Genomic DNA, 56867 nt, shown 5'->3' with positions numbered 1-56867 from the left:
GACCCGGCCACCCAGATCGGCCCGCTGATCAACTCCTCGCAGGCCGAGTCCGTCTCCCGGATCGTCGACCAGACCGTCGAGGCGGGCGCCACCGCCCTCCTCCACGGCCGCGCCGACGGCAACCTGGTCAGCCCCTCCGTACTGACCGGCCTCGCCCCCGACTCGCCCGTCCTCCAGCAGGAGATCTTCGGCCCCGTCGCCCTGCTCGTCCCCTTCGACGGCGAGGACGAGGCCGTCCGCATCGCCAACGACACCCCGTACGGGCTCAGCGGCGCCGTCCACACCGGGAACGTCGAGCGCGGTGTGCGGGTCGGTCAGCGCATTCACACCGGCATGATCCACATCAATGACGGCACCGTCCACGACGAGCCGATCGTGCCCTTCGGCGGCGAGAAGAGCTCGGGCCTCGGCCGCCTGAACGGTGAGTCGATGGTGGAGGCGTTCACCACGCAGAAGTGGATCTCCATCCAGCACGGCCGCTCGCAGTTCCCGTTCTGAGACCTTCCGAGCGCCTTCTGACTCTGCGACCGGTCCTGACCGGTCACCCTGCGCCGAGCGCGCCCCCGCGGGCCGCTCATGGTCTACTGCGGGGGGCGGCATCCGTCCGCCTCCCGCAGCCGGCCCCACCGCAGAGAAGTGAACCGCCCGACGTGCGCCTGAACGACCTCGACGAACGCATCGTCCACGCCCTCGCCGAAGACGCCCGGCGCTCCTACGCCGACATCGGCGCGATCGTCGGCCTCTCCGCCCCCGCCGTGAAACGCCGCGTGGACCGGCTCCGCGCCGAGGGCGCGATCACCGGCTTCACCGTCCGCGTCGACCCGGCCGCGCTCGGCTGGGAGACCGAGGGGTTCATCGAGATCTACTGCAGCCGCAACACCTCCCCGGAAGCGATCAAGCAGGGCCTCGCCCGCTACCCGGAGATCGCCGCGGCCTCCACCGTCACCGGCGACGCGGACGCGGTGGTCCAGGTCTTCGCCGCCGACATGCGCCACTTCGAGCAGGTGCTGGAGCGGATCGCGGGGGAGCCCTACGTCGAGCGCACCAAGTCCGTCCTGGTGCTCTCACCCCTGCTGCGCCGCTACTCGGCGGAGGCCCCGCCGGCCTGACCCCGGCCCCGGACGGCCTCCCGGGCAGTGGCGCACATCACCCCGCTGACCTGCGGCGATGCCCGACGCAACATTTCGCCGCCCGGCGTCCTTCGCGCGCAACGAATCGACGGTCGGTGCGCAACACTCGCGCCTTGTCCGGGGGGAGAGGCGACACGTACCTTCGATACGTCTCCCCACCCCGCTCGCACCCGCCCGAGGTCAGCCATGCCGCCGTTGCGCACCGCCCTGCTCCAGAGCTCCGGACGGCCCGGTGCCGTCGCCGAGAACCTGAAGACGCTGGACGAGGCCGCCGCGCGCGCCGCGGCGGCGGGCGCACGGCTGCTGGTGAGCCCCGAGCTGTTCCTGACCGGGTACGCCATCGGCGACGCCGTCCCCGAGCTGGCCGAGCCCGTCGACGGCCCGGGCGCCCAGGCCGTCGCCGAGATCGCCGTACGCCACGGCCTCGCCGTCCTGTACGGCTACCCGGAGCGCGACGGCGAGCGGATCTTCAACGCCTCCCAGCTCATCGGCCCCGACGGCGCGTCGCTGGCGAACTACCGCAAGACCCACCTCTTCGGCTGCTTCGAGCAGGAGTGGTTCACCCCCGGTGAGCAGACCGTCGTCCAGGCCGACCTGGACGGCGTCCGCATCGGCCTGCTGATCTGCTACGACGTCGAGTTCCCCGAGAACGTACGGGCGCACGCCCTCGCCGGCACCGACCTGCTGCTGGTGCCCACCGCGCAGATGCACCCGTTCCAGTTCGTCGCCGAATCCGTCGTCCCCGTACGGGCCTTCGAGAGCCAGATGTACGTGGCGTACGTCAACCGGACCGGCCCGGAAGGGGAGTTCGAGTTCGTCGGGCTCAGCTGCCTGGCCGGGCCCGACGGCACCGTCCGTACCCGCGCCGGACGCGGCGAGGAACTCGTCGTCGGTGAGGTGGACCCGGAGTTCCTGGCCGCCTCCCGCACCGCCAACCCCTACCTGCACGACCGCCGCCCCGGTCTGTACGGCTCCCTCGGCTGAGCCCTCCCCCCCCACAACTTCCCTCTTCAGTCATCGCGCAAGGAGTCCGTACCCCATGACGTCCACGGTGCCCAACGCTGTCCAGCACACCGACGCAGCCGCCCCGCCGATCACCATGTTCGGGCCGGACTTCCCGTACGCGTACGACGACTTCCTGGCCCACCCGGCCGGGCTCGGCCAGATACCGGCGACCGAGCACGGCCAGGAGGTCGCCGTCATCGGCGGCGGGCTCTCCGGCATCATCGCCGCGTACGAGCTGATGAAGATGGGCCTCAAGCCCGTCGTCTACGAGGCCGACCAGATCGGCGGGCGGCTGCGGACCGTCGGCTTCGACGGCTGCGACCCCTCGCTCACCGCCGAGATGGGCGCGATGCGCTTCCCGCCGTCCTCCACGGCGCTCCAGCACTACATCGACCTGGTCGGCCTGGAGACCCGGGCCTTCCCCAACCCGCTCTCCCCGGCCACGCCCTCCACCGTCGTGGACCTCAAGGGCGAGTCGCACTACGCCGAGACCATCGACGACCTGCCGCAGGTCTACCGCGATGTGGCGAACGCCTGGAACGCCTGTCTGGAGGAGGGCGCCGACTTCTCCGACATGAACCGGGCGCTGCGCGAGCGCGACGTCCCGCGCATCCGCGAGATCTGGTCGCAGCTCGTCGAGCGGCTCGACAACCAGACCTTCTACGGCTTCCTCTGCGAGTCCGAGGCCTTCAAGTCCTTCCGCCACCGCGAGATCTTCGGCCAGGTCGGCTTCGGCACCGGGGGCTGGGACACCGACTTCCCCAACTCCATCCTGGAGATCCTGCGGGTCGTCTACACCGAGGCCGACGACCACCACCGCGGCATCGTCGGCGGCAGCCAGCAGCTCCCGCTGCGGCTGTGGGACCGCGAGCCGCAGAAGATCGTCCACTGGCCGCAGGGCACCTCGCTGGCCTCCCTGCACGGCGGCGAGCCGCGCGGCGCCGTGACCCGGCTGACCCGTACCGCGGGCAACCGCATCACGGTCACCGACGCCACCGGCGACATCCGCACCTTCCGGGCCGCCGTCTTCACCGGCCAGTCCTGGCTGCTGCTCTCCAAGATCGACTGCGATGACGCGCTCTTCCCGATCGACCACTGGACGGCGATGGAGCGCACCCACTACATGGAGTCGTCCAAGCTGTTCGTCCCGGTCGACCGCCCGTTCTGGCTGGACAAGGCCGTCGACGGCCAGGGCAACGCCACCGGCCGCGACACCATGTCGATGACGCTCACCGACCGGATGACCCGGGGCACGTACCTCCTGGACGACGGCCCGGACAAGCCCGCCGTCATCTGCCTCTCCTACACGTGGTGCGACGACAGCCTGAAGTGGCTGCCGCTCTCCCCGAAGGAGCGCATGGAGGTCATGCTCAAGTCGCTGGGGGAGATCTACCCGAACGTCGACATCCGCAGCCACATCATCGGCAACCCGGTCACCGTCTCCTGGGAGAACGAGCCCTGGTTCATGGGCGCGTTCAAGGCCAACCTGCCCGGCCACTACCGCTACCAGCGGCGGCTGTTCACCCACTTCATGCAGGACCGGCTCCCCGCCGACAAGCGGGGCCTGTTCCTCGCGGGCGACGACATCTCCTGGACGGCCGGCTGGGCGGAGGGCGCCGTACAGACCGCGCTCAACGCGGTGTGGGGCGTCATGCACCAGTTCGGCGGGACGACCGACCCGACCAACCCCGGGCCCGGCGACCTCTTCGACGAGATCGCCCCGGTGGAGCTTCCGGAGGACTGAACCGGAGGCGCCCCGGGCCCGACGGGGCTCGGTGTCGGTCAGGGCCGGGCGGCCGGCACGGTGTCCTTCGCCACCAGCCTCCCGCCGGACCAGCAGAGCCGGTAGAGGTCGACCTCGGCCAGCACATCGCGGCCGGACCGGTAGAAGTCGCACGTGGCACCCGGTGGCCGGGGTGCGGAACGGGCGTGGTCGGGCGGGTAGGGGAAGGCGCGGGCCGGCAGCCGAGGCGTGAGTTCCGCGTGCGGCCGGCCGACCGTCAGCTCCTCGAACCGGGACGGCGTCAGCACGCTCGTCGTCAGCTGCCAGGCCAGGTGGACGGCGGCGGGTACGAAGAAGGCGGCCGCCACGACGGGCGCCACGAAGGCGGCGGCGGAACGGCGGCGGGCGGCGCTCCGTACGCGGTCGAGCCGCCGGGCGGACTCCGGTGCGGTGGCGCCCGGGCGGAGTGCCTGTGCGGATGGTGACGCGGAACCGGCGTGCCGCTCCCGGGGCCCGGCCGGTGTTCCGGGCGCCGAGGCCCCGGTGCGGCCCGTCGCCCGGTGCGGGAGGACGGCAGTGACGCGGAATCCGCCTTCGTACGGCCCGGTCCGCAAGGAGCCGCCGAGCACCGTCACCCGCTCACGCAGCCCCGTCAGCCCCCGGCGGCCGACCCCCGCGACCGGGTCCTCCGCCGGGTGCGCGGGCCCGCCGGCCGGTGCGGCGGCGTTCACGGCGCTCACGCGGGTCCGGTCGGCCTCATGCGTGATCCGCACCCGGATCGCACCGCCCGGCGCGTGCTTCACGGCGTTGGTGAGGGCCTCCTGCACCACACGGTAGATGCCGTGCTCGACCAGAGGGGACAGGGCGGGCACCGCCCCGCACCTCTCCCAGCGCACCGGGACCCCGGAGGCTTCCGCCCGTACGAGGAGGTCCTCGACGGTGCCCTCGACCGGCAGGCCCGCCCCCGGTTCCGTTCCGGACGGGTCGTGCAGGACGGCGACGGTCTCCCGCAGCTGCTCCACGGCGTCCGCGATCGTCCCGCGCAGCTCGGCGAGGTCGGTGCGGTCGCGGTCCGTGAGGTCGGGGGAGAGCTCCAGGGCCCCGGCGCGCAGGGCGACCAGACTCAGGGCGTGGCCGAGGGAGTCGTGCATGTCGGCCGCGATGTCCGCGCGCTCGGTCAGCCGGGCCCGCTCCGCGACCAGGTGCTGCCGTTCCTCCAGGGTCCGGGCCAACCGCCAGCCCTCCCGCACGAGTTCACGCCGACCGCGCCAGTGCCGTCCGGCCAGCCAGGGCAGCAGCAGGGCGGCGGGCAGCACGGTCAGCGCGTAGAACCACCAGACGGCCTGCACTCCCAGCACCGCGCACACGGCGAGATCGGCCGCGAGGCACCCGGCGAGCACCATGAGCGGCTGCCGTACGGCGGCGACCCGGGCGCCCAGCAGACAGCTCAGCGTGGCCAGCGACAGGACCTGGGCGTTGGCCGGGGTCGCGGAGTCGGCCAGGCCCAGCGCGCACAGCCCGTTGACGAGCACGACCGCGACCCCCGGCCGGCGGCGGGACAGCGGCACGGCCACCGCCAGGACGGCCATCGGGAGGAGCAGGTCCCGGACCGGCACCGCCGAAGCCGTTTCCCGGAACCCGTAGGCGGTGGCCGCGGAGAGTGCGAGCCACAGGGCCGCGTCGCCGAGCACGGGCCCGGCCGCGAGTATGCGCGCGTGCAGCATGGTGATTTCGCCCCGTCCTTCCGATGGATGCCCCGGGAGGTCCCCGGGCCCGCCCAGGGCATCGATTCTGCGGGACGGACGGGGCGGCCCGGCGAGGGGATGGGCATGGGGCCCGCCGCCGGGTCAGGCGTCCCGGCGGCGCAGCACGTACAGGCCGGTCAGGTGCGCGGCCCCGGCCCACGCCGCCACGATCAGGACCGCCGTCGCCGGCGCGAGCGTGCCCTCGGCGCCGATACGCATGAAGTGGTCCCCGGCCCCGTGCGGCAGAAAGCCGTTGACCTTCGCGAGCGAGGGGCCTCCCAGCCCCAGGAGCACGCTCGGCAGGGCCCACAGGAGGGCGACGAGGATCGACAGAACGCCGGCCGGGTGGCGCGCGGCGAACGCCGTACCCACGGTCAGTACGGCGACCAACGCCTGGTAGACACCGATCGCGAGGAGCTGACGGAGTGTCGGGCCCACGTCGAGGGTGGCCCGCCCGTCGAACGCGACCCAGGCCACCACCGTGCCCACGACGGCGAACAGAGTCCCGGCGACGAACGCGACGACGGCCGTCACCAGCGCCTTCGCCGCCTGGACCCGATGCCGCCGGGGCACCCAGAGCAGGGACGCCCGTACGCTCCCCGTCGTGTACTCGGAGGCCACCGCGACCGTGGCCAGGACGACGACGGCGAACTGGACGATGACGACGGAGGAGGCCGCCGCGTTCCCCACGGGCTGGACGGGATGCTCGTTGATACGGGCGATCGAGGCGTAGTAGAAGGTGAAGACACAGGTGACCGCGAGCCCTGCCAGAAGGCAGAGGTAGGGGGCCCGGACGGACCACAGTTTGGTCCCTTCGCAGGCGACCGCTCCGGCGAAGCCACCGGGTGTGCGCCGCAGGGACCGGAGCGGATCCGTCCGTCGTCCGGGTGCCGTCGTGGTCACTGCCGTCCCCCTTGGTTCGCTGCCGGGACCGTGGCCCTGTCGGTCGCGGCAGCCGTGTCCGGTCCGCTGCCGCCCGTCGCGTATTCGACGCTGCGCGCGGTCAGATCCATGTACGCCTGCTCCAGCGAGACCCGGACGTCGTTCAGCCCGTGCAACCGGATCCCGCAGTGGTGGGCCAGGTCGCCGACCTCGGCGGCGGTGCGGCCCTCGACGGTGAGTTCGCCGGTCGCGGCCGTCCCGACACTCACCCCGTCGGCCGTCCTCAGGCGGCGCACCAGCGTCGCCCGTTCCCCGGGGTCGGGAACCACCGCGCGCGCCGACGGGGGAGAGGCGGCGGCGAGGAACTCCGTCATGGAGGTGTCGCTCAGCAGCCGGCCGCGTCCGATGACGACGAGATGGTCGGCCGTCAGCTCCATCTCGCTCATCAGATGGCTGGAGAGGAAGACGGTCCGCCCTTCCGCCGCCCGGCCCCGGACGAGCCGGCGGATCCACCGTACGCCGTCCGGGTCGAGGCCGTTGACCGGCTCGTCCAGGACGAGCACCGACGGATCGCCGAGCAGGGCGCCCGCCACCCCGAGCCGCCCGCTCATCCCGAGCGAGTACGTGCCCGCCGGCCGACGGGCCGCCTTCGTCAGGCCCACGGTCTCCAGCACCTCGTCCACCCGGCGTACGGGGATGCCGTTGGCCCGCGCCTGGGCGACGAGGTGCGTGCGGCCGGAACGGGCCGGGTGGACCGACCGGGCGTCCAGCAGGGCGCCGACCGCGCAGAGCGGGCGGCGCAGATCCGCGTAGGGGCGCCCGGCGATCAGAGCGCGGCCCCGGGTGGGGTGGTCCAGCCCCAGGATCATGCGCATCGTGGTGGATTTTCCGGCCCCGTTGGGGCCCAGGAAGCCGGTCACCCGGCCGGCTTCGACATCGAGTGTCAGCCCGTCCACGGCGAGGGTGTCGCCATAGCGTTTGGTCAGTCCTCGGAGGGTGATCACGGAGTTCCTTCGTGTCGGTCGCGGAGCGCGGAGCGCGGGTGGGGACGGCCCGGAGACGGCGGCCGCCTCCCGTCCCGTACGGACCGGTGTCCCGTACGGAAGCGACGCTAGGAGTCCGGCGTCCCGGTGCCCATCGGACGAACGGCAGCGGCGCCCTGCCTTTCGACAGGGGTGGTACCCGGCCCGGGGATGAGATCCGGGGCCTTGCCGTTCGCGGGGTGCCGCGCCCGCCGTAGGCTCGCCGCGTGGCAGAGACGACACCGAGCAGCCGACCGGTCCGGGTCCTGGTGGCCGACGACGAGGCGATGGTCCGGGCCGGAGTGCGGGCCATCCTCGCCAGGGACCCGCACATCGAAGTGGTCGCCGAGGCGGCGGACGGCCACGAGGCGATCCTGCTCACCGGCCGGTACCGGCCGGACGTGGTGCTGCTGGACATCCAGATGCCCGGCCTGGACGGGCTGACGGTGGCGGCGCGGCTCCACCGGGAGCCGAGGACGGTCGGGGTGATCATGCTGACGACCTTCGGCCAGGACGAGTACGTCACGCGCGCCCTGGAGGAGGGCGCCGACGGCTTCCTGCTGAAGGCGGACGACCCGAGGGAACTGCTCAACGGGGTGCGGGCGGTGGGGGCAGGCGGGGCCTATCTGTCCCCGCGGGTCGCGGGCCGGGTCATCGCCGGGCTGCGCGCGCACCGGGCGGCGCATCCCCACCGTTCGCTGGAGCGGCTCACGGAACGGGAGCGCGAGGTGCTGGCCGGACTCGGGACGGGGCTGTCCAATGCGGAGATCGCGCACCGGCTGCACCTGGTCGAGGGCACGGTGAAGGCGCACGTCAGCGCGGTGCTCGCGAAGCTGGGCGTACGCAACCGGGTGGAGGCGGCCATCTCCGCGTACGAGGCGGGTCTGGTCCCACCGGGCCCCCGCTGAACGGGTGTTGGCGTCCTGAACGGGTGTTGGCGTCCGGTCCGAGCCGCAGCTGTACGGGAACTGCCGGGACGACCCGCACCACTTGGCACTACGGGCACTACTTGGCACTGCCAGCCCCGCCCGGGACTACGGGACCAGGGCCGTCTCAGCGGCACGGCGTGAGCAGGAAGCGTCCCACCAGACCGGCCCCCGCGTCCGTACGCTGTCCGAACTCCTCGGCCAGCGCCGGGAATCCGCGCAGCCGCCAGAGGACCAGGACCGCCGTCCAGGCGGCCTCGCGGGCTCGTTCCAGGCTCCAGGAGCTCACCAGGTGGGTCAGCGGATCCGTGATCTCCAGGAGGTCGGGGCCCGGCATCAGATCGTCGTGGATCCGCTCCTCCAGCAACACGAGGAGATCGCCCACGCGCTCGAACTCCCCTTCCAGCTCCGGCGGAGCGCAGCCGAGCGTACGACAGGTGTCCACCACCGCGAGCACGAGGTCGTGGCCGATGTGCGCCTGGAGGCCGCTCAGGGCGAACTGCACCGGACGTACGCCGGGATGGCGCCGGTACTGGAGGAGCGGACGCCAGCACTCCGGCGGGCGGCCTCCCGTCGCCGCCGTGTCCACGGCCGACAGATAACGTTCGGTGAGGCGCGCGCCCAGGGTTTCGGCGGCTCCGGGGCCGTCGCGGCCGGGCCCGAGAGGGGCGCTCTCGACGGCCGTCAGATAGACCTGGTTGAAGACCGCGACCCCGTCCGTGGACGGCCACCGCGAGCGGAAGGCCCGCATCCGTTCGATCGCCGTCGGTGCGCCCGCCGTCAGGGTGCCGGGGCCGGCCGGTTCCGTGAACTGTTCGATCTGCGCCATGTGCGGAGCGTCCCAGTCATAGGCTCGCCCTGGCACCGACCGGCCGCAGGTTCATCGGAACGGACGAACGACGGTGCCGGAAAAGGGGATCGTGGAGTGCCGGGCATACGCGCAGAACGCCGCAATGCACACCGGGAGCGCCGACGGGCCGCCCGTCGGCACGGGCTGCTGGCCGTCGCGTCGGCCGTCGTGGTGATCGGTGCCACGGCCGGGCTGATCGAGGCCGGGCAGGACGAGCGGCGGAACACGGCCGTCCCGGAACCGACGCCCCCGCCGGTCCTCCAGCCGCTGCCGGCGGTCCCGACGCCCAGCGCCGCGCCGCCCACCGCGTCCCCTTCCCCCACTCCCGCGCCGACCCGGCCGCCGTCTCCGTCCCCCTCCCCGCCCCCGGCGCCCGGCGCCTCCCGTACGAGCGCCGCCCCCACGGCGGTGACTCCCGCGCCCGCACCCGCCCCGGCCCCCCGGAACCGCCTCTTCCGCCACCCGCGCTCCCAGGTCCTGGACTGGGTGCGGGCCCACCCCGACGACCCGCGCCGTCCGCTGATCGAGTCCCGGATCGCGGCGCAGCCCGCGGCGGTCTGGTTCGCGGCCCACAACCCGGGGGAGATCGCCGGGCAGGTCCGCGCCGTCACCCGGGGCGCGGCCGCCGCCGGGCGGACCCCGGTGCTCGTGCCGTACGCCATCCCCGACCGGGACTGCGGCGGGGCCTCGCAGGGCGGGGCGCCGGATCTCGCGGCGTACGACACCTGGATACGGGAGTTCGCCCAGGGGCTCGGCGCGGGCCCCGCGATCGTCATCCTGGAACCGGACGCCATCGCCCTCTCCGACTGCCTCACCGCCCCCGAACGCGCGGCCCGCTTCGCCGCCCTGGCTCGCGCCGGAGACACCCTGCGCGCCGCCAACCCGCAGGCCAGGGTCTACTTCGACGGCGGCCACTCCGGCTGGCACGCCCCCGCCAAACAGGCGGCCGCGCTCCGGGCGGCCGGGGCGGCCACCAGCGGCGACGGCATCTTCACCAATGTGGCCAACTTCCACCGCACCGCCGACGAGACCGCGTACGCCCGCCGGGTCCTGGCAGCCCTCGGCGGCCCGCCCGGCCTCGGCGCCGTCATCGACACCAGCCGTAACGGCAACGGCGCCCCGGCGGCGGGCCAGTGGTGCGATCCGGCGGGCCGGGCGCTGGGGCAGACCCCGACGACGCGGACGGGCGAGAGCGGGATCGACGCGTATCTGTGGGTGAAGCTGCCGGGGGAGTCCGACGGCTGCTCGGGCGCGGCGGGCTCCTTCACCCCGGAGTACGCGTACGCCCTGGCTACGGGCTGAGCCGCCGAGCGCCTCCGGCGGCTGCCGTGCGCCTCCGGCGGGTCAGGCCTTCCCGGGCCCGGGCTTCCCGTCTCCCGCGCCGCTTCCCGTGCCGTCGGCCGAGCTCTCGCCCGACTCCTCGTCGTACGTGGACGTCCCGGCGTCCAGCAGCGGTTCCTGGGTCTTGAGGTGCGCCGGGGCGAAGGCGCGCAGCACGTGGTAGCCGGTGATCACGACGAGGGTGCCGAGCGCGATACCGCCCAGTTCGAAGTTGTCCGTGATCTTCAGGGTGACCCCGCCGACGCCGATGATGATGCCCGCGGCGGCCGGTACGAGGTTGAGCGGATTGCGCAGGTCCACCCGGCCGTTGAGCCAGATCTGGGCGCCGAGCAGGCCGATCATCCCGTACAGGATCACGGTGATGCCGCCGAGCACCCCGCCCGGGATCGCGGCGACGACCGCGCCGAACTTGGGGCAGAGGCCGAAGAGCAGGGCGAAGCAGGCCGCCGCCCAGTAGGCGGCCGTGGAGTAGACGCGGGTGGCGGCCATCACGCCGATGTTCTCGGAGTACGTGGTGTTGGGCGGGCCGCCCACGGCGGTGGAGAGCATCGACGCGGCGCCGTCCGCCGCGATGGCGGTGCCGAGCTTGTCGTCCAGGGAGTCGCCGGTCATCTCGCCCACGGCCTTGACGTGCCCCGCGTTCTCCGCGACCAGCGCGATCACCACGGGCAGGGCCACCAGGATCGCGGACCACTCGAAGGCCGGGGCGTGGAAGGAGGGCAGGCCGATCCAGTCCGCCGCGCCCACGCCCGACAGGTCCAGCCGCCAGTGGTCGACCGCCTCCGCGCCGCCCGCCGGGGAGTGGATCTTGCCGAAGACCAGGTCCAGCACCCAGGAGAGCAGATAACCGAAGACCAGCCCGAGGAAGATCGCGATCCGGGAGAGGAAGCCGCGCAGGCACACCACGGCCAGGCCGGTGGCGAGCATCACCGCCAGCGCGGTCCACTGGTCCTGCGGCCAGTACGTCGACGCGGTCACCGGGGCCAGGTTGAAGCCGATCAGCATGACCACCGCGCCGGTCACCACCGGCGGCATCGCCGCATGGATGATCCGCGCGCCGAACCGCTGCACCGCGAGGCCCACCAGGAACAGGACGGCGGCGACCACCAGCACCGCACCCGTGACGGTCGCGCTGTCACCGCCGCTCGCCCGGATGGTGGCCGCGACGCCGACGAAGGAGAGCGAGCAGCCGAGGTAGCTCGGCACCCGGCCCTTCGTCGCCAGCAGGAAGATCGCGGTCGCCACCCCGGACATCATGATCGCGAGGTTCGGGTCGAGTCCCATCAGGACCGGGGCGACGAACGAGGCCCCGAACATCGCCACCACGTGCTGGGCGCCGAGTCCGAACGTACGGGGCCAGGAGAGCCGCTCGTCGGGGCGGACCACCGCCCCGGGCGCGGGGGTCTTCCCGTCGCCGTGCAAGGTCCAGCGCACGCCGAGGCTCATGGTTGCTCCCTGAAGGTCTGCTCGGTGTGCCGGCCGGTCCGTGATCCGGTGTGCGGTGTTCACCTGCGGAAAAAGATCAGCGCCATGGTAGTGGTGCGGCCGGGAGCCCCGCTGTCGGGGCGGGTTCGGCTCCCGGACGGGGCCTTCGTCGCCGTACCGCCGTCGGGGTGGGTTCGGCTCCCGGACGGGGCCTTCGTCGCCGTGCCGCCGTCGGGGTGGGTTCGGCTCCCGGACGGGGCCTTCGTCGCCGTACCGCCACCGGGGCGGGCTCAGCTCCCCGACGCGGTCTTCGCGGCCGCACCGCCGTCCACCGCCGAGCCCGTGACCTTCCGGTCGCCCGCCCGCAGGACCCCCGCGCCCAGCACCAGGCCGAACGCCAGCACGGTCACCACGCCGAACGACACCACCAGCGAGGTCGCCTCCGCGAGCGAGCCGATCGCGGAGGGGGCGATCAGGCCCGAGGTGTACGTGATGGTGGCGACGCCCGCGATGGCCTGGCTCGGGTTCGGTCCGCTGCGCCCGGCCGCCGCGAAGGCCAGCGGGACCACGACCGCCACGCCGAGGCCCAGCAGCGCGAAGCCGCCCATCGCCACCGCCGGGGAGGACGAGAACACCACCAGCAGGCCGCCCGCGGTGGCCAGCGCCCCTCCCACCCGTACGGTCCGCACCGCGCCGAACCGGTCCACGATCCGGTCCCCGGCGAGCCGCGCCACCGCCATCGTCAGGGCGAAGGCCGTGGTGGAGGCGGCCGCGACCCCGTCCGAACTGCCCAGGACGTCCCGCAGGTAGACCGCCGACCAGTCCAGGCTGGCCCCCTCCGCGAAGACCGCGCAGAAGCCGACGGCCCCGATGATCAGCGCCGACTTCGGCGGCAGGGTGAAGCGCGGCGGCGGCTCCTCGTCCGGCTCGCTGCGCAGGTCCAGCACGCCCCGGCAGGCGAGCAGCCCCACCGCGGTCAGCACCAGGGCGGCGAGCGTGTGGTGGAGCCGGGCGTCGGTGCCGATGTGGGCGGCGACCGTGCCCGCCGCCGAACCGATCAGCGCGCCCACGCTCCACATCCCGTGCAGCCCCGACATGATCGACTTGTCGAGCCGGTTCTCCACCTCCACGCCCAGGGCGTTCATCGCCACGTCGGACATGCCCGCCGTCGCCCCGTAGACGAACAGGGCGGCGCACAGGGTCAGCAGGTTCGGCGCCAGCGCGGGCAGGATCAGGGCCAGCGTCCACAGGGCGAGCAGCCCGCGCAGGGCGGTCCGGGCGCCGAAGCGGTGGCTGATCCGGCCCGCCAGCGGCATCGCGATCGAGGCACCGATCGCCGGGAAGGCCAGCGCGAGCCCCAACTGCCCGGTGCTCACCCCCGCGTGGTCCTGGATCCAGGGCACCCGGGTCGCGAAGCTGCCGGTCACCGCCCCGTGCACCGTGAAGACCGTGGCGACGGCGAACCGGGCCCGCCTCACCTGCTCCGCGCCGTGGACCGTGACGGCCGGTTCCTTCGTCATGCGGTAGTGCCCTCCCTGAGGTTCCGGTGCCCGGGTCCTTCCCCGTGCTCCCGCTCCCCACTGCGCCGCGTAAACTATCAGGAACCCTGCCTGATAAATAGTTCTTTCGGGAAGCTCTCGCCGCCGACCCAGGCCGGAGGCTCCGCAGTGATCTGGAAGGATCCCGGTATGCGCGCATCACCGAGCACGGCTCGGGCCATCAACGACCGGCTCGCCCTGCGACTGCTCCAGCAGGAAGGCCCGTTGACGGCCGCGCAGCTGAAGACCCTGACCGGACTCTCCCGCCCCACCGTCGCCGACCTGGTCGAACGGCTCCAGGGCGCCGGGCTGATCCATGTCGTCGGTGAGTCCGGGGCCGTCCGCCGGGGCCCCAACGCGAAGCTGTACGGGATCGTCGCCGACCGGGCCCACCTCGCCGCCCTCGACGTGCGCACCGGAAGCGTCTCCGTGGTCGTCGCCGATCTGCTGGGGACCACGCTCGCCGAGGCGGCCCTGCCCATCGCGGACGGCACCGGGACCGCCGCCGCCGTCGAGCAGTCCGTCGCCCTGCTGGAGCGCACCGCCCGCGAGGCGGGGTCCGTCCCGCTGCACAGCGTCGGCATCGGGGCCCCGGGGCTGATCGACCCGGCCACCGGCGAACTGCGGGACAGCTCCGGGCTGCCCGCCTGGCACCGGGGCCTGGTCCGGGTGCTCCAGGAGCGGCTGCCCGCGACCGTACTGGTCGAGAACGAGACCAATCTGGCGGCCGTCGCGGAGCACCGGGACGGAGCCGCCCGCGACCGCGAGACCTTCGTGCTGATCTGGCTGGGCCAGGGCATCGGCGCCGCCGTGATGCTGGACGGCAGGCTGCGGCAGGGCGCCTCCGGGGGCGCGGGGGAGATCGGCTTCCTCCCGGTGCCCGGATCGGGCGGACTGCCCTCGGCCGTCGACTGCGCGGGCGGCTTCCACTCCCTGGCCGGTTCGGTGGCCCTGTGCGAGCTCGCCGCCCGGCACGGCATCGAGCCTTCCCGGAACGCGGGCCAGGAGGCCAGGGATGCCGGGGAGCCTGGGAAGGGCCGGGAGGCCGGGGAGGGCTCGGAGGCCCGGGAAGGCTGGGAGAAGGCCGCCGGGGGCCGGGAGGAGGTCGCCGCCGTGGCCGCCGTACGTACCGCTCTGGAGGCAGGGGAGCGGGGAGAGGCGTTCCTGGGCGAACTGGCCGACCGCCTCGCCCTCGGGGCCGCCGCCGTCGCCTCGGTCCTGGACCCCGGCTGCGTACTCCTGGCCGGTGCGGTCGGTGAGGCCGGCGGTCCCGCGCTCGCCGCCCGTGTCGAGGAGCGGCTGGCCCGGCTGTCACCCCTGCGCACCGAGGTCCGGGCCGGTTCGCTGGGGGACGGTGCCGTACTGCGCGGGGCGCTGCTCGCCGCCCGGGACGCGGCCCAGGACGCGCTGTTCGCGCCGGGGGGCTGAGAACACGTGCGGGGCGGCCCGGAGGCAGGGCGGTCGCCCCGGCCCGTACGGCACCCGTAACGGGTGAAGCCCCGGCAGTGGCTGCCGGGGCTTCACGCGTGGTGCCGGGAGGTCACGGGGGCGGTGCGCCCACCCCCGTATGGGAGGGGGCGGTGCGCTCACCCCCGTACGGGAGCTAGCAGGCGCCCTGGTCCTTCCAGACGCCCCACTCGCCGGTGGTGCCGGGCTCCTCGCCCTTCGTCCACCACGAGGCCTTCCACTCGCGGCCCTCGTGGCTGACGACCGTGCCGCCGCCGTACGAGGCGTCCGCGTTCCACGGCGGGGCCGTGCACTCACCGCCCGGAGCCGTCGAGGTCGGGGTGGGGGTGGGACCGGTCGGCGTCGGCGTCGGGGTGCTGCCGGTGCCGGGCTCGACCAGGGTGGTGCCGCGGGCCAGGTCCCCGGCGAGGGAGTAGGTCTTCCCGCCGAAGGTCACGGTCCAGTTGGACGGGGTGGAGGTGGGCAGGTAGTAGACGAAGTCCAGCTCCACCGAGGCGCCGGGGGCCAGGGTCTGCCAGGCCGGGAGCTTCAGGGAGACCCGGTTGTACTCGCCCTTGAGGCCGCCGATGTTGTTGGCCGCCGTGTGGTCGCTGCGGATGATCGACGTACCGAAGCCGGACTGGTCCTTGGCGTTGGCCGGGGCCGAGGTGGCGTAGTCGAACTGGAACTCCGTGCCGCCGGGCAGGGTGGCCTGGGTCTTGTTGGTGATCTTCAGCTTGGGGCTGATCGGGTAGTTGGAGTCACCGAGCGCGAACTGTCCGAAGGAGACGTCGATGTCGACGGCCTCGGTGGGCAGGTCGATCGTGGAGCGCTTCGCGCCGTACGGGGTCGCCGACTTGAAGGCGTCGTACATCGCGGTGGTCAGCGTGTTGCCGGTCTCGTACTGGCCCTTGGCCGCGTTCCACTGGTAGTCGCCCGCCAGCTCCCAGATCATCGTGCCGCCGATGCCCTTGTCGACCACGTAGTCGGCCTTGGCCTTCACCGACTGCTCGTCCTCGGTGGAGAGGAAGACCTTCTTCTGGGCGTTCCACAGCCACGGGGCGGTCAGCGTGGAGTCGTACTTACGGGCGTACGTGCCGGTCAGCTGGGTGTTCGCCGGGAAGCCGTAGTCGGTGAGGTAGTCGCCGACGATGCCCTTCTCCAGGTTCTTCGCGTGCCACATCGGGTTGGAACCGGCAGGCGATTCCTGGCCGTTGTCGTCCTTGTCGTGCCACAGGTTGTCGATGCCGACCGCGCCGTCACCGCACTTGGTCAGCCCCGCGCCCGCCGGGCAGTTCGTCGTGGCCGCCTTGCCCCAGAGGCCGTCGGTGCCGCCCTGGACGTTCTTGAAGCCGCGGGTGTAGTACGGCAGACCGATGTTGATGCGGCCGGCCGGCATGGAGCCGCGGAAGTAGTGGTAGGCCCAGTCGGTGTTGAGGTAGCCGACACCGCCGTACTGCGAGGTGGTGTACACACCGGCCTGCGCCAGCTCGTTGTCCTTGCCGTCGTCGAACAGGGTGGCGTTCGGGCCGACGTACTCGTTCCAGGCGCCGTGCAGGTCGTAGGACATGATGTTGACGTAGTCCAGGTACTTCTGCATCTGGTACGTCTCCATGCCCCGCAGCAGGTAGCCGGAGGAGGGGGCGGCGACGGTCAGCAGGTAGTGCTTGCCGTCGGCGGCGCCCGCGTGGTCGAGCTTCTCGCGCAGCGTCTTCATGAGGACGTCGTAGCCCTTGACCAGGCCCGCGCGGCGACCGTTGGCCAGCGTGTGGTCCATGGGGTTGCCCGCGTCCTTCATGGACGTCGCGTACTCGTAGTCGATGTCGACGCCGTTGAAGCCGTACTTCTTGATGAAGGCGACGGCCGAGTCGGCGAAGGTGTTGATGCCCGCCGTGTTGACCGAGCCGTCGGCGTTGGTCGCCATCGAGTAGAAGCCACCGGAGTTGACGCGCTTGCCGTCGGGGCCGAAGTAGCCGCCGGTCTCGGCCCAGCCGCCCACGGAGACCAGGGTCTTCACGTCCGGGTACTGCTTCTTGTACTTGGTCAGCAGGTTGAAGTGCCCCTTGTAGGGGAGCGCCGGGTCCATCTCGGCGCCCGCGACCCCGGGCCAGGTCATTCCGGTGGAGGCGTTGTCGGCGTTGTCGGGCCCGACCGACAGCTTGTTGGAGCTGTCGACGTGCGCGAAGGCGTAGTTGAGGTGCGTCACCTTGTCCCAGGGGATGTTGGGGACCAGGTAGGCGTCCTTGCCGTCCTTGCCGGTACGCCAGTTGGTGAAGTAGCCGATGACGCGGCGCTGGTGGTCGTCGCCCATCTTCTCGCGGCCGTCGGTGTCGTAGACGGTGCAGTACGGGGTGTCGGCCCCGGGCGTCTTGTACAGCCCGTCCGGGCGACAGGACTCGTGGTCGGTGGCGGCGGCCGACGGAGTGGCCGCGAGGGAGGTCATCAGCAGGCCGGCGACAGCGGCGCCGGCGGCGAGGAGCGTGGCCCTCGCTCGGGTGGGGGACAGCATGTGGACGTTCCTCCTGTGGAGGTCGGCAGAACACAACTGGCTAAAAGGGGATGGGTCGTGTCGGGGTCCCGGTGTGCGCACACCGTGGGACCGAACCTCGGAGGTGACGCAGAGATTAAGAGGACTAGACCAGTGCGTCAATAGGTCTGGACCTTTAGCGCTCAACTTTCTGAATGACTACGTTGTCGGTCGCTTGTCGGCCACTCGCCGGTCTCCCGGAGGCGGGATTGCGTCAGGTTTCCTGTGACCCAGCCCACAGCGCTCACCCGCATGGCCGAGGGGCGTCCGTGGCAGACTGGTTCCGTACCAGTAGCAGCGCACTCCGGGGTCGGTGCAATTCCGAACCGGCGGTTATAGTCCGCGACCCGTCCGCAGCCAGCGGCCGGTTGACCAGGTGGGATTCCTGGACCGACGGTTAAAGTCCGGATGGGAGGCAGTGCGCGGCGGTTCGTCATCGGTACGCCGCCGTAGGCGGACGCATGGCCGGGATGCCCCGGACCCCTGCGTCCCATCTTCGGTTTTCGGCGTCTGCCGTGGTGAGCCGCTTCATCTGTCGTCATCGACAGGCCCCGGAGTCCGTGCCCGAAGAGGCAGGAGGACCCGGTGGCCACCGCAGCCGACATCACCGCCATGGGCCGAGCCATCACGCTCGCCGCCCGCGGTCTCGGCTCCACCAGCCCCAATCCGGTCGTCGGATGTGTGATCACCGACGCCTCCGGAGCCCTGGCCGGTGAAGGCTTCCACCAGCGCGCCGGAGGGCCGCACGCCGAGGTCCACGCCCTGCGCGCGGCCGGGGCGAAGGCCCGGGGCGGCACCGCCTACGTCACCCTCGAACCCTGTGACCACACCGGCCGCACCGGCCCGTGCGCCCAGGCCCTCCTGGAGGCCGGGATCAGCCGGGTCGTGTACGCGGTCGGCGACCCGACCCCGCAGGCCACCGGCGGCGCCGACACCCTGCGCGCGGCCGGGGTCCAGGTCGAACAGGGCCTCCTCGCCGACGAGGCGGAGGCGGGCAACGCCGCCTGGCTCACCTCGGTGCGCCTGGGCCGCCCGTACGTCCTGTGGAAGTACGCCGCCACCCTCGACGGCCGCGTCGCCGCCGCCGACACCACCAGCCGCTGGATCACCTCGCCCGAGGCCCGCGCCGACGTCCACCGGCTCCGGGCCGAGGCCGACGCGGTGCTCGTGGGCTCCGGCACCGCCCGCGCCGACGACCCCCAGCTCGGCGTGCGCGGCATCGACGGCGCCACCCAGCCCCTGCGCGTCGTCGTCGACACGGACGCCACCGCCGTCAAGCCCGGCGCCCGCGTCCTGGACGCCACCGCGCCCACCCTGATCGCGGTCGCCGACGACGCCCCGGCCGGCCACCTCCCCGAGGACGTCCTCCTGCGGCTGCCCCGCGCCGCCACCGGCCCCGGCCTGGACCTGGACGCCCTCCTCGCCGTCCTGCACACCCGAGGCGTCCGCTCCGTACTCCTCGAAGGCGGGCCGACCCTGGCCGGAGCCTTCGTCGCGGCGGGAAAGGTCGACAAGGTCGTCGGCTATCTCGCCCCGGTCCTGCTCGGCGCGGGCCCCGCCGCCCTCGGCGACGCCGGAATCACCACCATCTCCCGCGCGTTGCGCCTCGATGTGACCGAGACCGTCCCGATCGGCCCCGATCTCCGTATCACCGCCGCCCCCGCCCCTGCTCGGAAGGGAAACTGAGTGTTCACCGGAATTGTCGAAGAACTGGGTGAGGTCACCGCCGTCGAGCAGCTCGCCGACGCCTCCCGCTTCCGGCTGCGCGGCCCCCTCGTCACCGACGGCGCGAAGCACGGCGACTCCATCGCGGTCAACGGCGTCTGCCTCACCGTCGTGGAGACCGGCGAGGGCGAGTTCACCGCCGATGTGATGGCCGAGACGCTTCTGCGCTCCAGCCTCGGCGCCCTCGCCACCGGCTCCCGGGTCAACCTGGAGCGCCCGATGGCGCTCGGCGGGCGGCTCGGCGGACACATCGTCCAGGGGCACGTGGACGGCACCGGCACCATCGTCGAGCGCACTCCCTCCGAGCACTGGGAGCTCGTCAAGGTCTCCCTGCCGCCCGAGCTGACCCGGTACGTCGTCGAGAAGGGCTCCATCACCGTCGACGGCGTCAGCCTCACCGTCGTCGAGGCGGCGGCCGACTACTTCACCATCAGCCTCATCCCCACCACCCTCGCCCTGACCACGCTCGGCCACAAGCAGCCCGGCGACCCGGTCAACCTGGAGGTGGACGTCATCGCCAAGTACGTCGAGCGGCTGCTCGGGGACCGTTCCGGGTCCGCACAGGGCCTGCTGCCGGAAAGCGACCTGTCCGGCCAGGGCCCGCTGCCGGACGACCGGACCGCCGGGCAGGATCCGCGATGAGCACCGTCTCCTGGCTCAACTCCGAAGCCTTCACCGTGTTCGGCCAGCACATCAAGTGGGCCGACCTGATCGGCAACCTCATCGGCCTGGCCGCCCTGGCCCTCGGCTGGCGGCGCTCCATCTGGACCTGGCCCGCCCAGCTGCTCGCCGGGGCCATCCTCTTCACCGCCTTCGCCTCCGCGCACCTCTCCGGCAGCGCGGGCAAGCAGCTCGTCGTGATCGTGGTGGCCCTGTGGGGCTGGCAGTCCTGGAACCGGGGCAGGCAGCAGGCCCAGGACGGCTCCCTCGCCGTCCGCTTCGCCACCTGGCGCGAGCGCGGGGTGCTGATCGGCGCCGCCGCCCTCGGCACCCTCGCCGTCGGCGGCCTGTTCACCGCGTTCCCCACGCTCTCCTGGGACCCGTGGCCGGACGCGTACATCTTCGTCGGCACCGTCGTCGCGATGTACGCCCAGGCCAAGGGCATGGTCGAGTTCTGGTTCGCCTGGCTCCTGGTCGACCTCGTCGGCGTCCCCCTGAACTTCGCGAACGGCTTCGCCTTCTCCGGCTTCGTCTACATCATCTACGGCGCCCTCGTCCTGTGGGGCATGCGCGACTGGTGGCTGCGTACGCGGACACCCGCTCTGGAAGGAGCCACGGCATGACTGCCCAGCCCACCTGGCTGCACCCCGGCCACGACCCGCTCGCCGAGGACCTCTCCCTGGACCCCGTCGAGCAGGCCATCCGCGACATCGCCGCCGGCCGGCCCGTCGTCGTCGTGGACGACGAGGACCGCGAGAACGAGGGCGACCTCGTCATCGCCGCCGAGATGGCGACCCCGGAGATCGTCGCCTTCATGATGAGCGAGTGCCGCGGCCTGATCTGCGCGCCCATGGAGAGCGACGAGCTGGAGCGGCTCGAACTCCCGCAGATGGTCGCCGACAACACCGAGTCGATGCAGACCGCCTTCACCGTCTCCGTCGACGCCTCCGCCGCGCACGGCGTCACCACCGGCATCTCCGCCGCCGACCGCGCCACCACCCTGCGGATGCTCGCGGGCGGCACGGCGGGACCCGCCGACTTCGTCCGCCCCGGCCACATCTTCCCGCTGCGCGCCCGCTCCGGCGGCGTCCTCGTCCGCAACGGCCACACCGAGGCCGCCGTCGACCTCGCCCGGCTCGCCGGACTCCGCCCCGCCGGGGCCATCGTGGAGATCGCGGGGGAGGACGGCACCATGCTGCGGCTGCCCGAGCTGATCCCCTTCGCCCGCAAGCACGGCCTGACGATCATCTCCATCGAGGACCTGATCGCCTACCGCCGCAGCGCCGAGCCCACCGTCCGCCGCGAGGCCGCCACCCGCCTGCCCACGGCGTTCGGCGACTTCACCGCGTACGGCTACCGCTCCACCGTCGACGGCGTCGAGCATGTCGCCCTCGTCCACGGCGACGTCACGGCGAACGGCGGCGAGGACGTCCTCGTCCGCATCCACTCCGAATGCCTGACCGGCGACATCTTCCAGTCCCAGCGCTGCGACTGCGGCCCCCAGCTGCACGCCTCCATGCAGCGGATCACCGAAGCGGGCCGGGGCGTCGTCGTCTATCTGCGCGGCCACGAGGGACGCGGCATCGGCCTGCTCTCCAAGCTGCGCGCGTACGAACTCCAGGAGCGCGGCGTGGACACCCTCGACGCCAACCTGGAGCTCGGCCTGCCCGCCGACGCCCGCGACTACGCGGCGGGCGCACAGATCCTCGCCGACCTCGGCGTACGCAGCCTGCGGCTGATGACCAACAACCCCGACAAGACCGCGGCCGTCCTGCGCCACGGACTCGCCGTCACCGGCCGTGAGCCCATGCCCGTGCAGGCCGGTGAGCACAATCTGCGGTACCTGCGCACCAAGCGCGACCGCATGGGCCACGACCTGCCCTGGCTCGAAGGCGCCCCGGCGTCGCCCTGCGCCAACCAGTGAACCAGAGAAGACCCCGTAAACCCGTAACGAGCTTCAGGAGAACCATGAGCGGCAAGGGTGCACCCGAACTGTCCGTACGCAACTGCTCCGACCTGCGGGTGGCCGTCATCGCGGCGCAGTGGCACGAGAAGGTCATGGACGGCCTCGTCGACGGCGCCCTGCGCGCCCTGCACGAGCTGGGCATCGACGAGCCGACCCTGCTCCGCGTCCCCGGCTCCTTCGAGCTGCCCGTCGTCGCCAAGGTGCTCGCCGGCCGGGGCTACGACGCGATCGTCGCCCTCGGCGTGATCATCCGGGGCGGCACTCCCCACTTCGAGTACGTGTCCCAGGGCGTCACCCTCGGCCTCACCCAGGTCACCGTCGACACCGGGGTCCCCGTCGGCTTCGGCGTACTGACCTGCGACACCGAGGAGCAGGCGCTCGACCGCGCGGGCATCGAAGGGTCCAACGAGGACAAGGGGCACGAAGCGGTCACCGCCGCCGTGGCCACGGCGGCCACGCTGCGGACCGTCAGCGAACCCTGGCGCTGAGTGCCCTCCGGCGACCCCGTATTCTGAGGACCATCATGGCGAACAAAACCTTCGAAGAGCTCTTCGCCGAGCTCCAGCTCAAGGCCGCCGAAGGCGACCCCTCCACCTCGCGCACCGCCGAACTGGTGGACAAGGGAGTGCATGCCATCGGCAAGAAGGTCGTCGAGGAGGCCGCCGAGGTCTGGATGGCCGCCGAGTACGAGGGCAAGGAAGCCGCCGCCGAGGAGATCTCCCAGCTGCTGTACCACGTCCAGGTGATGATGGTCGCCCGCGGGATCTCGCTCGACGACGTCTACGCCCATCTCTGAGCCCGCCCCGAGCACCGCACGCCACCTCTCCTTTCCCCTCTCCTTCCCGCTCCTCCCTCCGCACAAAGGAACCTGACCTCATGCTGCGCATCGCCGTCCCCAACAAGGGTGCACTCTCCGGCTCTGCGATGGCCATGCTCCATGAGGCCGGCTACCAGCAGCGCAAGGAGTCCAAGGAGCTGGTCCTGGTCGACCCGGAGAACGAGGTCGAGTTCTTCTACCTCCGCCCCCGCGACATCGCCATCTACGTCAGCTCCGGCAAGCTCGACATCGGCATCACCGGCCGCGACCTGCTCCTGGACTCCGGCGCCGACGCCGAGGAGATCCTCCAGCTCGGCTTCGCCCGCTCCACCTTCCGCTACGCCACCAAGCCCGGCACCGCCACCGGCCCGCAGGACTTCGACGGCATGACGATCGCCACCTCGTACGAGGGCATCGTCGACGCCCACCTCAAGGAGTCCGGCGTCAAGGCGTCCATCGTCCACCTCGACGGTGCGGTCGAGACCGCCATCGAGCTCGGCGTCGCCCAGATCATCGCGGACGTCGTCGAGACCGGCACCAGCATGCGCAACGCGGGCCTGGAGGTGATCGGCGAGCCGATCATGACCTCCGAGGCCGTCGTCATCCGGCGCAACGGCGCCCCCGCCGACGACCCGAAGGTGCAGCAGTTCCTCCGCCGCCTCCAGGGCGTCCTGGTCGCCCGGTCCTACGTGATGATGGACTACGACTGCCGCGTCGAGCACCTGGAGCGCGCCGTCGCCCTCACCCCGGGCCTGGAGTCGCCGACGATCTCCCCGCTCCACCACGAGGGCTGGGTCGCCGTCCGCTCCATGGTCGCCGCCAAGGAGGCGCAGCGGATCATGGACGACCTGTACGAGCTCGGCGCCCGCGCCATCCTCACCACGGCCATCCACGCCTGCCGCCTCTGAGCCCCCGGCTCACCGCACCCGCTCCCGCGAGAGAAGACCCCGATGTCCGCGCCCCGGCCCGAACTGCCCACCCTCCCGGTCACCTTCCGGCCCACTCTCACCCGGGTGGTGCTGCTGAGCGTGGGCCTGGCGATGTTCCTTGTCATCACGGTCATCGCCCTGATGCTGGAGCGGCTCAACCCGGGGGAGCGGATCACCTTCGTCTTCGTCGCCGCGCTCTTCTTCGGCGTCCTGGCCCTGCTCAGCAGGCCCAAGGTCACCGCCGACGACACCGGGGTCACCGTCGTCAACCTCACCCGGACCCGCAGGCTGGCGTGGGAGGAGATCCTCCGCGTCAACCTGCGCTCCGGCGACCCCTGGGTCTTCCTCGACCTCAGCGACGGCACCAGCCTGCCCGTCCTCGGCATCCAGCCCGGCATGGCCAAGCAGCAGGCCATCCGTGACGCCCGCGCCCTGCGCGCCCTCACCGAGGCGCGGTCCGCGGGCGACACCACCGCCTGACCGGCGGCGCACGGGGAGGCTCACCCCCCGCCCGGCTCCTGCTTCCCCCGGCCCACCGGACCGCGCCCCGACAGCACCTCGCCGTACGCCTGCATCAGGTCCGGCAGCCGCAGGGTGGACAGGTCCTCCCGGCTCAGCGTCCCCGTGTAGCCGGAGAGCCGCAGATCCCGGTAGGCGCAGCTCTTCTCGTACAGCGTGCGCAGGAAGCGGCCGTTGCCCAGCTCGTCGATCCAGCCCTGGTCCACCACATGGCCGCTGATGGAGCGCAGCTCGTCCACCGCCTCCTCGTCCCACACGTCGTCGTTCTCGGCGGCCAGCACCGTGCCGATCGCGGTGAGTTCGAGCGGGCGGTAGCTGGGGAAGTCGACCCGGCTGGTGAAGCGGGAGGAGAGCCCGGGGTTGGTGGCGAGCAGCCGGTCCATGCCCTCGGGGTAGCCCGCGAGGATGACGACGAGATGGTCCCGGTTGTCCTCGGCCCGCTTCAGGAGGACCTGAAGGGCCTCGTCGCCGTACGCATCGCCCTTGCTGTAACCGGAGTTGGCCAGGCTGTACGCCTCGTCCACGAAGAGCACCCCGCCGAGCGCCGAGTCGATCAGCTCATTGGCCTTCACCGCCGTCTGGCCCAGGAACTCACCGACCAGGTCGGAGCGTTGGGCCTCGATCAGATGGTCGCCGCCGAGCAGCCCCAGGGCGTAGAAGACCCGGCCCAGGATGCGGGCCACCGTGGTCTTGCCGGTGCCGGAGGGGCCCGAGAAGACGAAGTGCCGCTTCGGCGGCTGGACCGGGAGCCCCTGCTCCGACCGCAGCCGGGCCATGTTCAACTGGGCCGAGATCGCCTTGACTTGGCGCTTCACGGGTTCGAGGCCCACCATGCGCTCCAGCTGGGCCAGCGCCTCGGCGAGCAGGTCGGGATCGCTCGGCCCGGCCGGAAAGGCCGACGGGTTCCGGAGCTTCTCGCGCCGTACGCCCCCGACGGGCGCGGGCGGCAGGGGCCCCGGGTCGTCGTCGAGCAGCCCGGCCTCGCCGACCGGCCACGGTTCGCGGCCGTCCACCAGATCCGTCCCGAGCGTCGCATCGCCCTCCGGCTGGGCCCCCGAGCCCTCCGCCCCTCCCGAGCCGAAGCCGGTCAGCATCACGGCGGCCAGATCGGCGGACTCGTCGTACCCGTCGCCCTCTACGAGCGCCGCGAGCCGGGCCGAGGTGTCCATGAACGCCGGGTCGATCCGGTGCACCGCCCGGTAGAGCGGCAGCGCCGCCGCACTGCGCCCGGTGCCCTCGTGGGCCCGCGCCAGCCAGTAGCGCAGCTCCTTGCGCTGCGGCTGCTCGCTGCGACAGCGCATCAGGGCCGCCGAGAGCAGCGGTTCGGCCTGCCCGTACATCTCCAGCCGGACCCGGGCCATCCCGCCGAAGAGCCCCGCCTCGATGCCCAGCATCGGATCGTCGACGAGCTGCTCGGTGTAACGCACGAGCTGCTCCCAGTCCTTGACCAGATACGAGCGGCAGGCGTGCAGGAACCGCACCTGCGGGTCCGCGTCCACCGGCGGCAGCCCCGCCAACGCCCGGTCCAGCTCCGGCACATGGCGCCCGTCCAGCCAGTGCGAGGCGTGGGCGAGCAGCAGATCCCGCGGGCTCTCCAGCAGCGGCTGCACCCACCACCCCAGCCAGTACCAGGAGTTGAGCGGACGGCGGTGGCGGGCCCGCTGTTCGCCGAAGCGGTCGCGGTGCCGGTACATGCGTAACAGCGCGGTGGCGGTGTCGATGCGCAGCGCGTGGAGGCCGAGCCAGCCGTCCGCCATGCCGGGATCGATCCGTACCGCAGCCCTGAACTCCTCCTCGGCCTGCGGGTAGGCGCCCATCGTGTAGGCGTCCATGCCACGCAGCCAGGCGAGGTCGGCGGGAGCCTGTGCGCCCTGTGTGCCGATGTCCATCAGGTCCCCCACGCCAACCGTTCCCCCAGGATGTCCCGCCCGCACAGCATGCCCACCGGAGCGTGCCGAATCACTGCGCGGAGGAAGGGAATTGACCGCACCGAGGTGCATCGTACCTGCGCAGGGCGGAGGGGGCCGGTCAACGGCGGAGCCGGGGGAGCGGTGACCGAGGGTGAACGGATCGCTCTGCGTGGTCGCCGGGCGGCGGTGCGCGCACAGAACGAAGCCCCCGATCACGGGGGAACAACCGGGGGCTTCGCGTCTGCGGGGGCTCCGAAAAGCCGCACAATGAGAACGTAAGACCAGTACGGCCCCTCGGTCAAGCCGAGTTGAGGCACTTCCGGGCTGATTTCCGACTGCTCAGTACGGAGGGGCCATTCGCCTACCGTCCGTGACGAAACGGTTCGCTCCCGCTGTCGCCCCGGGCCCCTCCTGCCACGCATACCCCTCGGGCAACTGACGTACCAGCACATCCGCGTGCGGACGTGACGGGTCATCGGCGAAATGCCGCTCCTCGGCGACGGTCCAGCCGTCCCAGAATTCTGTGAGCCCGGCGCCGTCCCGCGTCCGGCCGCGCTCCCAGGAGACCTTCGGCCCCAGCTCCATCCAGCAGAGCGCCGCCAGCCGGGGCCGTACCTCCCGGCGGCCCGCGCCGACGCCCTCGACCAGCACCACCGGGGCCGGCTCCAGGGTCCGTACCGGGCCGAAGCGCCGCTCGGTCCAGTCGTACGGCGCGTACCGGGCCGCCTCGCCGCGCGAGAGGGGGAGGAGGACCTGTTCCCGCAGCCGCCCCATCCAGCCGAACAGCTCCTCGTGGGTGGCGAGATCGTCCAGATGGAGGACCGGCGCACCACCGAGCGCCGCCGCGAGCCGGGCGGCGAACGTGCTCTTGCCCGACCCCGCGTGCCCGTCCACGGCGACGAGCCGGACCGGCCCGCAGGACGGGGGGAGCGCGCGCAGGGCGTCGGCGTGGCGGGACAGGTCGCTCATGGTGCCAGCGTACGGGCCCGGCGCCGCCGCCCCCGGTCCGCCGCAGGTCATGCCAGTGGTCCAGACCCATATTGGTGGCGCGGCGCAGTCCGAAACACTGGCCCGGCCCCGCCGGGAAACGGGATAGTTGGCGCACCGAAAGGCATCCAGGATCTGTCGTCGAACCGCCGTCTGCCGGGCGACGCCCGGCCCGCCCGCCCGCCCCACTCCACCCACGACCGGGGGTCTCGCCCATGACCAGTCCGACCTCACGCAGGACCGTCCTGACCGCAGCGCTCGCGGCAGCAGCGGGCAGCGCGGGTATCACCGCATCCGCCGGGCCCGCTTCGGCCGCACCGGCATCTCCCGCCCGCCCCTCCGCACCCCAGGCAGCCGCATCCCTCGTGGACAACCGTTTCTGGCACACGTACACCGACTGGCGCCGGGGCTCCGGCGACGGCACCCGGGTCCTGGCCGGCCGCCGCCCCGGCCTGGCCATCGCCACTCCGGCCGGCCGCACCGACTACACCGACCCCCACACCGGGGAGAGCGCCGCCTGGGAGTACGCCACCTGGACCTCGCCGCTCCACCGCTCCACCGTCCCCGCCACCGAACTGATCGCCTCCTGGAACGCCCGTACGCCCACGGGCACCTGGATCACGGTCGAGCTGAGCGCCACCTACGCGGACGGCGCCACCACCCCCTGGTTCGTGATGGGCCGCTGGGCCTCGGGCGACGGTGACATCCGCCGTACCTCGGTGGACGGCCAGGGGGACCCGTACAGCTCCGTCTGGACCGACACGCTCTCCGTGGACGACGGGGCGAGCGGCGTACGGTTCACCGCGTACCGTCTCCGGCTCACCCTCCACCGCACCCCGGGCACCCGCCTCACCCCCACGGTCTGGCGCGTCGGCGCGATGGCCTCGGACGTCCCGGACCGCTTCACGGTCCCGGCGGCCACCCCGGCCCACGCCCGCGAACTACGTGTCCCGCGCTACTCGCAGAACGTCCACATCGGCCAGTACCCCGAGTACGACAACGGCGGCGAGGCTTGGTGCAGCCCCACCTCCTCGCAGATGATCGTCGAGTACTGGGGCCGGAAGCCCACGGCCGAGGACCTTGCCTGGGTCCGGCCGGGGCTGCCCGACCCCCAGGTCTGCCACGCCGCCCGGCACACGTACGACTACGCGTACGGCGGCTGCGGCAACTGGCCCTTCAACGCCGCCTACGCCGCCACCTACCGCGACCTGAACGCGGTCGTCACCCGCCTCGGCTCGCTCACCGACCTGGAGCGGCTGGTCCACGCCGGGATCCCCGTCATCACCTCGCAGTCCTTCCTGGAGGAGGAGCTGACCGGGGCGGGTTACGGGACGGCGGGCCACCTGATGACGGTGGTCGGCTTCACCCCCGAGGGTGACGTCATCGCCAACGACCCCGCGGCCCCGGACAACGAGGCCGTACGCCGCGTCTACCGGCGGCGCGAGTGGGAGAACGTGTGGCTCCGCACGAAGCGGTACGACGCGAGCGGCCGGGTCAGGAGCGGTACGGGCGGGGTCTGTTACGTCTACTGGCCCGTCGACCCGGCACTCGGTCAGCGCCGCGTGCTGCGCTCGCTCGGGCTGGCCTGACCCGGTGAGCCGCGCGGCCGCCTCGACGGCGGTGTGGAGGAGCGCAACACGTCCGGCGAGTCCGTGAAGCCCGGCCCCGTACTGGTGGAGCTGCGGCTCTCCCGCCCGGAGAAGTCCGTCCCGGCCCACCAGGATTCCGGGCCCACCCCGGCAAGCGGCGACCGGAACCACGGCTCGGACACCGGCCGCAACCCCTCGACGCACATGTCGCGCGAGGTGGCCGAGAAGACGATCGAAGAAGCCGTCGCGCTGCGCAAGGCCAACGGCGGCGGCCATCTGACCGTCTCCTTCTTCGGCGGCGAGTCCACCCTCGCCCGGGGGACGATCCTGCACGTGCCGCGCACCTTCGGCGGCAGCTACGACGGGGTCACCCTCTCCTACGACCTGACGAGCAACGGCTCCCGCATCGACGACGAGCTGCTGGCCGCCCTCGCCGAGCACCGCGTCGACACCACGGTCTCCATCGACTACCTGGTGCCGGAGACCGTGCGCCGGAGGAGGAGAACGGCTCGATCCAGGTGATGTCGCCCGGCTACCGCGCCTACTATGCGCGAGGTGGTGCGGGGCCTCCTGGAGCGGCACCACGCCCTGAGCCTCGCCGCGCTGTCGTGAGCGGGGCTCCGGAGATCTCCCCGGCGTCCCGCGCACGGTGGGCCGCCGGTCCGAGGGTCCGCACGCGACCGGCCGAGGAAGGGTGACGGGTTCCATGGCAACGATCGGTATGCACTTCGGCCACGACGAGGGCGCCGCCCTGACCGACGCGAGCGGCTACCGCGTCATCGAGGCGGAACGCCGGCTGCGGCTGCGCCATGTGTGCGGGGGCAACGGCGGCTTCCCGCAGGCGGCGGCCGACTGGCCGGCGGAGTTACGGGAAGCGGCGGCGAGCCCGGTGACCCGGGTCGCGGTCGCCGACTGGTACACCCCGGTCTGCCGGGTCCTGCCCCCGGCGCTCGTCGAGTCGGTCGACGAGGACGCGCGCCGGGCGGCCACGGGCGGGGCCGCGCCCACCGACGCGGTGACCCGGGTGATCAAGCCGGTGGACCGGCCGCTCGCCGAGGGGTTCGGGGACATCGCGCTCGTCGCCGTACGCCACCAATACGCGCACGCCGCCCTCGCGCACTACACCTCCGGCGCCCGCAAGGCCCTCGTGGTGGCCCTCGACGGGACCGGCAACTACGCCGAGTGCGGCATGGTCTGCCTGGGCGACGGCGACCGGCTCACCCCGGTGATGTCGTTCACCAACCGCGGCGGCCCGCGCTTCGGCCTGGTCTACGAGAAGCTGGCCCGGCGGGTGCACGGCAGCCAGTTCGACACCGGCAAGCTGCTCGGCCTGGCCGCGACCGGCGAGCGCGTCCCCTCCCTCCTGCCGGTCCCGCGCGCCATGCTGGTCCCGCATTCCACCCGGCACGCCTCGCCCGACCTGTACGAACGGCTCGACGAGGACCGGCTGACCGGGTCGGCGCTGCGCTACGGCGACACCTGGTGGGAGTACGGCCCGGTCAGCGGCGGCTATCTGGACGCGGGGCCGGCCGACTCCTCGGACGAGGACGTGGTGCACTCCTTCGGCTCCGTGTTCCCCGACGAGATCCGCACCCCGGACGGCCGGACGACCCCGGTGGGCAGCTCGCCCGACGAGCGGGTCTGCCGGGACCTCGCCGCCACCCTGCGGTGGGCCGTGGAACGCGGACCTGGACGCCCTGGTGCTGCCCGGACGCCGTCTGATCGTCCGGTGACCCGGGCCCGCCGGGAGCGGCGGTGCCGGTCCGGAACCGCCCACCCGAATACCCACAGCCGTCGTCCTCCTGGAGAGAGCACGTGCCCGATACCCAACTGCGCGACATCCGCAAGACACAGCCCCCGCGCGTCCTGTCCCCCGCCGACCGGGCCCGGTGGACCGAGCAGGGCTATGTGATCGTCCGCCGGGCGGTGACACCCGAGACGGTCGCCGCGCTCACGGCCGGACTGCACTCCTTCCTCGACACGCGCCCCGAGGACCCCTCGACCTGGACGTCCCCGCACACCGGCAACGAACGGCTGCCCGGCCACAGCGGACTGGTCGAGATGTACAGCCACCAGGCGCAGTGGGACATACGTCAGACACCCCGGGTGTACGAGGCGTTCGCCGACGTCTGGGACCTGGACGAGCTGTGGGTGACCATCGACTACGCCAACGTCAACCCGCCCAACCGGGGCGCGCGGGCCTTCGACGGGTTCGTCCACTGGGACGTCGACACCTCCGCCGACCCGCTGCCGGTGCGATGTCAGGGGGTGCTCTCGCTGACGGAGGGCGACGAGGAGGTCGGCGGCTTCCAGTGCGTGCCGGAGATCTTCGCCGAGTGGGAGAAGCGGGTGAGCCGGCAGCCCGCCGGCCGGGACCCCTTCACCCCGGACATCACCGGCTACCCGGTCACCACCCCGGAGGTGGCGCCCGGCGACCTGATCGTCTTCAACGGCCTGCTCCCGCACGGCGTGCCCCCGAACGTCTCCGAGCGGCGGGTGCGGATGGCGCAGTACCTGACCATGGCACCCGCCCGGGAGGAGAACGCCGGACTGCGCGAGGTGCGCGTGCGGTTCTGGCGGGACCGGATCCCGCCGCACCCGCCGGAGGGCGGGGTCCGCGAACGGGAGGCGGAGCTGTACGGTCCGGCGCGCCCGACGGAGCTGGGCGAACGGCTGCTGGGACTGCGCGCGTGGCACGGGGAGAGCACCGTTGGATAGCACCGCCTCACCGAAGGCCCGTACGGCGGAACGGGTGGACCTGGGCCGCCCGTTCCACCGGCTGTGGGCCTCCACCGCCGCCTCCAACGCGGGCGACGGCATCACCCGGACGCTGCTGCCGCTGCTGGTCGTCGCGCACCACCCCGACCCGGTGGCGGTCGCGGGCCTGACGGCCGTCAACATGCTGCCGTGGCTGCTCTTCGCGCTGCCGGTCGGCGTCCTGGTGGACCGGATGGACCGGCGGCGCATCGTGCTCGGCAGCAACGCGGTCCGGGCTGCGGCGCTCGCCGGAGCGGCCCTCGTCCTCGCGCAGGACCGGCCGCTGGTCCTGCTGTACGCGCTGGCGTTCATGCTGGGCATCGCCGAGACACTGGCCGACACGGCCGCCCCCGCCATGCTGCCGCGCCTGGTCGAGGAGCGGCACCTGGAGCGGGCCAACGGACGGCTGTCGGCGGCGCAGATCGTGCTCGGAGAGATGGCCGGACCGCCGCTGGCGGGCCTCCTCGCGGGGCTGGCGGCCGCCGCCGCGCTGGCCACGGGCGGAGCGCTGTACGCGCTGGCCGCGCTGCTCCTGGTGAGCCTCGTCCCGCTCGCCGGGACCGGGCGGGCCGGGCCGCGGCCGGGCGGGACGAACCCCGCACAGGCGCCCGGGGACGGGCCAGGGGGTGCGGTCAAGGACAGAGGGGGTGTGCTCCAGGACATCCGGGAGGGCATCCGGTTCGTCCTGCGCCACCGCACCCTGCGGCTCACCCTGGCCGCGAGCGCCCTGTGCGGACTGGTCTTCTCGGCGACCTTCTCGATGCTGGTCCTGCTCAGCGACCGCACGCTGGGGCTGAGCGGCACCGGGTACGGACTGCTGATGGCCGCCGGGTCACTGGGCGCCGTCGTGGGCAGCTGGCTGGTGCCCCGGGCCGCCGACCGGCTGTCCACCGTACGGCTGGCCCGCTGGTCCCTTACGGCGTCCGGGGTCGCCTACGTCCTGCTGGGCGCGGCACCGAACGCCGTGCTCGCGGGGGTGGCGCTCGCCGCCAACGGCGTCTTCATCATGGGCTGGAACATTCCGGTGCTGTCGCTGCGCCAGCGGCTGACGCCCGAGAACCTCCAGGGCCGGGTGATGAGCGTGTCCCGGCTCTGCTCCTGGGGCACCATGCCGGTCGGCGCCCTCCTCGGCGGGCTGCTCGCCGAAGTCCTGTCCGTCCCCGCGGTGTTCGTCGTCTGCGGCGCCGTACTGACCGCGGGCGCCCTGCTGTTGCTCGCCCCGCTGCGCGACGCCCCTGACGGGCCCTAGGACCCGGTGATCGTCGGCGGCGGCCCGGCCGGGCTGAACGCGGCCCTGTACCTGGGGCGTTCGCGCCGCCTGGTGCGTCCGTGCGGTACGGGATCCGCTGCGCCGGTCCTGGGACGCGGACCGGCCCGGCTATCCGGAGCCGCCGGACCTGAGCAGGCCCGCACCGCGGTCCGGGGGCCGGAGGCGGGGGTTCAGCGGCCGCCGGGCGTGACGGCCGAGGTCACCACCACGCGGCGGTCGCCGAGGACATGGACCCGGGAGACCGTGTCGGTGAGACCGTACGCGGCGGCCCAGGCGTCGGCCTCCCCGGCGCTTCCCGGCAGCGGCACGTCCGCCGCGAGGAGCGCGGAGAAGCGGGCGGAGGGCCGGAAGTGCGTGGCCGGCGGGAGTGTGAACCCCACCCGGCCGCCCGGCCGCACCGCGCGCAGCCAGTCGGCGAGCGCCCGGCCGCCCAGGAAGTGCAGCGAGGAGGCGCAGAGGACGACATCGAGGGAGTGGTCGACGACCGGCAGCGGCACGGCGTCGGCGAGGAGCCAGTCGATCGCCCCGGTCCGCACCAGGGCGGCCGCACGCGCCCGGCCCGCCTCGATCATGCCGGGTGACACGTCCACGGCGAGGACGGGCGGCGCACCGGCAGGTCGGTCGCGTACGAGTTGCAGGGCCACGGCCCCCGCTCCGCAGGCCACGTCGGCGACGGCGTCCGCCGGGCCGGGGCCGACCAGGGCCGGCAGCGCCCGCGCGACCTCTTCGTGGTGTCCGTGGTCGTAGCCGGGGGCGAGATCGTCGAAGACCCCGGCCGGGGTCGCGCCCTGCGTCACCGGGCGATCCTACGCGCGGTCTCCCGGGCTCCGCCGGGCCGCCTGCGCGTACTGCGGGCAGGTACGGCCCCGACGCCGCCGGACACCACGCATCGACGCCCCGGCCGAACGCACGGGAACAGCAGGGGAGTTGACGGGCGGTGCGATACGTTGAAGATGTGACCGACATCGAATCGCGCATCGACACGTCCCGGCCGCACACCGCCCGGATCTGGAACTACTGGACCGGCGGCAAGGACAACTACCCGGTCGACCGGGAGGCCGGTGACCGGATCAGGGCGCTGCACCCCGGGATCGGGGAGTACGCGAAGGCGGACCGGCTGTTCCTGGGGCGGGCGGTGCGCCATCTGGCCCAGCGGGAGGGCATCCGGCAGTTCCTGGACATCGGTACGGGGCTGCCGAGCGCGGACAACACGCACGAGGTCGCCCAGCGCGTCGCACCCGACGCACGGGTCGTGTACGTGGACAACGACCCGCTCGTGCTCGCGCACGCCCGCGCCCTGCTGATCGGGACGCCCGAGGGCCGTACCGACTACCTGGACGCCGATCTCCGGGACATCGACACGATCCTGGCCGCTGCCGCGAAGACGCTAGACCTCTCGCAGCCGGTCGCGCTGATGCTGCTCGGGGTCGTCATCTTCATCGAGGACGACGAGGAGTCGTACGGACTCGTCCGCCGGCTCATGGACGCGCTCGCCCCCGGCAGCCACCTCGTCCTCTCCCACACGGTGACCCACCCCGACATGCCGGACGTCGACGAGGCGGTGGCGTTCTGGAACGAGCACGGCACCCCGAAGCTCACCCAGCGCACCCCCGCCGCCGTCGCGCGCTACTTCGACGGCCTGGAGCTGCTGGAGCCCGGGGTGGTGTCCTGCTCCGCATGGCGGCCGGAGGAGCCGGCGCCGGACGTCGCGATGTACGCGGGCGTCGCCCGCAAGTGAAGGCGGTACGGGACCGGGGAGGCACTCCACCGGTTGCCGGGTGAGGCGCCCGGCCGGTTGACCCCGGCCGAGCGCCTCTTCCCCGCGTGTTACGCCGATCCCTCGGACCGGACCGTCAGGCGGTACGCCGTCGGCGGACCGCCCCCGCCACCGCGTCGACCACGAGGAACCCGGCCAGCGTCACCCCCAGCACCGGCAGCGCCCACCCCAGGGCCGCCACCGCCGGGATGCCCAGGATCAGGACCGGCAGCGGAAGCCGCCGCCACGCCCCGCGCTCCGGGGCCCTGCCGACGAGCGCCGTGCGGTCGTCGCGGGTGGGACGCCGCTGCCACCACATGCGGTAGCCCCAGACGATCACCGCCGTCAGACCGAGGGCGAGCAGCGCCAGCACGATCTGGTTGACGACCCCGAACAGCACGCCCATGTGCCCCTGGACACCGAGCTTGCTGAGCTTGTTGAGGACCGGGTGGTCGGCCCAGCGGGTGCGCGAGGTGATCTCGCCGCTGCTGGTGTCCACGGCGACCCGGTCGTAGTGCACCGGCCAGACGTTGTCGTTCTGCGCCACGGTCCACGCGCTCGCCGCGTCTGCCGCAGGTGTGACCACCACCGTGCCGCCGAGACCCGCGTCCCGGGCCGCCGCGAGCGCCTTGTCGAAGTCGGCCGGGTCGGCGTCGGCCGTCGCTTCGCCGGAGCCGCCGTGCCCGGCGTGGTCCGAGTGGTCCTCCACGGGAGCCTTCGCACCCGGGAGCGCGGTGTCCAGGGCCGGGGCGGTGCCGTTTGCCGCGTCCAGCAGCCGCCCGAACCGCTCACCCGCGTAGTTCGACCAGGTCAGGCCGGTGGCGCTCAGGAAGAGCAGCCCCAGCGCCAGCCACACCCCGGTGGCGGCGTGCCAGCTCCGCGTCCGGCGCACCCCGCGCGCCTTGCGGTCCGGGAGCAGTGCGCCCCGGGCCGACTTCGCACGCTGCCCCCGGCTGCGCCCGAGCCACAGGACGAGGCCGCCCGCGACGGCCACCCACAGCCAGCTCGCGGCGACCTCGGAGTACAGGCGGCCGGTCTCGCCGAGGTTGAGGTTGCGGTGGAGGTCGTCGAGCCAGGTGGTGAGCGGCGTCGACCCGTACCAGGTCGTCAGCTCACCGCGCACCTCGGCGGTGTACGGGTCGACGAAGACCGTGCGCTGCTTCTCGCCCAGCTCCGGCACCGCGAGCACCACCCGGGTGGTGTCCTCGGGGCCCGGCGGGGTGATCACCGAGGCCGTGGTGCCCTCGGGGTGTGCCGCCCGCGCGGCGGCTATCTGCTCGGCCAGCGGGCGCGGCGCGTCCCCGACCCGTTCGACCCGTAGCTGGTCGCCGTACAGGAGCTGGTCGAGCTGGGGCGTGAAGGTGTACGCCAGCCCGGTCACCGCGGCCACCAGCAGGAAGGGGGCGACGAGGACACCGGCGTAGAAGTGCAGCCGGACCAGGAGGTGGCGGACCGCCTCCCAGGAGCGGGCCGGTCGTGGCCGTCCGGGGCCGGGTTCGGCGGGCCCGTCCGGCCCGTCCGTCGCGGCGGCGGCGGGATCGTGGTCGTTCTGCGGTTTTTCTTCGGTTCTGTGAGACATGGGTGCTCCTCGGAGGGCAGGCCGCAGGGAGACTCCGTGGACCTGCCGGTGGGGGACCGGGTCCTGCCCGGGCGGTGGGAAGCGTTGGCGGCCGCGACCCGGCGGCTCCCGCACGCATGCCTCAGGGACGCCGGATCACATCCGGCGCCCGCGGGCTGGGTGGGGAGGCCGTCAGGCCGTGGCGGCCGGGGGCGGCCCACGCCGCTGGCAGGACCGGGCGAGGAGCGCCCCGAACCGGATCCGTACGACCACCGGAGGCACCGGGCGCAGCCGGGGAAGGCAGGGGAGCGAGGGTACGGTCCGCAGGACGAGCGGGGGAGCGACCAGGGCCGCGAGGCGTCGCAGCACCCGCTCCCCGTACATCACGCAGAGCGCCGTTCCCAGCGTGGCCGCCGCATGGGCCAGGGTCATCCCGGCGTCCATGACGTGCCCCGCGCCCGCCTCCGTACCGTGGCCGCCGGAAGGCCCCGCCATGTGGTGGTGCCCATGCCCGGCCGGTGCCGTCGTCATGGGCCCGGGCGCAGCGAGGAAGTGGAACGCGCCGTGCAGGCCGAACTGGGTTCCGCCCAGCACCAGCGTCACGACGTCGAAGCGGAGGCGCCGCCGCCCGCCGAAGAGGAGAGTCCCCTGCACGGTCAGGGCGAGGAACAGAAGAGCGAGCACTCCCGGGCCGGGCAGCCGTCCACCCGCCGCGACATGGCTCACGGCACCGAGGACCAGGCATGCGGAACCGCAGAGCAGGCCCCGGGCCGCTCGTGTCGGCCAGCCGCCCGGTGCACGCATGGACACAAGGTAGTCACTCCCCTCGCGCACGGTGACCCGGGGTCCTCCGTCACGGTCTCTTCCCATGGGGCAGTAGTCGGCCGAGTGGCCGAAAAAGTTCCCCGCAAAAGTTCCCCGCAAAGTCCCTCGTACGAAAAGACGAACAAAGACGAACATTGCTGCTTCGCGAACACCGTGTTGCCCGCCCCCCGAAGCGCCCGTCGCGGCGACGCGTCTGCCCTACGCTCCGACGGCGGTGCCACGGAGACGGCACCGGCCCCCGGGAGTGTCCGGCAGGAACCCCCTGACCCGTCATCGGAGGACCGGCCATGCCGAGGTCCGCGCGGTCCGCCCCATGAGCGGGCGACCAGGCCCCACGGCCGCCACCGGTACGGGCCGTCTGCTCACCCGGCCGATGGTCATGCTGCTGGTCGCCTCGGTCGGCGGGATGGGCAGCTTCTACCTCCTGCTGTCCGTCATCCCCCTGTACGCGGCCACGGCCGGCGGAGGCGGGGCCGGGGCCGGGCTGACCACCGGGGCCATGATGCTGGCCACCGTGCTGGCGGAGCCGGCGGTCCCGTGGTTCCTCGCGCGTTTCGGCCATCGCGCGGTCGTGGGGGCGGGCCTGCTCCTGCTCGGCGTTCCGGCGGCGGTGCTGTCCCTGTGGTCCTCGTTCCCGCTGACGCTGGGCGTCTGCCTGGCGCGCGGGGTGGGCCTGGGCATCGTCGTCGTCGCGGGGACGAAGCTGGCGGCCGAACTCGCGCCGCCCGGACGGCGGTCCGAGAACCTGGGGCTGTACGGAGTCAGCCTCGGCGTCCCCTCGGTGCTCGGGCTGCCCGCCGGGGTCTGGCTGAGCGACCGCTTCGGCTTCGCGCCGCTCTTCCTCATGACGGCCGCCCTCACGCTGCTGGCGCTTCCCGCCGTCATCGGCCTGCCCTCACGGGGGACCCGGACCGAGGACCGGCGTCCGGGCCGCCGCCCCCGTCGCGAAGGCGGGCCGTCCGGGCGCCGGAGCTCGCTCCTGGGCGGTCTCCTCGGCGGTCCGGGGGCCGGTTCGCTCGCCGGGCCGACACTGATCCTGGGGGCCGCGACGTTCGCCGCGGGTGTCCTCGTCACCTTCCTGCCGCTGGCCCTGCTGGGCGGTCCGGTCCACCTGGCGGTGGCGGCCCTGTTCGTCCAGTCGTCCGTCGCCCCGCTCGCCCGCTGGGGGGCCGGGTGGTGGGGCGACCGGCACGGCACCTCCTCGCTGCTCCTTGCCTCGGTGCTCGCCGTCGCCCTCGGCACGGCGGGGCTCGTACGGCTGGAGAGCCCGGTCGTGGTGATCGTGAGCATGGTTCTCTTCGGCGCGGGGTTCGGTGCGGTGCAGAACCTCACCCTGGCCGCCATGTTCGAACGCGTCCCCCGCTCGGAGTTCGGCCGGGTCAGCGTCGTCTGGAACCTCGCCTTTGACGGGGGCATGGGGCTGGGCGCGGTCGGGTTCGGGCTGCTGATCGACCGAACCGGCTACCCGTGGGGGTTCGCCGTCACCGCCGCGCTCCTGCTGGCCGTCCTCGGCCCGGCCTGGCGCGAGCGACGGTTCGAGAAGGTACGGGCCGAGACGGTACGGGCCGAGGGGTTACGGGCCGAGTCCGCCGGGAAGCACGCCGACCGGCCTCCGCAGCAGGAGCGGCCCGCTCGACCGGAGCAGGAGAAGCCCACCTGACCGGAGCAGGAGAAGCCCACCTGACCGGAGCAGGCGCGGCACACCTGACCGGAGTCGGTGCGGCACACCTGACCGGAGTCGGTGCGGCTCACTTGAGGAGCCCCCGGTGCGCGGCCAGATACCCGGCCTGGAACCGGCTCTCCGCCCCGATCGCTTCGAAGATCTCCGCCACGTACTTGCGGCAGGTGCGCAGGGACACCCCCAGCCTGCGGGCGATCGTCTCGTCCCGGGCCCCTTCGCTGAGCAGCCGCAGAACCGTGCGGTGCAGATCGCTCAGCTCCACCGAGGCCGCCCCGCCGCCCTCGGCACAGTTCGCCCGGGACCAGGCGTGGTCGAACGCCTCGCAGAGCAGGGCGACGACCGACCGGTCCCTGACCACGGCGGCCCCGCCGACGACCCGGTGGTGCGGTACGAAGGCCACGGACCGGTCGAACACCGTGAGCCGGCCGAACAGTTCGGCGCTCGTGCGCACCTCCGCCCCCGCCCCGGTGATCCTGCCGACGTAGGAACGGGTGGGCGGGTGGTGGAGGGAGGACTCCTGGTACAGGGCCCGGATCCGGACCCCCCGGCCGAGCAGTTCGGCATCCCGCACCGCGGCCCTCTGCGTCTCGTCCGCCGGGCGCCCTTCGCCGGGCTGCGCGTTGATGACCTCGGTCCGGCATCTGCTCGCGGCCTCCTCGAAGAGCAGGGCCGTCTCCGTGGGCGAGTCGAAGACCTCGACGGCCTCCCTGCTGCGGCTGGCGGTGGAGAGGACCGAGTAGACACGGGAGAGTTCGTCGAGGCTCTGCCGGGACCCGCTCAGCTCCGCCATCATCCGGCGCAGCCGGGACTCGGCCGAGGCGACGCCCGCGGCGGCGATCTGCGGATCGAGCGCCCGCCACCGCATGCCGTCGGGGTCCTCCGCCTTTTCGGGGTCCACCTGTAAGACCATCAGATGTGCGGAAACCAGACCGTCCAGCGCGTCTCTCGCCTCGCACTGAGTCAACCCCAGGAGGTCAATTGTTTCAGCGATTGAAACAAAACCCCGGGATACTGACCATTTGTAAACACGAATGGCGGTCGCGTTAAGCCGGTGACCGGTCACCGCGTCGTCGATAAAGCCGCTTCTGTCCATCTTTACCCCCGTGCAGGTTGCTGTTTGCAGCATCATGGCCCCGGGGGTGGTTGAATGCAAGGCTCGCCGTGAGAGACCCTTACATGGGCGCGATTCGGCCAGCCATTTTCGGTGGCCCCGAGCCCATTTTTCTTTCGAGGCGAAAGAAGACCATGGCCATCAATGACATCGATCAGACGGAACGTGATACCGCCGGAGAACAGTGCCTCCCGCACCTCCTTCTGGAGCAGCTGCGGGATCATCCCGACCGCACGGCCGTCGTTCACGGGAGTGAGCGTCTCAGTTACCGCGACCTCGTCGGCCGCAGTGCGGTAATTGCTGATGATCTGAGGAATCTCGGTGTCGTTCCCGATGATTCCGTCGGAATCTTCGTCGAACCGTCGATCGCCTTGATGACGAGTGTCTGGGGTGTTCTCCTCGCGGGCGGCGCCTACCTTCCGCTCTCGCCGGAATACCCGGAGGAACGCCTCCGCTACATGATCGAGGACTCCGGGGTGCGCGTCGTCATCACCTCGCGGGAGCTCCGCCCGACGCTCGCCCTGCTGGCCCCGCCCGGTATCACGATCATCTGCCCGGACGGCACGGCGGCAGCCGCCGGGCAGGGAGGTCAGCGGCTCCCGTGGGCCGTTCCCGCAGGCCTCACGCCGGACCGTCTGGCGTACGTCATCTACACCTCCGGTAGCACGGGGAAGCCGAAGGGCGTCATGATCGAGCAGCGCAGCATCGTCCATCAGATGCGCTGGCTGGCCGAGTCCGGCGCGCTGGACCGGTCGACCACCGTCCTGCAGAAAACCCCGATGAGTTTCGACGCGGCCCAGTGGGAGATCCTGGCCCCCGCCTGTGGCGGCAGGGTCGTGGTGGGCGCCCCGGGCCTGCACCGCGATCCTGAAAGGATCATCGAAACCGTCACCGCGCACCAGGTCACCGCACTGCAATGCGTCCCCACCCTGCTGCAGGCGCTCCTGGACACCGAGGAGTTCTCCTCCTGCACGTCACTGACCCAGGTCTTCAGCGGCGGCGAAGCACTTTCCAGGAACCTAGCGGAGAAATTCCTGCAAACGCTTCCGTGGAGCGCGCTGACCAATCTGTACGGACCGACCGAGACCACCGTCAACGCATCGTCCTTCACGGTCGACCCCCGGACTCTCGCGGATTCCCCGCAGATGATCCCCATCGGCAGACCCGTCCCGGGGACCCGTTTCCACATTCTCGACGAGCACCACAAGCCGGTGGGCATCGGTGAAGTGGGGGAGCTTCATATCGGCGGTGTCCAGCTCGCCCGGGGGTATCTGCACCGGCCCGAACTGACCGCGGAAAGATTTATCACCCATACCGGTGAAGGCGAGAGCACGTCCGTGCGGTTGTATCGGACGGGAGACCTCGCCCACTGGAGCGAGGACGGCACCGTCCGTTTCGCCGGCCGGGCAGACAATCAGATCAAGCTGCGCGGTTTCCGGGTCGAACTGGACGAGATACGGCTGGCGATCGAGACCCATGACTGGGTCAAGAACGCCGCGGTCCTCGTCAAGGAGGACCCGGCCACCGGATTCCAGAACCTGATCGCCTGCATCGAGCTGAGCCCGAGAGAAGCGGCACTGATGGACCAGGGCAATCACGGCGCCCACCACCAGTCCAAGGAGAGCAAACTCCAGGTGAAGGCCCAGCTCGCCAATCCGGGGACACGGGACGACCAGGAGACCGCCGGCCGGAAGGCGGTCGACCTGCCGGGCCGGACACCCACCCCCGAACAGCGGCGGCTCGCCTTCGCCCGGAAGACCTACCGGTCCTTCGAGGGCGGACCCGTCACCGCCGCCGACCTCCTCGCCCTGCTCGCCGGGCCCGGCACCCCTGCGGCGGACTCCCGGGAGACCGGCGCCCTGGACCTCACCGAACTCGGCGAACTCCTGCGCAACTTCGGGCAGTTCCTCAGCGAGGAACGCCTGCTGCCGAAGTACGCCTACGCGTCACCGGGCGCCCTGTACGCGACCCAGCTCTACCTCGAAGCCGACGGCATCCCCTTCCTGACCCCCGGATTCCACTACTACCACCCGGTGGAGCACCGGCTGGTCCTGATCACCCCGAAGACCGGGGCCCCGGAGCCGCGGGCGCGGATCAGGCTGCACTTCGTGGGGAAGCGCCGGGCCATCGAGCCCGTCTACAGGAACAACATCCTTGAGGTCCTGGAGATCGAGGCGGGCCATATGGCCGGTCTCTTCGAGCGCGTCCTCCCCGGCCACGGACTGGGCCTGGAGGCCGCGGCGTACGAACCGGCCACCCTGGGCCGGCTCGACTGCGCCGAGGAGGACTTCTACCTCGGAACGTTCGAAGTGCTCCCCCTGGCCGCCGTACGCACCCGAACCCGCCCCGAGCTCTATGTACAGGCCCACGCGGGAAAGGTCGCGGGCCTGCCCGAGGGCCAGTACCGGTACCGGAACGGCGTGCTGGACCGGGTCTCGGACGCGCTGGTCCACCGGAGACACGTCATCGCGATCAACCAGCAGGTCTACGAGAAGGCCGCCTTCGGGATCACCATCATCAGCCGCGCACGGGAGACGTGGCTCGACTACATCGATCTCGGGCGGGAGCTCCAGCACCTCCAGATGAACGACCGCCGCATCGGCCTGATGTCCTCGGGATACAGCTCGAAGACCGGACACGATCTGCCGGCCGCGACCAGAATGGCGGGCATTCTCGGATCCCTGGGCGAGAGCGCGGGAGCGTCGTACTTCTCCGTGGGCGGCCGGATCAGCGAAGAGCAGTTACGCAGCGAGGGAATGCGCGAGGACATCGTGCACATGAAAGGCCCGGCGGAGATCATCCGGGAGGATCTCAGCCGCTTTCTGCCGGACTACATGATGCCGAACCGGGTCGTCGTCATGGACGGACTTCCTCTTTCCGCCAACGGAAAGATCGACGTCAAGGCGCTCGCGTCCTCGGAGCGGATCGCCGCACTGAACACCGGCCGTGTATTCGTCGCACCCCGGACGAAGACCGAGGAGAGAATCCGTGACATCTGGGAGAAGGTGATGAAGCGGGACGGCTCCTCGGTGCTGGACGACTTCTTCGCCTCCGGAGGGAACTCCCTGCTGGCCGTCGGACTCGTCAACAGGATCAACCGGGAGTTCGACAGCACACTGCCCCTGCAGATCCTCTTCGAATCCCCGACCATCGAGAAACTCGCCCTCGCACTGGAGAGCACGGGCACCGAACCCGCTTCACGGCTCGTACGCCTGCACAGTGAAGGCACGGAAAGCCCGGTGTTCTGCTGGCCGGGGCTCGGCGGATACACCATGAATCTGCGGCTCCTCGCCGGTGAACTCGGCATCGACCGCCCGTTCTACGGTGTGCAGTCCTACGGGATCAACCCCGGGGAAGTCCCGTACGCCACGATCCAGGAGATGGCCGCCGCGGACGTGCGTTCCATCCGACGGCTCCAGAAGACCGGCCCGTACACCCTGTGGGGATACTCCTTCGGCGCCCGGGTGGCCTTCGAAGCCGCCCACCAGATCGAGCGGTCGGGCGGGACGGTCGAGAACCTCTTCCTGCTGGCACCCGGTTCGCCCGTCCTCCCGCAGCCGGACGGCGGCGAACTCCCGTACGGCGAGGATCCCGTCTACACCAACAAGGCGTACGTGCGCATTCTCCACTCCGTCTTCGCGGGCACCATCACCGGCGAGGAGGCGGACGCCTGCGTCGAATACGCCGAGGACGACGAGAGCTTCGTGGAATTCATCCGCAGGGGACGGCCGGACCTCGACGCCGAACTGGTGAGGAGGATCGTCCGGGTCGTCCACCGGACCTTCGAACTGCGGTACACGTTCCAGGAATTGCGGGAACGGAGGATCAAGGCACCGATCACCCTCTTCAAGGCGCGTGGTGACGACTACTCGTTCATCGAGAGCAGCAGTGGGTATTCCGAGGCGGAGCCGACCGTCGTCGAACTGTCGAGCGGGCACTACACCATGCTCAGAAGTCCCGGACTGAACGATCTGGTCCAGCAGATCCACCACCGTCTCTCCGCGAGGAAAGAGGAAACCGTCGTGCCGCACGTCAACATCAAGTACTTTCCCGTTCCGCTCAGCGAGGACCAGCAGTCGGAGCTTGTGGCGGCGGTGACCAGAGCGGTCAAGAGCGCCTTCCGCTGCGACGAGGGCGTGATATCGGTGGCCCTCGAACCGGTGGAGAAAGAGGCGTGGAACGAACGCGTCTACATACCGGAGATAGTCCAGAGAAGGAACCTGCTGCACAAGACACCGAACTACTGAGGTGTTCGGTGGCGCACGAACCACATCCGTAACACAAAGGGAGGGTGCATGAAGAACGCAACCGTCGGCCGGTTCCTGCTGCTGGCATTCCTGTGGGGTGGCAGCTTCACATTCATCAAGGTGTCACTGGACGGACTGACCCCCGGTCAGCTCGTGCTCAGCCGTCTGGTGCTCGGCGCCGCCGTGCTGCTGGCCATCGTCGCGTTCCGCCGGATCGGCCTTCCCAAGCCGGCCCGCGTCTGGGGCCATGTGGCCGCCGCCGCCCTTTTCGGCAACGTCATCCCGTTCCTCCTGCTCTCGTACGGGGAGCAGACCACCGGGGCCGGTATCGCGGGCGTCCTCATCGGTGCCACCCCGCTGCTGACCCTGACCATCGCCGCCGCCGCGCTGCCCACCGAGCGGGCGACCCGGCGCAAGGTGCTCGGGCTCCTCATCGGATTCGCCGGTGTGGTGCTCCTGATCGGCCCGTGGACCGACGCCCTCGGCTCCCTCGGCGGACAGCTCGCCTGCCTGGGCGCCGCGCTGAGCTACGCCTGCGGCTTCGTGTACGTACGCAAGTACCTCTCCCCGCTCGGCCTCGCGCCCATGGCCGCCGCGGCCTCCCAGCTCCTGGCCGCGACCGTGCTCCAGGCCGTGGTCACCCCCTTCCTGACCTGGCACACCCCGGAGTTCACCCTCAAGGTGACGCTCAGCATCGTGGCGCTCGGCCTGTTCAGCACCGGCCTGGCGTACGTGCTCTACTTCCGCCTCATCGGTGACGTCGGCGCCACCACCGCCTCCGCCGTGAACTACGTGGTCCCGGTCGCCTCCGTCCTCATCGGCGTGGTGGCGCTCGGCGAGTCCGTCACCTGGAACCTGCTGGTCGGCGGACTGGTGGTGCTCGCGGGTGTGGCGTACGCGGAGAACCGGCTGCGGCAGCTCCGCTCCAAGGCCCCGGCACCGGCCGCCCCTGGGAAGGCGGCCACGGCAGCCACGGCGGCCACCCCGGAACCCGGGGGAGCGGACGGCGCCGAGCCGGTCGCGGGCAGCCGCCCCGGCAGCACCGAGGAGCCCCGGTGAGCCGGCCGGGGCTCTACCGCCGGGCGGTCGGCGACCTCGACATGATCAGATCGCGCGACCCGTCGGTGCACTCGCGCACCGAGGCCCTGCTGCACCCCGCCGTCCCCGCCGTCTGGGGCCACCGCGTGGCGCACCGGCTGCACCGCCGGGGGCTGCGCCGTACCGCGCGGCTCATCTCCGTCGCCGCGCGGCTCGCGTCGGGCGGGATCGAGATCCACCCCGGCGCGAGGATCGGCCGAGGCTTCTTCGTCGACCACGGCACAGGAGTGGTGATCGGCGAGACCGCCGTCGTCGGCGACGACGTCACGGTCTTCCACCAGGTCACCCTGGGTTCGGTCGGCTGGTGGCACGACGAGGCCGGGAGCGGGGGCACACGCCGCCACCCCGAGGTGGGGGACCGGGTGGTGATCGGTGCCAACGCCACCCTGCTCGGGCCGATCACCGTCGGCCACGACACCGTCGTCGGCGCGCAGGCCCTGGTCATCCGCGATGTGCCCAGCCACTCCCGGGTGCTGGCCCCGGTGGCCGTCGTGCCGCGTCCGCGCCGTACGCCCCACCAGCCCCTCCCGTCGCGGGAAGGGGGGGTCTCCGTCCTCTTCCCCGCCTGGTGACCCGCTCCGCGGTGCCCCGCCGCCCGGCGACCCGATCCACCGAAACGGAGAAGCCCATGCTCGTCTCGGACCGACGCAGGCTCGCATCCTCGCTCGACGATCTGATCGGCAGAACTCCCACCATCCGGCTCGACCTGGGCGGGACGGACTCCGGCACCACCGTCTACGCCAAGCTGGAGATGGCCAACCCGCTCTCCAGTGTGAAGGACCGCACCGGCCTGTACATGCTGGAGGCGGCCGAGAAGCGCGGCGAGCTGACCCCCGGCCGTTCCACCGTCGTGGAGGCCACCTCCGGGAACACCGGCATCTCGCTGGCCGCCCTGTGCGCCGCCCGCGGCTACACCTGCGTCATCGTCCTGCCGGACAACGCCACCAGCGAACGCGTCCAGTTGCTGCGCGCGTTCGGCGCGGAGGTCGTCCGGACACCGCACGAGCAGGGGTACACGGCGGCCATCGAGAAGGCCCAGGAGATCCACCGCGAGCGCCCCGGCTCCTGGTTCGCCTGCCAGCACGAGAACCCCGACAACGTACGGGCGCACTACGCCACCACCGGCCCGGAGATCTGGAGCGACACCGAGGGCCGGGTGGATGTCCTGGTCTGCGGGGTCGGTACCGGAGGCACCCTGAGCGGCACCGCGCGCTACCTCAAGGAGCGGAACCCGGCCCTGCGGGTGGTGGCGGTGGAGCCGGTGCGCTCTCCCGTCCTCAGCGAGGGCTGGGGCGGCCCGCACCGCATCCCGGGGCTGAACGGCGGGTTCGTCGCGGACACGACCGACGTCGACATCATCGACGAGGTCGTCACCGTCTCCGACGCCGAGGCCTTCGCCGCCGCGCGCTTCCTGGCCCGCACGTTCGGCCTTCTGGTGGGCGTCTCCTCCGGAGCGGCGGCACACGCCTGCCGCCTCCTGGTCGAGCGCCCCGCATACGCCGGGAAGACCGTCGTCACGGTCTTCCCCGACACCGGCGAGAGATATCTGTCCTGGCTGGAGGCCGCCGCCGACGAGGAGCAGGCCGCCGGGGCGCACGGTACCGACACTGGCGAGAAGATCGAGAAGATCGAGGAGTGAGCAGAGATGACCATGCTTCCCCGCATACTGCTTCCCGGTGAAGGCGAAGCGGTGCAGATAGGCACGACCACCCAAACCACCTTCAAGGCCGTCGGCGGCGAGACCGACGACCGCCTGGGCCTCTTCGAGCACCGTATGGAGCCCGGCGCCCCGGGTGCGTCGCCGCACATCCACCGCGAACAGCTCGAAGCCTTCTACGTCCTGGACGGCGTCGTCGAACTGCACCTGGACGGCGAGACGTTCGCCGCGCCACCGGGCACCTATGTGAACGTCCCCGAGAACATGTCGCACGGGTTCCGCAACCCCTACCAGGACCAGGCGACCATGCTCATCATCTTCACGCCCGCCATCAACCGCGAGGAGTACTTCCGGGGACTGGCCGAGCTGTACGCGGACGGGAACAGGCCCACCGAGGACGAGCTGCTCGACCTCATGGCCCGGTACGACCAGTTCGAACTGACCCTGGACGGGACGACCTCCCGCCCCGGGTGGGGCAGGCACTGAGCCGGTCCCGTCCCCGGTGGGCCTCCCGCCCCTCCCCGGAGGCCCACCGGACGTACCCCTCCCGGGGTCCTCACCGGGCCGCGAGGCCCCACTCCCGCGCGAGCAGTTCGTAGCTGCGGACGCGGTCGGCGTGGTCGTGGGTGATGGTGGTGACGATCAGCTCGTCCGCCCCCGTAGCGTCCCGCAAGGTCCGTAGCTGCTCGGCGACTTGAGGCGCGGTCCCGATGAACTGGGTCTGCGTCCGGTCGGCGACCAGTGCCCGGTCCTCCTCGCTCCAGATGTGGCGGCGGGCCTCCTCCGGGGTGGGGAACGCGATGGCGCCCTCGCCGCTGCGGATGCCGCGCACCCACAGGCCGTACCCCGTGGCCAGTTCGCGGGCGGTGCCCTCGTCGTCGGCGACCACGACATCGGCGGAGACGCTGACATGGGGCCGGTCCAGCTCGGCCGAGGGCCTGAACGCCTGCCGGTACCCCTCGACGGCTTCCAGCACCGTGCCCGGACTGACGTGGTAATTGGCCGCGAACCGCAGCCCGTTGGCCCCGGCCGCCTGGGCGCTGACACCGGCGCTGCTGCCGAGGATCCACACCTGCAACTCGGCGCCTTCCCCCGGCACCACATGGGTCTCGAACCCGGTGTCGAGGGCGTAGGTGCCCGCCAACAGGGCCAGGATGTCGGCCACTTGTTCGTCGTACGGCTGCGACTCGGCGCCCGGCAGCTGGATCAGCTTCCGGTGCAGGGCCAGGCGAGGTGAGTGCAACAGGTGGTCGTTGGAGTAACGGCCGGGTACGAGAAGGCCGTTGGGGGCCCGCCCGTCCACCGTGGCCGCCGCCTCCGCCACCCGGTCCGTCGCCGGTACACCCCGCTCCGCCGACCCGCCGGAGCGGCCGAGCCCGAGGTCGAACCGGCCCGGGTGCACCGCGTCCAGCAGCCCGAACTCCTCCACCGCCGACAGGGCCGTACGGTGTCCCAGTTGCAGGGCCCCGGAGCCGAGCCGGATGGCCGAGGTCACCGACGCGGCGAGCGCCAGGAGCACGGCCGGGGAGGTCCCCGCGACACCGGGGTTGAAGTGGTGCTCGGCGAACCAGTAGCGGCTGTAGCCGAGTTGTTCTGCCCGGCGGGCCAGGTCGAGGCTGTTGCGCAGGGCCGACCCGGCCGTCGATCCGGTGGAGACCGGCACGAGGTCCAGGACGGCGAGAGGGGTGCGGGTGGAGGCCACGATGAGGTTCCCTGTGCGGCAAGAGGCAGCGGTACGGGGCCGGTCTGGCCGTAACGTACGGAGGCGGCGGGAAGCGGGTCAATCACTTCCCCGGCCTGGCAACGCAACCTTCATGTGCGACCGCCCGCAGCGGTGACGAAGGGGTGGGGCGCCCGCCCGGCGCCCCACCCCGCGGTCCGCGTACCCGTGAACGCCTAGCTGATCGCCTTGATCAGCTCGCCGTTCGTGGTGTCACCGCTCAGCTCCCAGAAGAAGGTGCCTCCCAGGGACTGCTCGTTTTTGTACGTCATCTTGGTGCCGATGGTCTCCGGGGTGTCGTAGCTCCACCAGTTGTTCCCGCAGTGGGCGTACGCCGTACCGGCCACCGTGCCCGTGACGGGGCAGCTGCTCTTGAGGACCTTGTAGTCCTCGATACCCGCCTCGTACGTGCCCGCCGCCGCGCCGGTCGCGCTGCCGCCCGGCTCGGACTGGGTGACACCGGTCCAGCCCCGGCCGTAGAAGCCGATGCCGAGGAGCAGCTTCTCCGACGGGATGCCCAGCGACTTGAGCTTCGAGATCGCGGCGTCGGAGTTGAACCCCTCCGTCGGGATGCCCGGGTAGGAGCTCAGCGGGGAGTGCGGGGCCGTCGGGCCCTGCGCCGCGAACGCGCCGAAGAAGTCGTACGTCATCGGCAGGTACCAGTCGAGGTGCTCGGCCGCTCCCGCGTAGTCCACCGCGTCGATCTTGCCGCCGTCGGAGCCGTCCGCGGTGATCGCCGAGGTGATCAGGTTGTCGTTCCCGAAGGTCTCGCGCAGCTCGCCGAGCAGCTCGCCGTAGGCGTCGCGGCCGCTGGTGTCGCAGGTCAGACCGCAGGCGTTGGGGTACTCCCAGTCGATGTCGATGCCGTCGAAGACATCGGCCCAACGGGGGTCCTCCACCAGGTCGTAGCAGGACCGCGCGAACGCGGCGGGGTTCTGCGCGGCCTCACCGAACCCGCCCGACCAGCTCCAGCCGCCGAAGGACCAGAGGATCTTGAGGTCGGGGTGGAGCTCCTTCAGCTTGCGCAACTGGTTGAAGTTGCCGCGCAGTTCCTGGTCCCAGGTGTCGGCGACCCCGTCGACCGACTCCTCGGCCGTGTACGCCTTCTCGTAGTCGGCGTAGGAGTCGCCGATCGTGCACTTGCCGTTCTGGACGTTGCCGAAGGCGTAGTTGATGTGGGTGAGCTTCTCCGCGGAACCTGACGTCACGATGTTTTTGACGTGGTAATTCCGGTCGTAGACACCCCAGTTGGTGAAGTATCCGATCACCTTGTCGCCCGCCGCCGTGGGGGCGGCAGCAGCAGCGGCGGCAGGGGCCGCGGCAGGCTGTGCGGCGGGGGTCGCGCCTGCCGGGGACGTACCGGCGACGCCGAGCAGGGTGGCGCCGAGCGCCGCCGTACAGGCGGCCGCGGCGAGCGCCCGGAGCCGGGCGCGGGGACGGTGCGATGTGAGCATCGTGGCTCCTCGTGGGGGAGGGCTGGTGCGTGGGGGGTGCGGGGGGAACGCCGGGCCGTACGCGCCCGGTTTGGCATGAACGCGGTAAGGCGTTCGGTGGGAACCGTAGGAGGACTAGACCAGTTGGGTCAATGGTGCGGACCAATTCGCCGGTCATTCGGGCGCCCTCCACCTCGGACGACCGGCCCGCCACCCCGTGACGTCAGCCATCCGATCGGGCATACTCAACCCGCCACAGCCGCTGAGCCGCGCCGCCCGAGACCCGGGAGGGCAGGATCGGCTGGGCAGTCTGTTTTTCCCGGCTCCGTTCCGGGAGATCACCCGGCGGCGCCTCTCCCACCCTGAGCGCGCGACCGTCGCAACGCCCGACAGGGAGGAGAGCGCCGTCATGTCCGACCGTGCCCCGCAGCCGGTGGAACGCCGTCTGCCCACCGAGGAGTCCCGGCAGCTCGTCGCGCTCGTCCGCGACATCGTGTCCAAGGAGATCGCCCCCAGGGCGGCCGAGGAGGAGGACGCGGGCCACTTCCCGCGCGAGGTCTTCACGCTCCTCTCCGCATCCGGCCTCCTCGGACTTCCCTACGGCTCCGAGCACGGCGGCGGCGACCAGCCCTACGAGGTCTACCTCCAGGTGCTGGAGGAGCTGGCCGCGGCCCGCCTCACCGTCGGCCTCGGCGTCAGCGTCCACTCGCTGGCCTGCCACGCGCTCGCGGGATACGGCACCGAGGAGCAGCGCGCCGCGCATCTCCCGGCGATGCTCTCCGGCGGCCTGCTGGGCGCCTACTGCCTCTCCGAACCGGCCTCCGGCTCCGACGCCGCCTCGCTGCGTACGAAGGCCGTACGCGACGGCGACGACTGGGTCATCACCGGGACCAAGGCGTGGATCACCCACGGGGGCGTCGCCGACTTCTATACCGTGCTCGCCCGCACCGGCGTCGAGGGCTCCCGGGGCATCACGGCCTTCCTCGTCCCCGGTGACGCCGAAGGGCTGAACGCCGCTCTCCCCGAGAAGAAGATGGGGATGAAGGGCTCGCCCACGGCCCAGCTCAACTTCGACGGCGTACGGGTCGGGGACGACCGCCGTATCGGCGAGGAGGGGCAGGGCTTCGCCATCGCCCTGTCCGCGCTCGACTCCGGCCGCCTCGGCATCGCCGCCTGTGCGATCGGGGTCGCCCAGGCGGCCCTGGACGAGGCCGTCGCGTACGCCACCGACCGGCGCCAGTTCGGCCGCCCCATCGCGGACTTCCAGGGGCTGCGGTTCATGCTCGCGGACATGGCCACCCAGATCGAGGCCGGCCGGGCGCTCTACCTGGAGGCGGCCCGGCTGCGCGACGCGGGGGAGCCCTTCTCCCGCCAGGCGGCCATGGCCAAGCTGTTCTGCACGGACGCGGCCATGCGGGTCACCACGGACGCCGTCCAGGTGCTCGGCGGCTACGGCTACACGCTCGACTTCCCGGTCGAGCGGCTGATGCGCGAGGCCAAGGTGCTCCAGATCGTGGAGGGCACCAACCAGATCCAGCGCATGGTCATCGCCCGCCACCTCGCGGGTCCGGAGACCCGCTGACCCCGGGGTGTCCGACCATCCCGCGTGGCCCACGGGGGATTGTCAGACACCCCCCAGCGGCCGGTCCGACCACGCGGGCAGCGCCACGGCCCGGTTCCACTCCTGGTCCCGGCTCCCCGGCACGGTCCGGCCGCTGCTCGCCCACTGCCGGAGCAGGGCGCTGTAGATGGGCGGATCGACGGGGGAGGCCATCGGCGAACTCCCCGTCGACCGGGGCAGCGGCTGCGGCTGCGGAACCGATTCTTCGGGGACCGGCGAAGCGAGACGGCGGCGACCCGAGCCGACTGGTGAATGCAGCGTCGTCATACGGGGTCAACGCGCCGGGGCCGCCCCGGGTCACTGCTGTCGCGGCCCGAGTGCCAGTTCGGCGGGTACGCGGACGGAGAGACGGGTACGCGCGAGCGGAGAGCTGGGCGCTCGCGGGCGCAGAAGCGGCTACGCGCGAGCCGAGGTGCGCGCGAGCGGAGACGACAGGGTGCTCGCGAGCGGAGCAGACAAGGCGGGTGCTCGCGGCGGAGATCCGCTCTGCGGGCACCACGCCGGACGGGCCGACGTGATGCGGGCAGACGCAGACGCAGACGCAGACCGGCCGGACGGTGGCTCGGCGGTCGGCGGTCGGCGGCCGGGAGCCGGTGGCTCAGGCGGCCTCGCGCCGCTGCCGGGGCACGCGCAGCGGGCGGGAGCCGGGGCCGCCGGCGTGGGAGAAGGGCTGCATCCGCCAGTCGAGCCCCTGGGGGAGCGTCAGCAGCAGCGCCGCCTCCTGCTCCTGGGGCTCCAGCGACTCGTCGGCGGGCCGGGCGTCCGCCGCACCGCGGCCCGTGCCGGAGCAGACGGTGAGCCCGAACGGGTTCCACGGGGAGGGGCACCGGGCGTGCTCCGGCAGAACGTCCTCGTCGGCCAGCAGCGCGATCGGCTGGGCGCAGTCCGGGCAGATCACCCGGAACATCTCGAACATGTCGTACACATCGGCGCTGTCGTCCTCGTCCGGATCGACAGGCTCCGGTTCGGTACGTCCGGTGAGCTTCAGGCTCTGCATGGGATCTTCCCCCCTCGGGTGGGCCGGCAGGGCGCCACGGCCTCGACCACAGCAAGCACTTCCCTCCGCGCGTGGCCGATAACCGCGCGGGACCCCGCTACCGACCCGTAGGTCTGTGGTCTTCGTCACATGCCCCCCGCAGGTGCCGTTCCGTGACCCCGCACGACTGTGCCGGGAGGCGTCCGGGGCCATAGGTTGATCTGCATGGAGGAGCTGGACCGTCAGATTGTGGAGTTGCTCGTCAAGGACGGGCGGATGAGCTACACCGACCTGGGCAAGGCCACCGGCCTGTCCACCTCGGCCGTTCATCAGCGCGTCCGCCGGCTTGAGCAGCGCGGGGTGATCCGCGGCTATGCCGCGGTCGTCGACCCCGAGGCCGTCGGGCTGCCCCTCACCGCGTTCATCTCGGTGAAGCCGTTCGACCCCAGCGCGCCCGACGACATCGCGGAGCGGCTCGCCGGGGTGCCGGAGCTGGAGGCCTGCCACAGCGTCGCCGGGGACGAGAACTACATCCTCAAGGTGCGGGTGGCCACCCCCCTGGAGCTGGAGCACCTGCTCACCCGGATCCGCTCGCTGGCGGGCGTCTCGACCCGTACGACCGTCGTCCTGTCCACCCCGTACGAGGCCCGGCCCCCGCGCGTCTGAGGGGCCGTCGGGCGCCCCTCAGGGGGGCCGCGGGCCGGACGGCTCCCGGCAGGCGCGAGACTGGTCCCATGACCGAGAGCACCGCCCCCCTCAGCGCCCCCGACCACCGCACCCTGCTGCTGCGCGGGGGAGACGTCCACAGCCCGGCCGATCCGTTCGCCACCGCGATGGTCGTGGAGCGCGGGCATGTCGCCTGGGTGGGCTCCGAAGGGGCCGCCGACGCCTTCGCGAGCGGTGTCGACGAGGTCGTCGACCTGGAGGGCGCCCTGGTCACCCCGGCCTTCACCGACGCCCATGTGCACACCACCGCGACCGGCCTGGCCCTGACCGGGCTCGACCTCTCGGGTGCCCGTACGCTCCCCGAGGCCCTCGGCCTCGTCCGTGCGTTCGCGAACCGGCACCGGGCCGGGGACGTCCTGCTCGGCCACGGCTGGGACGCCGCCCGGTGGCCCGAACAGCGACACCCCTCACGCGCCGAGCTCGACGAGGCGGCCGGTGGCCGGGCGCTGTACCTGCCCCGGATCGATGTGCACTCCGCCGTCGTCACCACCGCCCTGCTGGACCTCGTCCCGGGCGTCACCGCGCTGGCCGGATACCACCCCGACGCACCGCTGACCGGCGACGCCCACCACGCCGTACGCGCCGCCGCGCACGCCGCGCTCACCCCCGCCCAGCGGACCGCCGCCCAGCGCACCGCACTCGACCACGCGGCCTCCCTCGGCATCGGCGCCCTCCACGAGTGCGGCGGGCCCGAGATCTCCGACGAGGAGGACTTCACCTCCCTCCTGGCCCTCGCCGCCGAGCGGCCGGGCCCCCGGGTCTTCGGCCTCTGGGCCGAGGAGATCGCCGACGGGAAGGACGCCCGCCGCATCCGGGAGCTCGGTGCGATCGGCGCGGCCGGTGACCTCTTCGTGGACGGCTCCCTCGGCTCGCACACCGCCTGCCTGCACGAGTCGTACGCCGACGCCCCGCAGACCACCGGCACCGCCCACCTGGACGCCGCCCGGATCGCCGCCCACGTCACCGCCTGCACCGAGGCCGGCCTCCAGGCGGGCTTCCACGCCATCGGCGACGCCGCCGTATCGGCCGTCGTGGCGGGCGTCAGGGCCGCCGCCGAGACGCTCGGCCTGGCCAGGATCCGTGCCGCCCGCCACCGGGTCGAGCACGCCGAGATGCTCACCCCCGAGACGATCGCCGCCTTCGCCGAGCTGGGCCTCACCGCCTCCGTGCAGCCCGCCTTCGACGCGGCCTGGGGCGGCCCCGAGGGCATGTACGCCCAGCGCCTCGGCGCCGAGCGGGCCGCGGCCCTGAACCCGTACGCCGCCCTCCTGCGCGCCGGAGTGCCGCTCGCCTTCGGCTCCGACAGCCCGGTCACCCCGCTCGACCCCTGGGGGACCGTGCGGGCCGCCGCCCACCACCGCACCCCCGGGCACCGCGTCTCGGTCCGGGCCGGGTTCACCGCGCACACCCGGGGCGGCTGGCGAGCGATCGGCCGCGACGACGCGGGGCTCCTGGTGCCGGGCGCACCGGCCGACTACGCCGTCTGGCGGACCGCCGAACTCCTGGTCCAGGCACCGGACGACCGGGTGGCCCGGTGGTCCACCGACCCCCGGTCCGGCACGCCCGGACTGCCGGATCTGACCCCCGGGGCCGAGCTGCCGGTCTGCCTGCGGACGGTGGTCTCCGGACAAACGGTCTACGTACGCCCGAACGAGTGACGTCGGAGCATTCCGTACCGCCGATAGATGGCCCGGGCGCTCGTTCGCGACCTGCGGATCTTCGGCACTGACCAGGCAATTTGGGCAAAAGCCGCAGGTCGCACGGGTGTTGACAGAACGCGCCCACGGGCCGGTAGGTTCGGCCGGGTCCACCACAGGACGTCCGACCGGTTAAACCTCCACGCAGTCGTCGAACGCCGCTGGGTCATGGGGTGGTGTGGCGCACCGGCACACCACCACTGACAGCCAGGTTCAGCGCCCGCGCCTCGGGGGCGAGGGAAGGTTTCAGCCGGACGGAGGGTGCGACCCGGGTGGGGCCCGGACGTTCAGTAGACAACGGCTTTCGGTCGACCCGCAGCCAGCGGGTCCCAGGTCGGCCCGAAGGGCGCCGGGCCCCGATCCGCAGTTCCGTCCGCGGTTCTCTCCGCGTTCTGTCCGTGTTTCTGTCCGCAGTTCCGTCCATCTGCCCGGCCTGTGCCACGCGCCCGTACCACCGCGTAGCAGCCCGGGGGTGGTGTGCTGGATATGGTGTCCCTCTGTGTACGGACTCTAAGGGGCAGTAGTGAACGACGGCGGTCAGCGGCAGTTCGGCCCGCTCGGCAAGGTCCTGGTGATCATTCCGACCTACAACGAGGTCGAGAACATCGGGCCGATCGTCGGCCGGGTGCGCGCGGCCGTGCCGGATGCCGACATCCTGGTGGCCGACGACAACAGCCCCGACGGCACCGGCAAGGCCGCCGACGAGCTCGCGGCCACCGACGACCAGGTCCACGTCCTGCACCGCAAGGGCAAGGAAGGGCTCGGCGCCGCCTATCTCGCGGGCTTCGCCTGGGGCGCCGAGCACGGCTACGGCGTCCTCGTCGAGATGGACGCCGACGGCTCCCACCAGCCCGAGGAGCTGCCCCGGCTGCTCACCGCGCTCAAGGGCGCCGACCTGGTCCTCGGCTCCCGCTGGGTGCCCGGCGGCCGGGTGGTCAACTGGCCCAAGAGCCGGGAGGTGATCTCCCGGGGCGGCAGCCTCTACTCCCGCCTCGCCCTCGGCCTCTCGGTCCGCGACGTCACCGGCGGCTACCGGGCCTTCCGGACCGAGACCCTCCAGGGCCTCGGCCTCGACGAGGTCGCCTCGCAGGGGTACTGCTTCCAGGTCGACCTGGCCCGTCGCTCCGTGGAGGCGGGCTACCACGTGGTCGAGGTGCCCATCACCTTCGTGGACCGCGAGGTCGGCGACTCCAAGATGAGCCGCGACATCCTCGTCGAGGCGCTGTGGCGGGTCACCGGCTGGGGCATCACCTCCCGCACCAACAAGGTCCTGGGCCGCAGGAAACCCTGACCCTGTACGTGCCGCAGGAACCCCCGCGGGCCGGTCCATGATCACCCCCTTACGCCGCTTCCACCTCCGTACGGGCACACTGGACGCATGACGACCGGCACTCCGCCCCCGACCCGTCCCCGGCGCTCGCGCGCCCGTAGATTCCTGCCCCTGGCCCTCGCCGCCTGGCTGGTCCTGGAGGTCTGGCTCCTGACCATGGTCGCCTCGGCGGCCGGCGGGCTCACCGTCCTGCTGATCCTGGTCGCCGGAGCGGTGCTCGGCACCGTGGTGATCAAGCGCGCCGGGCGCCGCGCCTTCAAGAACCTCACCGAGACCCTCCAGCAGATGCCGGGGCAGCCCGGCGCCCCCGAGGCCCCGCAGGTCACCGGAGGCAAGGGCAGCCGCGGCAACGGGCTGCTGATGCTCGGCGGGCTGCTGCTCCTGATTCCCGGCCTGATCTCGGACGCGGCCGGTCTGCTCCTGCTGGTGCCGCCCGTGCGCACCCTGATCAGCCGCCGGGCGGAGCGGTCCCTGGAGCGCCGGATGCGGGCCGCGTCCCCCGGCAGCCTCTCGGACGCCTTCCAGCAGGCCCGGATGCACCGGCCGGACGGCAAGGTCGTCCAGGGCGAGGTCATCCGCGAGGACGGCACCCGGCCCTCCTCCCGCCCCTCCGGCCCGGACGACGACCCCCAGGGCCCGCGCCCGCCGCTGACCCCCTGACGCCGGACAGGCCAAGAGCGACGCCGGACAGGCCAAGAGCCGCGGGGGGGGGGGCCCCGTAGGGGGGGGGGCGCCCGCCGGG

At 72.3% G+C, this 56867-nt stretch carries 50 protein-coding genes and 1 riboswitch (1 of these 51 only partly in view); of the genes, 32 read left to right on the top strand and 18 right to left on the bottom strand.

Annotated features, from left to right (window positions below):
* The 4 genes from ACFW9Z_RS18905 to ACFW9Z_RS18890 all read left to right on the top strand — a co-directional run.
* Nucleotides 1–498, top strand: the 3' end of a protein-coding gene (locus ACFW9Z_RS18905; protein WP_384641857.1) for an aldehyde dehydrogenase family protein. It extends 960 nt beyond the left edge of the window; only the last 498 of its 1458 coding nucleotides appear in the window; its start codon lies beyond the left edge, outside the window; it ends in the stop codon at nucleotides 496–498.
* A 152-nt stretch (nucleotides 499–650) separates the two neighbouring features.
* Nucleotides 651–1109, top strand: coding sequence for an Lrp/AsnC family transcriptional regulator (locus tag ACFW9Z_RS18900; RefSeq protein WP_015607336.1), 459 nt, complete (start codon nucleotides 651–653; stop codon nucleotides 1107–1109).
* A 207-nt stretch (nucleotides 1110–1316) separates the two neighbouring features.
* Entirely contained in the window at nucleotides 1317–2114 is a 798-nt protein-coding gene (locus ACFW9Z_RS18895) for a carbon-nitrogen hydrolase family protein (RefSeq protein ID WP_384641853.1), read from the top strand.
* 55 nt (nucleotides 2115–2169) lie between these two features.
* Nucleotides 2170–3879: a flavin monoamine oxidase family protein gene (locus ACFW9Z_RS18890; protein ID WP_384641850.1), complete on the top strand. Its 1710-nt coding sequence runs from the start codon at nucleotides 2170–2172 to the stop codon at nucleotides 3877–3879.
* Between the two features lie 38 nt (nucleotides 3880–3917).
* Here ACFW9Z_RS18890 and ACFW9Z_RS18885 read toward each other — a convergent pair whose 3' ends face one another.
* From ACFW9Z_RS18885 to ACFW9Z_RS18875, 3 genes are all read right to left on the bottom strand, one after another.
* Nucleotides 3918–5582 carry a sensor histidine kinase gene (locus ACFW9Z_RS18885; protein WP_384641847.1) on the bottom strand — a complete coding sequence of 555 codons (1665 nt, stop codon included), beginning with the start codon at nucleotides 5580–5582 and terminating at the stop codon, nucleotides 3918–3920.
* Between the two features lie 123 nt (nucleotides 5583–5705).
* The gene (locus ACFW9Z_RS18880) at nucleotides 5706–6506 is read right to left on the bottom strand and encodes an ABC transporter permease (RefSeq protein WP_384641844.1); all 801 of its coding nucleotides are present in this window, start codon (nucleotides 6504–6506) and stop codon (nucleotides 5706–5708) included.
* Nucleotides 6503–7489 (bottom strand): ATP-binding cassette domain-containing protein, encoded by a 987-nt coding sequence (locus ACFW9Z_RS18875; protein WP_384641841.1) that lies wholly within the window; start codon nucleotides 7487–7489, stop codon nucleotides 6503–6505. The genes ACFW9Z_RS18880 and ACFW9Z_RS18875 overlap by 4 nt, the downstream gene beginning before the upstream one ends.
* Before the next feature lie 245 nt (nucleotides 7490–7734).
* Between ACFW9Z_RS18875 and ACFW9Z_RS18870 the strand changes: the two genes are divergently transcribed.
* Entirely contained in the window at nucleotides 7735–8415 is a 681-nt protein-coding gene (locus ACFW9Z_RS18870; protein WP_384641838.1) for a response regulator, read from the top strand.
* Between the two features lie 145 nt (nucleotides 8416–8560).
* Here the strand turns inward: ACFW9Z_RS18870 and ACFW9Z_RS18865 are convergent, their stop codons facing one another.
* Nucleotides 8561–9262, bottom strand: a complete 702-nt coding sequence (locus ACFW9Z_RS18865; RefSeq protein WP_384641835.1) for a DUF5995 family protein — start codon at nucleotides 9260–9262, stop codon at nucleotides 8561–8563.
* A gap of 96 nt (nucleotides 9263–9358) precedes the next feature.
* Between ACFW9Z_RS18865 and ACFW9Z_RS18860 the strand changes: the two genes are divergently transcribed.
* On the top strand, nucleotides 9359–10585 hold the full coding sequence (locus ACFW9Z_RS18860; RefSeq protein ID WP_384641832.1) for a glycoside hydrolase family 6 protein: 1227 nt from the start codon (nucleotides 9359–9361) through the stop codon (nucleotides 10583–10585).
* 42 nt (nucleotides 10586–10627) lie between these two features.
* Here the strand turns inward: ACFW9Z_RS18860 and ACFW9Z_RS18855 are convergent, their stop codons facing one another.
* Complete coding sequence (locus ACFW9Z_RS18855; protein WP_384641829.1) at nucleotides 10628–12070, bottom strand: uracil-xanthine permease family protein; 1443 nt, start codon at nucleotides 12068–12070, stop codon at nucleotides 10628–10630.
* 269 nt (nucleotides 12071–12339) lie between these two features.
* Nucleotides 12340–13569, bottom strand: coding sequence for an MFS transporter (locus ACFW9Z_RS18850; protein WP_384641826.1), 1230 nt, complete (start codon nucleotides 13567–13569; stop codon nucleotides 12340–12342).
* A 168-nt stretch (nucleotides 13570–13737) separates the two neighbouring features.
* On the opposite strand from ACFW9Z_RS18850, the gene ACFW9Z_RS18845 reads away from it, so the two are divergent.
* Nucleotides 13738–15015 carry an ROK family transcriptional regulator gene (locus ACFW9Z_RS18845; protein ID WP_384641823.1) on the top strand — a complete coding sequence of 426 codons (1278 nt, stop codon included), beginning with the start codon at nucleotides 13738–13740 and terminating at the stop codon, nucleotides 15013–15015.
* A 175-nt stretch (nucleotides 15016–15190) separates the two neighbouring features.
* Here the strand turns inward: ACFW9Z_RS18845 and ACFW9Z_RS18840 are convergent, their stop codons facing one another.
* On the bottom strand, nucleotides 15191–17542 hold the full coding sequence (locus ACFW9Z_RS18840; RefSeq protein WP_384641820.1) for a chitinase C-terminal domain-containing protein: 2352 nt from the start codon (nucleotides 17540–17542) through the stop codon (nucleotides 15191–15193).
* 313 nt (nucleotides 17543–17855) lie between these two features.
* A riboswitch (FMN riboswitch) is annotated at nucleotides 17856–17986 on the top strand.
* A 159-nt stretch (nucleotides 17987–18145) separates the two neighbouring features.
* Between ACFW9Z_RS18840 and ribD the strand changes: the two genes are divergently transcribed.
* The 8 genes from ribD to ACFW9Z_RS18800 all read left to right on the top strand — a co-directional run bounded on the left by ribD (nucleotide 18146) and on the right by ACFW9Z_RS18800 (nucleotide 24137).
* Nucleotides 18146–19246, top strand: a complete 1101-nt coding sequence (gene ribD / locus ACFW9Z_RS18835; protein WP_384641817.1) for a bifunctional diaminohydroxyphosphoribosylaminopyrimidine deaminase/5-amino-6-(5-phosphoribosylamino)uracil reductase RibD — start codon at nucleotides 18146–18148, stop codon at nucleotides 19244–19246.
* Nucleotides 19247–19927 (top strand): riboflavin synthase, encoded by a 681-nt coding sequence (locus tag ACFW9Z_RS18830; protein ID WP_384641815.1) that lies wholly within the window; start codon nucleotides 19247–19249, stop codon nucleotides 19925–19927.
* A complete protein-coding gene (locus tag ACFW9Z_RS18825) occupies nucleotides 19924–20568 on the top strand; it encodes a nicotinamide riboside transporter PnuC (RefSeq protein WP_384641812.1) in 645 nt (214 codons plus the stop codon). Before ACFW9Z_RS18830 ends, ACFW9Z_RS18825 begins: the two co-directional genes overlap by 4 nt.
* Nucleotides 20565–21869, top strand: coding sequence for a bifunctional 3,4-dihydroxy-2-butanone-4-phosphate synthase/GTP cyclohydrolase II (locus ACFW9Z_RS18820; protein ID WP_384641809.1), 1305 nt, complete (start codon nucleotides 20565–20567; stop codon nucleotides 21867–21869). The genes ACFW9Z_RS18825 and ACFW9Z_RS18820 overlap by 4 nt, the downstream gene beginning before the upstream one ends.
* A gap of 44 nt (nucleotides 21870–21913) precedes the next feature.
* A complete protein-coding gene (gene ribH / locus ACFW9Z_RS18815) occupies nucleotides 21914–22399 on the top strand; it encodes a 6,7-dimethyl-8-ribityllumazine synthase (RefSeq protein ID WP_384641806.1) in 486 nt (161 codons plus the stop codon).
* Nucleotides 22400–22434: 35 nt separating this feature from the next.
* Complete coding sequence (locus tag ACFW9Z_RS18810) at nucleotides 22435–22707, top strand: phosphoribosyl-ATP diphosphatase (RefSeq protein ID WP_018490177.1); 273 nt, start codon at nucleotides 22435–22437, stop codon at nucleotides 22705–22707.
* Between the two features lie 80 nt (nucleotides 22708–22787).
* Nucleotides 22788–23636 (top strand): ATP phosphoribosyltransferase, encoded by an 849-nt coding sequence (gene hisG / locus ACFW9Z_RS18805; protein WP_384641803.1) that lies wholly within the window; start codon nucleotides 22788–22790, stop codon nucleotides 23634–23636.
* Nucleotides 23637–23678: 42 nt separating this feature from the next.
* Nucleotides 23679–24137 carry a PH domain-containing protein gene (locus ACFW9Z_RS18800; RefSeq protein ID WP_384641800.1) on the top strand — a complete coding sequence of 153 codons (459 nt, stop codon included), beginning with the start codon at nucleotides 23679–23681 and terminating at the stop codon, nucleotides 24135–24137.
* A gap of 20 nt (nucleotides 24138–24157) precedes the next feature.
* On the opposite strand, the gene ACFW9Z_RS18795 is transcribed toward ACFW9Z_RS18800, so the two are convergent.
* The gene (locus ACFW9Z_RS18795; protein WP_384641798.1) at nucleotides 24158–26065 is read right to left on the bottom strand and encodes an AAA family ATPase; all 1908 of its coding nucleotides are present in this window, start codon (nucleotides 26063–26065) and stop codon (nucleotides 24158–24160) included.
* Nucleotides 26066–26425: 360 nt separating this feature from the next.
* Entirely contained in the window at nucleotides 26426–27055 is a 630-nt protein-coding gene (locus tag ACFW9Z_RS18790; RefSeq protein ID WP_384641796.1) for a uridine kinase, read from the bottom strand.
* Nucleotides 27056–27288: 233 nt separating this feature from the next.
* Between ACFW9Z_RS18790 and ACFW9Z_RS18785 the strand changes: the two genes are divergently transcribed.
* From ACFW9Z_RS18785 to ACFW9Z_RS18765, 5 genes are all read left to right on the top strand, one after another.
* The gene (locus ACFW9Z_RS18785; RefSeq protein ID WP_384641793.1) at nucleotides 27289–28662 is read left to right on the top strand and encodes a peptidase C39 family protein; all 1374 of its coding nucleotides are present in this window, start codon (nucleotides 27289–27291) and stop codon (nucleotides 28660–28662) included.
* Between the two features lie 33 nt (nucleotides 28663–28695).
* Nucleotides 28696–29184 carry a hypothetical protein gene (locus ACFW9Z_RS18780; RefSeq protein WP_384641791.1) on the top strand — a complete coding sequence of 163 codons (489 nt, stop codon included), beginning with the start codon at nucleotides 28696–28698 and terminating at the stop codon, nucleotides 29182–29184.
* Between the two features lie 184 nt (nucleotides 29185–29368).
* A complete protein-coding gene (locus tag ACFW9Z_RS18775) occupies nucleotides 29369–30574 on the top strand; it encodes a hypothetical protein (protein WP_384641789.1) in 1206 nt (401 codons plus the stop codon).
* The gene (locus ACFW9Z_RS18770; protein WP_384641786.1) at nucleotides 30478–31380 is read left to right on the top strand and encodes a phytanoyl-CoA dioxygenase family protein; all 903 of its coding nucleotides are present in this window, start codon (nucleotides 30478–30480) and stop codon (nucleotides 31378–31380) included. The genes ACFW9Z_RS18775 and ACFW9Z_RS18770 overlap by 97 nt, the downstream gene beginning before the upstream one ends.
* Nucleotides 31373–32668: an MFS transporter gene (locus ACFW9Z_RS18765; RefSeq protein ID WP_384641783.1), complete on the top strand. Its 1296-nt coding sequence runs from the start codon at nucleotides 31373–31375 to the stop codon at nucleotides 32666–32668. Before ACFW9Z_RS18770 ends, ACFW9Z_RS18765 begins: the two co-directional genes overlap by 8 nt.
* 191 nt (nucleotides 32669–32859) lie before the next feature.
* Here the strand turns inward: ACFW9Z_RS18765 and ACFW9Z_RS18760 are convergent, their stop codons facing one another.
* On the bottom strand, nucleotides 32860–33486 hold the full coding sequence (locus ACFW9Z_RS18760) for a class I SAM-dependent methyltransferase (RefSeq protein WP_384641780.1): 627 nt from the start codon (nucleotides 33484–33486) through the stop codon (nucleotides 32860–32862).
* Between the two features lie 158 nt (nucleotides 33487–33644).
* Between ACFW9Z_RS18760 and ACFW9Z_RS18755 the strand changes: the two genes are divergently transcribed.
* Entirely contained in the window at nucleotides 33645–34427 is a 783-nt protein-coding gene (locus ACFW9Z_RS18755; protein ID WP_384641778.1) for an SAM-dependent methyltransferase, read from the top strand.
* A 115-nt stretch (nucleotides 34428–34542) separates the two neighbouring features.
* Here ACFW9Z_RS18755 and ACFW9Z_RS18750 read toward each other — a convergent pair whose 3' ends face one another.
* Nucleotides 34543–36024 carry a PepSY-associated TM helix domain-containing protein gene (locus ACFW9Z_RS18750; RefSeq protein ID WP_384641776.1) on the bottom strand — a complete coding sequence of 494 codons (1482 nt, stop codon included), beginning with the start codon at nucleotides 36022–36024 and terminating at the stop codon, nucleotides 34543–34545.
* Nucleotides 36025–36195: 171 nt separating this feature from the next.
* Complete coding sequence (locus tag ACFW9Z_RS18745; protein ID WP_384642094.1) at nucleotides 36196–36687, bottom strand: hypothetical protein; 492 nt, start codon at nucleotides 36685–36687, stop codon at nucleotides 36196–36198.
* Nucleotides 36688–37141: 454 nt separating this feature from the next.
* On the opposite strand from ACFW9Z_RS18745, the gene ACFW9Z_RS18740 reads away from it, so the two are divergent.
* On the top strand, nucleotides 37142–38488 hold the full coding sequence (locus tag ACFW9Z_RS18740; protein ID WP_384641774.1) for an MFS transporter: 1347 nt from the start codon (nucleotides 37142–37144) through the stop codon (nucleotides 38486–38488).
* Between the two features lie 88 nt (nucleotides 38489–38576).
* Here ACFW9Z_RS18740 and ACFW9Z_RS18735 read toward each other — a convergent pair whose 3' ends face one another.
* Both ACFW9Z_RS18735 and ACFW9Z_RS18730 read right to left on the bottom strand, forming a co-directional pair.
* A complete protein-coding gene (locus ACFW9Z_RS18735; RefSeq protein WP_384641771.1) occupies nucleotides 38577–39407 on the bottom strand; it encodes a LuxR C-terminal-related transcriptional regulator in 831 nt (276 codons plus the stop codon).
* Nucleotides 39408–39634: 227 nt separating this feature from the next.
* A complete protein-coding gene (locus ACFW9Z_RS18730) occupies nucleotides 39635–39868 on the bottom strand; it encodes a hypothetical protein (protein WP_384642105.1) in 234 nt (77 codons plus the stop codon).
* On the opposite strand from ACFW9Z_RS18730, the gene ACFW9Z_RS18725 reads away from it, so the two are divergent.
* Genes ACFW9Z_RS18725 through ACFW9Z_RS18705 form a run of 5 tightly spaced genes read left to right on the top strand, consistent with a single transcriptional unit; the run spans nucleotide 39755 to nucleotide 47108 of the window.
* Complete coding sequence (locus tag ACFW9Z_RS18725) at nucleotides 39755–43867, top strand: amino acid adenylation domain-containing protein (protein ID WP_384641769.1); 4113 nt, start codon at nucleotides 39755–39757, stop codon at nucleotides 43865–43867. The two genes, ACFW9Z_RS18730 and ACFW9Z_RS18725, sit on opposite strands and share 114 nt — an antisense overlap.
* A 48-nt stretch (nucleotides 43868–43915) precedes the next feature.
* Nucleotides 43916–44926 (top strand): DMT family transporter, encoded by a 1011-nt coding sequence (locus tag ACFW9Z_RS18720; protein ID WP_384641766.1) that lies wholly within the window; start codon nucleotides 43916–43918, stop codon nucleotides 44924–44926.
* On the top strand, nucleotides 44923–45537 hold the full coding sequence (epsC, locus tag ACFW9Z_RS18715; protein WP_384641763.1) for a serine O-acetyltransferase EpsC: 615 nt from the start codon (nucleotides 44923–44925) through the stop codon (nucleotides 45535–45537). Before ACFW9Z_RS18720 ends, epsC begins: the two co-directional genes overlap by 4 nt.
* Nucleotides 45538–45593: 56 nt before the next feature.
* Nucleotides 45594–46604 carry a PLP-dependent cysteine synthase family protein gene (locus ACFW9Z_RS18710; protein WP_384641760.1) on the top strand — a complete coding sequence of 337 codons (1011 nt, stop codon included), beginning with the start codon at nucleotides 45594–45596 and terminating at the stop codon, nucleotides 46602–46604.
* Between the two features lie 6 nt (nucleotides 46605–46610).
* Nucleotides 46611–47108, top strand: coding sequence for a cupin domain-containing protein (locus ACFW9Z_RS18705; protein WP_384641758.1), 498 nt, complete (start codon nucleotides 46611–46613; stop codon nucleotides 47106–47108).
* Between the two features lie 70 nt (nucleotides 47109–47178).
* Here the strand turns inward: ACFW9Z_RS18705 and ACFW9Z_RS18700 are convergent, their stop codons facing one another.
* Entirely contained in the window at nucleotides 47179–48324 is a 1146-nt protein-coding gene (locus tag ACFW9Z_RS18700; RefSeq protein ID WP_384641755.1) for an LLM class flavin-dependent oxidoreductase, read from the bottom strand.
* 194 nt (nucleotides 48325–48518) lie between these two features.
* Nucleotides 48519–49796 (bottom strand): glycoside hydrolase family 18 protein, encoded by a 1278-nt coding sequence (locus ACFW9Z_RS18695; protein WP_384641752.1) that lies wholly within the window; start codon nucleotides 49794–49796, stop codon nucleotides 48519–48521.
* 388 nt (nucleotides 49797–50184) lie between these two features.
* On the opposite strand from ACFW9Z_RS18695, the gene ACFW9Z_RS18690 reads away from it, so the two are divergent.
* A complete protein-coding gene (locus ACFW9Z_RS18690; protein ID WP_384641749.1) occupies nucleotides 50185–51357 on the top strand; it encodes an acyl-CoA dehydrogenase family protein in 1173 nt (390 codons plus the stop codon).
* Between the two features lie 42 nt (nucleotides 51358–51399).
* Here the strand turns inward: ACFW9Z_RS18690 and ACFW9Z_RS18685 are convergent, their stop codons facing one another.
* A complete protein-coding gene (locus ACFW9Z_RS18685; RefSeq protein ID WP_384641747.1) occupies nucleotides 51400–51549 on the bottom strand; it encodes a hypothetical protein in 150 nt (49 codons plus the stop codon).
* Nucleotides 51550–51994: 445 nt separating this feature from the next.
* Nucleotides 51995–52393: a hypothetical protein gene (locus ACFW9Z_RS18680; RefSeq protein WP_384641744.1), complete on the bottom strand. Its 399-nt coding sequence runs from the start codon at nucleotides 52391–52393 to the stop codon at nucleotides 51995–51997.
* A gap of 204 nt (nucleotides 52394–52597) precedes the next feature.
* Between ACFW9Z_RS18680 and ACFW9Z_RS18675 the strand changes: the two genes are divergently transcribed.
* From ACFW9Z_RS18675 to fxsA, 4 genes are all read left to right on the top strand, one after another.
* Entirely contained in the window at nucleotides 52598–53038 is a 441-nt protein-coding gene (locus tag ACFW9Z_RS18675; RefSeq protein ID WP_018490165.1) for an Lrp/AsnC family transcriptional regulator, read from the top strand.
* 68 nt (nucleotides 53039–53106) lie between these two features.
* Entirely contained in the window at nucleotides 53107–54756 is a 1650-nt protein-coding gene (locus tag ACFW9Z_RS18670; RefSeq protein ID WP_384641741.1) for an amidohydrolase, read from the top strand.
* A gap of 562 nt (nucleotides 54757–55318) precedes the next feature.
* The gene (locus tag ACFW9Z_RS18665; RefSeq protein ID WP_384641738.1) at nucleotides 55319–56086 is read left to right on the top strand and encodes a polyprenol monophosphomannose synthase; all 768 of its coding nucleotides are present in this window, start codon (nucleotides 55319–55321) and stop codon (nucleotides 56084–56086) included.
* 87 nt (nucleotides 56087–56173) lie between these two features.
* On the top strand, nucleotides 56174–56785 hold the full coding sequence (gene fxsA, locus ACFW9Z_RS18660) for an FxsA family membrane protein (protein ID WP_384641735.1): 612 nt from the start codon (nucleotides 56174–56176) through the stop codon (nucleotides 56783–56785).
* Nucleotides 56786–56867: the final 82 nt, after the last annotated feature.

Source organism: Streptomyces sp. NPDC059452, assembly GCF_042750035.1.
Lineage (GTDB): Bacteria > Actinomycetota > Actinomycetes > Streptomycetales > Streptomycetaceae > Streptomyces.
This window is presented reverse-complemented; position numbering and strand designations above follow the sequence as displayed.

Coding starts and splice junctions, on each gene's coding strand:
- ACFW9Z_RS18850 (WP_384641826.1), bottom strand. CDS start 13,569: ATGACGAAGGAACCGGCCGTCACGGTCCACGGCGCGGAGCAGGTGAGG.
- ACFW9Z_RS18820 (WP_384641809.1), top strand. CDS start 20,565: ATGACTGCCCAGCCCACCTGGCTGCACCCCGGCCACGACCCGCTCGCC.
- ACFW9Z_RS18685 (WP_384641747.1), bottom strand. CDS start 51,549: ATGGCCTCCCCCGTCGATCCGCCCATCTACAGCGCCCTGCTCCGGCAG.
- ACFW9Z_RS18690 (WP_384641749.1), top strand. CDS start 50,185: ATGTCCGACCGTGCCCCGCAGCCGGTGGAACGCCGTCTGCCCACCGAG.
- ACFW9Z_RS18810 (WP_018490177.1), top strand. CDS start 22,435: ATGGCGAACAAAACCTTCGAAGAGCTCTTCGCCGAGCTCCAGCTCAAG.
- ACFW9Z_RS18740 (WP_384641774.1), top strand. CDS start 37,142: ATGAGCGGGCGACCAGGCCCCACGGCCGCCACCGGTACGGGCCGTCTG.
- ribH (WP_384641806.1), top strand. CDS start 21,914: ATGAGCGGCAAGGGTGCACCCGAACTGTCCGTACGCAACTGCTCCGAC.
- ACFW9Z_RS18885 (WP_384641847.1), bottom strand. CDS start 5,582: ATGCTGCACGCGCGCATACTCGCGGCCGGGCCCGTGCTCGGCGACGCG.
- ACFW9Z_RS18785 (WP_384641793.1), top strand. CDS start 27,289: ATGACCAGTCCGACCTCACGCAGGACCGTCCTGACCGCAGCGCTCGCG.
- ACFW9Z_RS18710 (WP_384641760.1), top strand. CDS start 45,594: ATGCTCGTCTCGGACCGACGCAGGCTCGCATCCTCGCTCGACGATCTG.
- ACFW9Z_RS18750 (WP_384641776.1), bottom strand. CDS start 36,024: ATGTCTCACAGAACCGAAGAAAAACCGCAGAACGACCACGATCCCGCC.
- ACFW9Z_RS18680 (WP_384641744.1), bottom strand. CDS start 52,393: ATGCAGAGCCTGAAGCTCACCGGACGTACCGAACCGGAGCCTGTCGAT.
- ACFW9Z_RS18865 (WP_384641835.1), bottom strand. CDS start 9,262: ATGGCGCAGATCGAACAGTTCACGGAACCGGCCGGCCCCGGCACCCTG.
- ACFW9Z_RS18795 (WP_384641798.1), bottom strand. CDS start 26,065: ATGGACATCGGCACACAGGGCGCACAGGCTCCCGCCGACCTCGCCTGG.
- ACFW9Z_RS18840 (WP_384641820.1), bottom strand. CDS start 17,542: ATGCTGTCCCCCACCCGAGCGAGGGCCACGCTCCTCGCCGCCGGCGCC.
- ACFW9Z_RS18890 (WP_384641850.1), top strand. CDS start 2,170: ATGACGTCCACGGTGCCCAACGCTGTCCAGCACACCGACGCAGCCGCC.
- fxsA (WP_384641735.1), top strand. CDS start 56,174: ATGACGACCGGCACTCCGCCCCCGACCCGTCCCCGGCGCTCGCGCGCC.
- ACFW9Z_RS18675 (WP_018490165.1), top strand. CDS start 52,598: ATGGAGGAGCTGGACCGTCAGATTGTGGAGTTGCTCGTCAAGGACGGG.
- ACFW9Z_RS18790 (WP_384641796.1), bottom strand. CDS start 27,055: ATGAGCGACCTGTCCCGCCACGCCGACGCCCTGCGCGCGCTCCCCCCG.
- ACFW9Z_RS18775 (WP_384641789.1), top strand. CDS start 29,369: ATGGCAACGATCGGTATGCACTTCGGCCACGACGAGGGCGCCGCCCTG.
- ACFW9Z_RS18825 (WP_384641812.1), top strand. CDS start 19,924: ATGAGCACCGTCTCCTGGCTCAACTCCGAAGCCTTCACCGTGTTCGGC.
- ACFW9Z_RS18800 (WP_384641800.1), top strand. CDS start 23,679: ATGTCCGCGCCCCGGCCCGAACTGCCCACCCTCCCGGTCACCTTCCGG.
- ACFW9Z_RS18895 (WP_384641853.1), top strand. CDS start 1,317: ATGCCGCCGTTGCGCACCGCCCTGCTCCAGAGCTCCGGACGGCCCGGT.
- ACFW9Z_RS18855 (WP_384641829.1), bottom strand. CDS start 12,070: ATGAGCCTCGGCGTGCGCTGGACCTTGCACGGCGACGGGAAGACCCCC.
- ACFW9Z_RS18725 (WP_384641769.1), top strand. CDS start 39,755: ATGGCCATCAATGACATCGATCAGACGGAACGTGATACCGCCGGAGAA.
- ACFW9Z_RS18695 (WP_384641752.1), bottom strand. CDS start 49,796: ATGCTCACATCGCACCGTCCCCGCGCCCGGCTCCGGGCGCTCGCCGCG.
- ACFW9Z_RS18705 (WP_384641758.1), top strand. CDS start 46,611: ATGACCATGCTTCCCCGCATACTGCTTCCCGGTGAAGGCGAAGCGGTG.
- ACFW9Z_RS18845 (WP_384641823.1), top strand. CDS start 13,738: ATGCGCGCATCACCGAGCACGGCTCGGGCCATCAACGACCGGCTCGCC.
- hisG (WP_384641803.1), top strand. CDS start 22,788: ATGCTGCGCATCGCCGTCCCCAACAAGGGTGCACTCTCCGGCTCTGCG.
- ACFW9Z_RS18670 (WP_384641741.1), top strand. CDS start 53,107: ATGACCGAGAGCACCGCCCCCCTCAGCGCCCCCGACCACCGCACCCTG.
- ACFW9Z_RS18720 (WP_384641766.1), top strand. CDS start 43,916: ATGAAGAACGCAACCGTCGGCCGGTTCCTGCTGCTGGCATTCCTGTGG.